This is a genomic window from Thermoclostridium stercorarium subsp. stercorarium DSM 8532 (assembly GCF_000331995.1).
Taxonomy (GTDB): domain Bacteria; phylum Bacillota; class Clostridia; order DSM-8532; family DSM-8532; genus Thermoclostridium; species Thermoclostridium stercorarium.
Genome location: NC_020134.1, coordinates 1,497,590 through 1,555,260, shown reverse-complemented (window position 1 = coordinate 1,555,260; position 57,671 = coordinate 1,497,590). Strand labels below are relative to the sequence as shown.

Annotated in this window: 48 protein-coding genes, 1 tRNA gene and 1 CRISPR repeat array (2 of these 50 running past the window's edge); of the genes, 43 read left to right on the top strand and 6 right to left on the bottom strand. The window is 41.6% G+C overall.

The genetic code is table 11. From position 1 onward, the window contains the following. The 14 genes from CST_RS06790 to CST_RS06725 form a co-directional block, all read left to right on the top strand. On the top strand, positions 1-167 hold the 3' portion of the coding sequence (locus CST_RS06790) for a DUF5702 domain-containing protein (RefSeq protein ID WP_015359111.1). Its footprint begins 2,911 nt before the window's first position; the window shows 167 of its 3,078 coding nt (coding positions 2,912-3,078); the start codon falls outside the window, past its left edge; its stop codon occupies positions 165-167. Continuing rightward, positions 164-1,471: a TadE/TadG family type IV pilus assembly protein gene (locus CST_RS06785; RefSeq protein ID WP_015359110.1), complete on the top strand. Its 1,308-nt coding sequence runs from the start codon at positions 164-166 to the stop codon at positions 1,469-1,471. The genes CST_RS06790 and CST_RS06785 overlap by 4 nt, the downstream gene beginning before the upstream one ends. Next, complete coding sequence (locus CST_RS06780; RefSeq protein ID WP_015359109.1) at positions 1,455-1,976, top strand: prepilin peptidase; 522 nt, start codon at positions 1,455-1,457, stop codon at positions 1,974-1,976. The genes CST_RS06785 and CST_RS06780 overlap by 17 nt, the downstream gene beginning before the upstream one ends. Positions 1,977-1,988: 12 nt before the next feature. After that, entirely contained in the window at positions 1,989-3,527 is a 1,539-nt protein-coding gene (locus CST_RS06775) for a DUF6382 domain-containing protein (protein ID WP_015359108.1), read from the top strand. 85 nt (positions 3,528-3,612) lie between these two features. Further along, positions 3,613-4,353, top strand: a complete 741-nt coding sequence (locus tag CST_RS06770; RefSeq protein ID WP_015359107.1) for an isoprenyl transferase — start codon at positions 3,613-3,615, stop codon at positions 4,351-4,353. A 51-nt stretch (positions 4,354-4,404) separates the two neighbouring features. After that, the gene (locus CST_RS06765) at positions 4,405-5,265 is read left to right on the top strand and encodes a phosphatidate cytidylyltransferase (protein ID WP_034843810.1); all 861 of its coding nucleotides are present in this window, start codon (positions 4,405-4,407) and stop codon (positions 5,263-5,265) included. Positions 5,266-5,281: 16 nt separating this feature from the next. After that, positions 5,282-6,481: a 1-deoxy-D-xylulose-5-phosphate reductoisomerase gene (locus CST_RS06760; RefSeq protein WP_015359105.1), complete on the top strand. Its 1,200-nt coding sequence runs from the start codon at positions 5,282-5,284 to the stop codon at positions 6,479-6,481. 39 nt (positions 6,482-6,520) lie between these two features. Continuing rightward, entirely contained in the window at positions 6,521-7,807 is a 1,287-nt protein-coding gene (gene rseP / locus CST_RS06755; protein WP_015359104.1) for an RIP metalloprotease RseP, read from the top strand. 1 nt (position 7,808) lies between these two features. Beyond that, positions 7,809-8,870, top strand: a complete 1,062-nt coding sequence (gene ispG, locus CST_RS06750) for a flavodoxin-dependent (E)-4-hydroxy-3-methylbut-2-enyl-diphosphate synthase (protein WP_015359103.1) — start codon at positions 7,809-7,811, stop codon at positions 8,868-8,870. Between the two features lie 186 nt (positions 8,871-9,056). Continuing rightward, complete coding sequence (htpG, locus tag CST_RS06745; RefSeq protein WP_015359102.1) at positions 9,057-10,919, top strand: molecular chaperone HtpG; 1,863 nt, start codon at positions 9,057-9,059, stop codon at positions 10,917-10,919. A 61-nt stretch (positions 10,920-10,980) separates the two neighbouring features. After that, positions 10,981-11,568: an HD domain-containing protein gene (locus tag CST_RS06740; protein ID WP_015359101.1), complete on the top strand. Its 588-nt coding sequence runs from the start codon at positions 10,981-10,983 to the stop codon at positions 11,566-11,568. 33 nt (positions 11,569-11,601) lie between these two features. Next, entirely contained in the window at positions 11,602-13,332 is a 1,731-nt protein-coding gene (locus CST_RS06735) for a proline--tRNA ligase (protein ID WP_015359100.1), read from the top strand. A gap of 129 nt (positions 13,333-13,461) precedes the next feature. After that, positions 13,462-13,547, top strand: a tRNA-Tyr gene (locus CST_RS06730). 74 nt (positions 13,548-13,621) lie between these two features. Beyond that, a complete protein-coding gene (locus tag CST_RS06725) occupies positions 13,622-14,686 on the top strand; it encodes an FAD-binding protein (protein ID WP_015359099.1) in 1,065 nt (354 codons plus the stop codon). Positions 14,687-14,688: 2 nt separating this feature from the next. On the opposite strand, the gene CST_RS06720 is transcribed toward CST_RS06725, so the two are convergent. Genes CST_RS06720 through CST_RS06705 form a run of 4 tightly spaced genes read right to left on the bottom strand, consistent with a single transcriptional unit; the run spans position 14,689 to position 19,714 of the window. After that, positions 14,689-15,633 carry a glycosyltransferase family 2 protein gene (locus tag CST_RS06720; protein ID WP_015359098.1) on the bottom strand — a complete coding sequence of 315 codons (945 nt, stop codon included), beginning with the start codon at positions 15,631-15,633 and terminating at the stop codon, positions 14,689-14,691. Between the two features lie 35 nt (positions 15,634-15,668). Beyond that, positions 15,669-16,967, bottom strand: coding sequence for an NAD(P)/FAD-dependent oxidoreductase (locus CST_RS06715; RefSeq protein WP_015359097.1), 1,299 nt, complete (start codon positions 16,965-16,967; stop codon positions 15,669-15,671). Positions 16,968-16,991: 24 nt separating this feature from the next. Next, entirely contained in the window at positions 16,992-19,235 is a 2,244-nt protein-coding gene (locus CST_RS06710) for a hypothetical protein (RefSeq protein WP_015359096.1), read from the bottom strand. A gap of 23 nt (positions 19,236-19,258) precedes the next feature. Beyond that, a complete protein-coding gene (locus CST_RS06705; protein WP_015359095.1) occupies positions 19,259-19,714 on the bottom strand; it encodes a GtrA family protein in 456 nt (151 codons plus the stop codon). Between the two features lie 276 nt (positions 19,715-19,990). On the opposite strand from CST_RS06705, the gene CST_RS06700 reads away from it, so the two are divergent. The 12 genes from CST_RS06700 to CST_RS06645 all read left to right on the top strand — a co-directional run bounded on the left by CST_RS06700 (position 19,991) and on the right by CST_RS06645 (position 33,456). Next, complete coding sequence (locus CST_RS06700; protein ID WP_015359094.1) at positions 19,991-22,264, top strand: DUF2298 domain-containing protein; 2,274 nt, start codon at positions 19,991-19,993, stop codon at positions 22,262-22,264. Positions 22,265-22,618: 354 nt separating this feature from the next. Further along, positions 22,619-24,112 carry a threonine synthase gene (gene thrC, locus CST_RS06695; RefSeq protein WP_015359093.1) on the top strand — a complete coding sequence of 498 codons (1,494 nt, stop codon included), beginning with the start codon at positions 22,619-22,621 and terminating at the stop codon, positions 24,110-24,112. Between the two features lie 48 nt (positions 24,113-24,160). Further along, positions 24,161-25,120 (top strand): HPr(Ser) kinase/phosphatase, encoded by a 960-nt coding sequence (gene hprK / locus CST_RS06690; protein WP_015359092.1) that lies wholly within the window; start codon positions 24,161-24,163, stop codon positions 25,118-25,120. Positions 25,121-25,156: 36 nt separating this feature from the next. Further along, positions 25,157-26,077 (top strand): UDP-N-acetylmuramate dehydrogenase, encoded by a 921-nt coding sequence (gene murB / locus CST_RS06685; protein WP_015359091.1) that lies wholly within the window; start codon positions 25,157-25,159, stop codon positions 26,075-26,077. Positions 26,078-26,079: 2 nt separating this feature from the next. Then, a complete protein-coding gene (gene rapZ / locus CST_RS06680; RefSeq protein ID WP_015359090.1) occupies positions 26,080-26,964 on the top strand; it encodes an RNase adapter RapZ in 885 nt (294 codons plus the stop codon). Then, positions 26,951-28,222, top strand: a complete 1,272-nt coding sequence (locus CST_RS06675) for a gluconeogenesis factor YvcK family protein (protein WP_015359089.1) — start codon at positions 26,951-26,953, stop codon at positions 28,220-28,222. The genes rapZ and CST_RS06675 overlap by 14 nt, the downstream gene beginning before the upstream one ends. Continuing rightward, entirely contained in the window at positions 28,223-30,187 is a 1,965-nt protein-coding gene (locus CST_RS06670) for an amylo-alpha-1,6-glucosidase (RefSeq protein ID WP_015359088.1), read from the top strand. Between the two features lie 38 nt (positions 30,188-30,225). Then, positions 30,226-31,176, top strand: coding sequence for a DNA-binding protein WhiA (whiA, locus tag CST_RS06665; protein WP_015359087.1), 951 nt, complete (start codon positions 30,226-30,228; stop codon positions 31,174-31,176). A gap of 46 nt (positions 31,177-31,222) precedes the next feature. Next, positions 31,223-31,534, top strand: coding sequence for an STAS domain-containing protein (locus CST_RS06660; RefSeq protein ID WP_015359086.1), 312 nt, complete (start codon positions 31,223-31,225; stop codon positions 31,532-31,534). 54 nt (positions 31,535-31,588) lie between these two features. Further along, positions 31,589-32,017 carry an anti-sigma F factor gene (gene spoIIAB, locus CST_RS06655; RefSeq protein ID WP_015359085.1) on the top strand — a complete coding sequence of 143 codons (429 nt, stop codon included), beginning with the start codon at positions 31,589-31,591 and terminating at the stop codon, positions 32,015-32,017. A 41-nt stretch (positions 32,018-32,058) separates the two neighbouring features. Beyond that, positions 32,059-32,814 carry a SigF/SigG family RNA polymerase sporulation sigma factor gene (locus CST_RS06650; protein ID WP_015359084.1) on the top strand — a complete coding sequence of 252 codons (756 nt, stop codon included), beginning with the start codon at positions 32,059-32,061 and terminating at the stop codon, positions 32,812-32,814. A 135-nt stretch (positions 32,815-32,949) separates the two neighbouring features. Further along, positions 32,950-33,456 (top strand): amidase domain-containing protein, encoded by a 507-nt coding sequence (locus tag CST_RS06645; protein WP_015359083.1) that lies wholly within the window; start codon positions 32,950-32,952, stop codon positions 33,454-33,456. On the opposite strand, the gene CST_RS06640 is transcribed toward CST_RS06645, so the two are convergent. Continuing rightward, on the bottom strand, positions 33,444-34,814 hold the full coding sequence (locus tag CST_RS06640; protein WP_015359082.1) for a DUF1015 domain-containing protein: 1,371 nt from the start codon (positions 34,812-34,814) through the stop codon (positions 33,444-33,446). The genes CST_RS06645 and CST_RS06640 overlap by 13 nt on opposite strands. A gap of 187 nt (positions 34,815-35,001) precedes the next feature. Here CST_RS06640 and CST_RS06635 point away from each other — a divergent pair, with 187 nt between their 5' ends. The 16 genes from CST_RS06635 (at position 35,002) to topA (ending at position 55,188) form a co-directional block, all read left to right on the top strand. Further along, positions 35,002-35,535, top strand: coding sequence for a PRC-barrel domain-containing protein (locus CST_RS06635; protein WP_015359081.1), 534 nt, complete (start codon positions 35,002-35,004; stop codon positions 35,533-35,535). A 12-nt stretch (positions 35,536-35,547) separates the two neighbouring features. Continuing rightward, positions 35,548-35,727 (top strand): hypothetical protein, encoded by a 180-nt coding sequence (locus CST_RS06630; RefSeq protein ID WP_015359080.1) that lies wholly within the window; start codon positions 35,548-35,550, stop codon positions 35,725-35,727. Positions 35,728-35,812: 85 nt separating this feature from the next. Further along, entirely contained in the window at positions 35,813-36,850 is a 1,038-nt protein-coding gene (locus CST_RS06625) for an AI-2E family transporter (protein WP_015359079.1), read from the top strand. Between the two features lie 105 nt (positions 36,851-36,955). Then, complete coding sequence (locus CST_RS06620; protein ID WP_015359078.1) at positions 36,956-37,912, top strand: ribose-phosphate diphosphokinase; 957 nt, start codon at positions 36,956-36,958, stop codon at positions 37,910-37,912. A gap of 416 nt (positions 37,913-38,328) precedes the next feature. Next, positions 38,329-40,968, top strand: coding sequence for an alanine--tRNA ligase (gene alaS / locus CST_RS06615; RefSeq protein ID WP_015359076.1), 2,640 nt, complete (start codon positions 38,329-38,331; stop codon positions 40,966-40,968). Positions 40,969-41,021: 53 nt separating this feature from the next. Beyond that, the gene (locus CST_RS06610; RefSeq protein ID WP_015359075.1) at positions 41,022-41,366 is read left to right on the top strand and encodes a histidine triad nucleotide-binding protein; all 345 of its coding nucleotides are present in this window, start codon (positions 41,022-41,024) and stop codon (positions 41,364-41,366) included. A gap of 140 nt (positions 41,367-41,506) precedes the next feature. Next, complete coding sequence (gene rpsU, locus CST_RS06605) at positions 41,507-41,683, top strand: 30S ribosomal protein S21 (protein ID WP_015359074.1); 177 nt, start codon at positions 41,507-41,509, stop codon at positions 41,681-41,683. Positions 41,684-41,928: 245 nt separating this feature from the next. Further along, entirely contained in the window at positions 41,929-44,094 is a 2,166-nt protein-coding gene (gene recJ, locus CST_RS06600; RefSeq protein ID WP_242823528.1) for a single-stranded-DNA-specific exonuclease RecJ, read from the top strand. Positions 44,095-44,104: 10 nt separating this feature from the next. Next, the gene (locus CST_RS06595; protein WP_041746652.1) at positions 44,105-46,288 is read left to right on the top strand and encodes a RelA/SpoT family protein; all 2,184 of its coding nucleotides are present in this window, start codon (positions 44,105-44,107) and stop codon (positions 46,286-46,288) included. 11 nt (positions 46,289-46,299) lie between these two features. After that, positions 46,300-46,761: a D-aminoacyl-tRNA deacylase gene (gene dtd, locus CST_RS06590; RefSeq protein ID WP_015359071.1), complete on the top strand. Its 462-nt coding sequence runs from the start codon at positions 46,300-46,302 to the stop codon at positions 46,759-46,761. 13 nt (positions 46,762-46,774) lie between these two features. Continuing rightward, positions 46,775-47,407, top strand: coding sequence for an MBL fold metallo-hydrolase (locus CST_RS06585; protein WP_015359070.1), 633 nt, complete (start codon positions 46,775-46,777; stop codon positions 47,405-47,407). A gap of 22 nt (positions 47,408-47,429) precedes the next feature. Continuing rightward, a complete protein-coding gene (gene hemZ, locus CST_RS06580; RefSeq protein ID WP_015359069.1) occupies positions 47,430-48,890 on the top strand; it encodes a coproporphyrinogen dehydrogenase HemZ in 1,461 nt (486 codons plus the stop codon). Positions 48,891-48,952: 62 nt separating this feature from the next. Continuing rightward, a complete protein-coding gene (locus tag CST_RS06575; RefSeq protein WP_015484995.1) occupies positions 48,953-49,318 on the top strand; it encodes a hypothetical protein in 366 nt (121 codons plus the stop codon). A gap of 149 nt (positions 49,319-49,467) precedes the next feature. Next, complete coding sequence (locus tag CST_RS06570) at positions 49,468-51,249, top strand: glycoside hydrolase family 2 protein (protein WP_015359067.1); 1,782 nt, start codon at positions 49,468-49,470, stop codon at positions 51,247-51,249. A gap of 401 nt (positions 51,250-51,650) precedes the next feature. Continuing rightward, a CRISPR array of direct repeats spans positions 51,651-51,944; the repeat unit is 30 nt; unit sequence CTTTTAATCTAACCATAATGGAATGTAAAT. Between the two features lie 215 nt (positions 51,945-52,159). After that, positions 52,160-52,921, top strand: coding sequence for a polysaccharide deacetylase family protein (locus CST_RS06565; protein WP_015359064.1), 762 nt, complete (start codon positions 52,160-52,162; stop codon positions 52,919-52,921). A gap of 134 nt (positions 52,922-53,055) precedes the next feature. Further along, a complete protein-coding gene (gene topA / locus CST_RS06560) occupies positions 53,056-55,188 on the top strand; it encodes a type I DNA topoisomerase (protein WP_015359063.1) in 2,133 nt (710 codons plus the stop codon). 46 nt (positions 55,189-55,234) lie between these two features. On the opposite strand, the gene CST_RS06555 is transcribed toward topA, so the two are convergent. Beyond that, positions 55,235-56,449 (bottom strand): CapA family protein, encoded by a 1,215-nt coding sequence (locus tag CST_RS06555; protein WP_015359062.1) that lies wholly within the window; start codon positions 56,447-56,449, stop codon positions 55,235-55,237. A 285-nt stretch (positions 56,450-56,734) separates the two neighbouring features. On the opposite strand from CST_RS06555, the gene leuC reads away from it, so the two are divergent. Then, positions 56,735-57,671, top strand: the 5' portion of a protein-coding gene (gene leuC / locus CST_RS06550) for a 3-isopropylmalate dehydratase large subunit (protein ID WP_015359061.1). Its footprint extends 329 nt past the window's final position; 937 of the gene's 1,266 nt are visible here — the first part of the coding sequence; its start codon is at positions 56,735-56,737; its stop codon lies off the right edge, out of view.

Here is a 57,671-nt window from a genome sequence, read left to right as displayed (position 1 = left end):
AGCTTAACATGAGGGAAACTCTGGATAACCCTGATTTTCTGATGTCGGAATACAATTCTTTTATTATTGTTGAAGCAGAGATTTCGATGAAAACAATGTTTATACCGTCTTTTCTGAAAACTCCGCAGACAGGGAAATTCAGTATAAGATGGGGGTATGGCTATTGAAAAATGAATCTGCTGCCGGATATGCTGAAAAACAACGTGGAAGCGCGACGGTTGAAGCTGCCGTGGTAATACCGCTTCTGATGATTGCTTTTGTTTCCTTGCTGACGGTTATACGGATAATATCAACCTATGCCAGAATGCAGCATGCCGTAAACAAAGTGGCTACAGAACTGGCGCATTACAGCTATATATATGCAGTGTCGGGACTGAAACAGCAGCATGATGAATTACTTGACACAACAAAAAAGGCTTGGGAAGAGCTTCAAAACAAAACGGCGGTAATTGAAAATTTCTATAAATCAGTTCAGAATGTTTACTGTGAAGCGGTATCATTGGGAAAAGAAAACAAGAATATTGAAGAAAGCCTTAATAATTTTCTTTCCGGAATAGAAAACATCCAGACTTCAACCACTGAACTGATTGAGACAGTTAACACCGTTGTGAAAGATCCGGTTCATGAGATGCAGCTTATAGGTATTGCTCTTTCCGACTCGATTCTGAGTAAAACAAAAACCGTTTTATTCGATGCCATTGTGAAAGCTATGCTGAAAAATAACCTGGCAAATGATCTTAAGATTGCACCTGAAAAACTGGAGAAGTCTCTTTTCCTGAAAGGCGGAATTGAAAAACTGGATTTATCGTCATCAACCTTTTTCAATGACAGGGAAACAATAGATATTATAGTGGAATACACGGTAAAACCGGCTTTTTTCATAATACCTGAAGTGAAATTGCGAAACAGGGCTTGTGTGCTTTCCTGGCAGTGGGGTGTTGGCAGCCCGACGGAAACGGCGGGGGAAGATGCAAGCTTATGGAATTTGGATAAGGGGAAAGCCGTTTACTTGCAGCATCTGGCAAGGGGAAACAAAATAGACAGGTTATTTGCCCGGGAATTAAAGAATGAAATCGGCGAATATGCTGAACTGACGCCTGAAAATTTCAAAACGATAGATTTGATTGAGTACGCCCATGACCGAAAAGACGGTTCGCTGGTTATGATATTTTCGTTAAATCCTTTTCTGCCGACTTACAGCAGTAAATCCGCAGTTGTGGGCACGATAAAGCAAAATTTGAACAAACTCAGCACTTTTCAGAGATACCAGGTTCGTGACTACATCTTAGATGTATCGCTGCTTTCAGGTAATTATAAGAGGATTGCATATATCGTAATCCCCGAGAATGAAGTACTTCCTGAGGCGTATATTCAGGCTTTTGAGGAATGCAAGAAATTGGCTGACAAAATGGGTATTGAACTGTATCAGGTGCAGAAATACGGTAAGTATGACTATGCTGAAGAAAATTAATGAAAAGCGGTTATTTAAAATAATGGGATTATTGACTTTTTTTATTTTCCATATATCCTATTCGTCAGTGGCGCTTTTTATGCCGGCGAGGGAATATGCCGCGCGAAAATTCATTCTTGTGATTTTGCTTGCCATTGCATCATTTCATGATATTCGGGAACAAAAAGTTCCGCTGTGGGTTTGTGCCGCAATATTTGGCATTAACGTTATCCATTCCGTAATGGTTTATAAAAGCGTGGTTCAGTGGATAATAGGCTTTATTCTATTGGCAGCCCTTATGGCTTTATATTTTTTAAACCGGAATTTAATAGGGCTTGGGGATATTTTGCTGGTTACGTCGTGTGTCCAATCCCTTCGGGCTGAGAATACAATGAAGTTTCTGTTTTTGACATTTGCCTTTGCTTCTTTATCGGGAATTTTTAAATGTATACGAAACAAAAGCTTTAACAGCGTGTCTGTGCCTCTGTCGCCGTGTGTAGCGGCTGCATTCATTTTATTGATTTAAGAAGGTGGTTTTATGATAGATGTACAGGAACTTATACCGACATATGCCGGATTTGGCGGGAAAAGCTATATCACTTTTACAGTATCGGAAAAAGAAGAGTTAATATGCTATCAGGTAGAAATGCTGGCAAAAAACCGCATTGATTTTTTACTGCCTCTTTCGGTGCAAAGGCTGAACAATAACTGGAAACTGTCGTATGATATTACATCAAAAATACCGCTGGGGAAGGTGTTGGAAAGAAAATGTCTGAAATACGGGGAATTCGCAAGTATTCTGAAACAGATTGGAAAGCTTTCTGCAAAGCTCAAAGATTATCTTCTTGACATTTCTTCGGTGATTTTCAATAATTCGTACATATATTGCGATCCTTCGGATTTGTCGCTATATTTTATGTATTTTCCGGTGAAGAACGCAGACTTTAGTTCGGATACCATAAAAGATTTCCTTCGGAATTTGATTTTAAATATAAGACTGACAGAAGATTCATCCGGAAGTATTTTAAAACGACTTTTGGACGTTCTTAAATCCGAAACCTTCACCCCTGAAATGTTGCTGAAATGTATAAATTCGGAACTACGGGAGACATCTGAAGACCGATTGGCAGGATTTTCATCCGACGAAGGAAATGAGGGAATTTCCTTAATATCCGAAACTCCGGATCAAAGACAGAAAAATGGCACGATGAACTGTCGTGAAAACAGAAATAACCGCGAGAAGAACGGTGAAACACATGGTGGCTTTAAGCATCCTTTGAAATCATATATTGTTGCCGGCGCAGCGAATGCTTTTTTTGTCGGGCTGCTTGTTTATATGCTGTTTTTAAGGAGAGCTTCAAATGATATAACCGGCACCGTACTTGGTTTGGCTCTTATCGGTTTTGCGGCGAATTATTTCATTTTTACAAGGTTGTTTTCAGATGAAAAAAAGACCGGCGACTGTAATGTAATCATGGAGGCGTCTGATAAAAACATTGTAAAATCATTGTATGGGGAGACTGCTGAGAAAGTTATTGCTCATCCAAAAAGGTCGGCGGTTTACGTGAATAAAATGGTCGGTTCATGCATGGAAGAATTCAGAAAAGTTACGGAAAATAAAGCACATGAGTCTGATTGCAAAAGCCATGACGAGGTAAAGGAAATCCAGCCACCCGGTTTATCTGTCAGAACATATATAGAGAATTCCGAACCTTTCTCCGGAACGGCTCACACCGGCATGGGTACCCAGGACAGAACTGTTATTTTGGGATATGCTTCAGGCAATATACCATATCTTCAGAGTCATTCCTGCCCCGGTGAAAGAATATATATTACGAAGGACTCGGTACTGCTGGGAAGGCTTTCGGACAGTGTGGATTATGCAATAAACAACAGAGCGGTTGGAAAAATTCATGCTGAAATAGTCAGAAAGGATGATGGCTACTATATCATAGATTTGAACTCGGTAAACGGCACATATGTCAATAATGAAAGAATTACGTGCAGCACCGAAGTAAAACTGAAAAACGGGGATATTGTAACACTGGCAAATGAATCATATACATTTGTGGTTTAAAAGACATGTTTTTTTTGGTATACTGATATTGACTTTTTTCAGAACCGCAATTTATTATTTTATAAAAGACTTTAAGGGGAAGGTTATGGCTTTATTAAAAAAAAATACAGAGATAGATTTTTCAAAATTACCTCAGCATGTGGCAATCATTGTTGACGGAAACGGAAGATGGGCGGAAAGACGTGGGCTGCCGCGAAGTGCCGGACACCGGGAAGGTGCAAAAGCGGTTAGAAGGATAATTGAACATGCGTACAATTTGGGTATCCGCTATCTCACTTTTTTTGCCTTTTCCAGCGAAAACTGGTCAAGACCGAAAGAAGAAGTGGATGAATTGATGAAACTGTACCTTGACTATCTGAAAAGTGCCGAGAATGAGACCAATGACAAGAACATAAGGGTAAAAATAATAGGCAGCAGGATAGGGCTGTCCCCGGAACTTATTAATCAGATTGACAAGGTGGAGAAACATACTGCCGATAAGGATAAAATGACTTTGCTGATTGCACTGAATTACGGCGGGCGTCAGGATATTCTGCAGGCGGTGAAAAAGATAGTGGATGACGTTCAAAAGGGGATTTTGAATAAAGACGATATCACTGAAGAGGAATTTCGTAAAAGATTATATACCGAAGACATACCTGATCCTGATTTGATGATAAGGACAAGTGGAGAAATGCGCATAAGCAATTTCCTTATCTGGCAGTGTTCATATACCGAATTCTATTTTACTGATGTCCTGTGGCCTGATTTCAGGGAAAAACATTTCAACGAGGCCATACTTGAATACCAGAAGCGGCAAAGGCGTTTCGGAGGTTTGGGAAAATAAGAGAATGCTTGTTGAATGTCCGGGATTGGTTCGGAAAGTGACGGTGATTTTTTGAGAACGAGAATTATAAGCGGAACCATTGCAGCGATAATTCTTTTCGTTATAATGCAGCTGCCGCCTTTTATGTTAGGTGTGGCCGTTTTTATTGTTTCTTCGATTGCATTGTACGAATTTTACCAGTGCGTGAGAAGGGAAAATTATAATCCCATAAGAACCATTGGTTTTTTCACGTCAACAGTTTACTTTCTGTACTTGATTGGCAGTGCTTATATTGATGAAATCAGCGGCACTTTCCTGAATGATTTGTACAGAACGTTTTTTCGACAGGACATTATATATCTGTTTATTTATATTGTCATTGTATGTTTACTTCTTCAGCTTGTGTTCAGACACAGGCGTTTTAATTTGAAAGACGTTGCCGTTACGCTTCTGGGAATTGCCTATATTCCTTTTCTTATATCTTTTATTTTTTTGGTTAGATTAATGGAGAACGGGTATGAATTATCCTGGCTTGTTATTATAGCGACGTTTTCTACCGATATTTTTGCGTATTTTACGGGTAAATTTTTCGGAAAAAGGAAACTTGTGCCCGACATCAGCCCCAACAAAACCGTCGCAGGCGGTATAGGGGGAATTGCCGGAAGCATTGTCTGTACGACCCTTTTTGGAATTTTATACATGAATACTTTTTCGGCACTTATAATTGAAATTTATCATTACATGATACTTGGTGTCCTCTGCGGAATAATAGCCCAGCTTGGGGACTGGGCCGCTTCGGCAATAAAAAGAAACGTCGGTATTAAGGATTTCGGACACATTATGCCGGGGCATGGCGGGTTGCTGGACAGAATTGACAGCTTGCTTTTTGTTGCACCTGCAGTATATTTTTATATAAAGTTTTTTATCTTTTGAAATCCGGAGGTTGCATATGACAAAGAATTTGGTTATATTGGGTTCGACAGGGTCAATCGGAACGCAGGCTTTGGATGTCTGTGACAACATAAATGTCCGTGTTTTGGGACTTTCAGCGCAGAAAAATATAGATAAGCTTGAGATGCAGGCAAGAAAGTATAAACCGGCCATTGTGGCGGTTATGGATCCGGAACGGGGGAAGGAGCTTAAAGTTCGGTTAAGGGATACCAACATAAAAGTTGTTTGGGGAATGGATGGGATTATTGAGCTTGTTACTTTTCCCGGAGCCGATACCGTTCTGACATCGGTGGTGGGGATAGCGGGGCTTGTTCCTACCGTCAGGGCCATTGAGGCAGGGAAAACTATTGCTCTCGCCAACAAGGAAACCCTTGTTACTGCAGGAAAGCTGGTAATGGAAGCAGCAAAAAGGAATAATATAAATATATTACCCGTGGACAGTGAACATATGGCCATCTTTCAGTGTCTTGCCGGAAACAGGAAGGAAGACATTGAAAAATTAATTTTAACCGCATCGGGTGGGCCTTTCCGAGGGTATACCGAAGAACTGCTTAATGATGTTACCGTTGAAGAGGCCCTGAACCATCCCACATGGCTGATGGGCAAAAAAATAACGATAGATTCGGCAACAATGATGAACAAGGGATTCGAAGTTATCGAGGCCCGGTGGCTGTTTGACATGGAGTTGTCGAAGATTGAAGTTTTGGTTCATCCCCAGAGTATTATCCATTCGATGGTATCGTTCAGGGATGGTTCGATAATAGCACAATTGGGCGCGTCGGATATGAGAATTCCCATTCAGTTGGCGATGACGTGGCCAGAGCGTATGGAAAACAGTTTCGGCAGGGTCGATTTTACAAGAGTTGGCATGCTAACCTTTGAAAAACCCGATTTAAAGGTGTTTAAGTGCCTGAATTTTGCAATCCGTGCGGCAAATATCGGCGGCACAATGCCGGCCGTGTTGAATGCCGCGAATGAGGTTGCAGTTTCACTTTTCCTTGACGGAAAAATCTCCTTTAAGGCGATAATGGACTTAATCGGCGAAGTTATGGAAAACCATAGGGTGCATATGAATCCTTCCCTTAATGATATAATAGAAGTGGACCGTTTGGCCCGTGAGGAAACTCTAAACATATATAAGAAAAAATATAAAGATCATGTTAGGGTTTTCCAATGGGCTTATATGGGGAATAATTAAACAAACGCAATAAATTTTATAAAGAAGGCAGGTTAAGATATGAACATACTGTTGGCTTTTGTCGCACTAAGCTTGCTGATACTGGTACATGAATTAGGCCATTTTATTGCGGCGCGCAGGGCCGATATTAAAGTTCTGGAGTTCTCAATTTTTATGGGACCCAAAATTATTCAGTGGGGAAAGGGAGAAACAAAATATTCGATACGGGCAATCCCGATGGGCGGCTTTGTTAGGCTGGAAGGCGAGGAAGAAGCCTCGGACGACGAAAGGGCCTTTAATAACAAACCGGCGGGTACACGGGCTTTGGTTGTTGCAGCCGGGGCAGCAATGAATATTTTTATCGCCGTTCTTATAGTCACCATAATTTCCCTTTCTTTGGGATACAGTACGACAACGGTGGCATATCTCGAGGAAGATTCGGTATTAAAGGAAGCGGGAATGGAAGTCGGGGACAGAATTGTATATTACGACGGAAAGTATATTTTTCACCCGAGCGATCTTTCGCTGTTTTTGTATATTTATGACGGCGGGCCGGTTGAGGTGGCATACCGGCGTGAAGGCGTTAAAGAGCTGCAGCGGACGGTAATCACTCCAAAAACGTCGGTTTACATGATTGGAATTTCGGTAAGTTCCGGCGACGTTGCAGCCAGTAACAGGGTTGAGGATGTGGAAGAAGGTTCGCCTGCCGATGTCGCAGGTATTTTGCCCGGAGACGTTATTATACGGATTGATGACGTCACGGTGGATAAAAGGGATGATTTGTACAATTATCTTCAGAAAACAAAAAATAAACCGGTGGATATTACGGTGGAGAGGAACGGTGAAACTGTCACGTTCCATGATGTTGTGCCTGTAGAGAGAAAAACTTACCCCGATTTGGGTGTGCAGTTTGAATACAAAAAAGGCAATGTGTTTGGTGCTATTGCAAGTTCAGTCAATTATTCACTGTCCACGATAAGAAGCGTAATTTATTCCCTTGTATGGCTGATTTCAGGCAAAGTTGGTTTCTCAGAGGTATCTGGGCCTGTCGGAATTGTTTCGACCATTGGCGAGGTTGTTGAAATGGGAAGAGGTTTTTCGGAAAAGTTCCTGTATCTGCTCCAGATAACTGCATTCTTAAGTCTGAACCTCGGAGTGATGAATATAATCCCGTTTCCTGCGCTCGACGGTGGAAAGCTGTTCCTGATTTTAATTGAAAAAATCCGCAGAAAGCCCATTGATCCCGAAAAAGAAGCATGGATTTCGATGGTGGGTTTTGTTCTGCTGGTAATGCTGATGATTGCCACACTGTTTAACGACATTCCGAAAGTAATCAGAGGTAAATAAAATGGATAGGCTGATAAACAGAAAAAAAACCGTTAAAGTACGGGCGGGGAATGTTTATATAGGCGGAGACGCGCCGATTTCCATTCAATCCATGACAAATACTAAAACTTCGGATGTAAAGGCCACAATCGCCCAGATCAGAAAGCTTGAAAATGCGGGGTGCGATATTGTCCGCGTGGCTGTGCCCGATATGGATGCCGCCATGGCTATAGGTCAAATAAAAAAAGAAATATCCGTTCCACTTGTGGCCGATATTCACTTTGATTACCGCCTTGCCATAGCTGCAATGGAGAAGGGTGCCGACAAGGTCAGGATTAACCCCGGCAATATCGGCTCTGAAGACAGGGTAAGAAGTGTTGTAAGCTGCGCCAGGGAACGTGGCATACCGATTCGCATAGGCGTTAACTCCGGTTCGCTGGAGAAGGATCTTTTGGAAAAATATCACGGTATTACTCCGGAAGCCCTGGTGGAGAGCGCGTTAAGGCATGTTTCGATTTTGGAGAAATTAAACTTTTCAGATATTGTTATTTCTCTTAAAGCCACAAGTGTTCCTTTAACAATAGCCGCATACAGGCTTATATCGGAAAAGGTAAGGTATCCTCTTCATGTCGGTATCACCGAGGCAGGTACTGTTTACAGCGGAACAATCAAGTCGGCGGTCGGGATAGGTGCGTTGCTTGCCGAAGGTATAGGGGATACAATCCGTGTTTCCCTGACCGGCGATCCCGTGGAAGAAATAAAAGCAGGAAAGACGATATTAAAATCCCTTGGCCTTTACAACCGCGGCGCCGAACTTATATCCTGCCCGACCTGCGGCAGGACCAGGATTAATTTGATAAAGATTGCCGAAGAAGTGGAACGGGCATTGGAAAATATTGATAAGCCGATAAAAGTGGCTGTTATGGGTTGTGCGGTAAATGGCCCGGGCGAGGCCAGAGAGGCGGATATAGGTATAGCCGGCGGAGATGGCTGTGCCCTTCTTTTCAGACATGGGGAAATAATCCGGAAGATTCCGGAAGACAGAATTGTGGAGGAATTACTGGAGGAGATAAAGAAACTTTGATGTTAGCACTCTTGTCGGATGAGTGCTAAAAAAGTATTGACAACAAATGCTTAAGTGTTATGATATTGATAGCATGAACCTGTGATCAGGCGTATCTTTTTAAGCAATAAGTTTAGACTTGTTGCTTTTTTAATGCGTTAAAACGGGTTCATATAAACAGATGAAAATGTAATGGGAGGTTTGTGTATGATTCAGGAAAAGGGCAGTATTTCCATCAGCACAGAGAATATATTGCCTATAATAAAAAAATGGCTGTATTCCGAAAAGGATATATTTGTAAGAGAACTGGTTTCAAACTCCGCTGATGCAATCAGCAAGCTTAAAAAGCTTCAGGATATAGGCGAAGCGCCGGTACGGGAAAATGAAAAATTTGAAATAACGGTGGCGGTAAGCAAAGAAAATAAAACGATAAAAATAATAGACAACGGAATTGGAATGACAGCTGATGAAGTTAAAAAATATATAAACCAGATAGCTTTTTCAGGCGCGGTGGATTTTATTGAAAAATACAGGGATAAAACCGATGATCAGCAGATTATAGGTCATTTCGGATTGGGATTTTATTCTGCCTTCATGGTAGCTGAAAAGGTTCAGATAGATACGCTGTCATATCAAGAAGGCGCTCAGGCGGTACGATGGATAAGCAAGGGAGATACGGAGTATGAAATGACCGATTCCGACAGAAATACCGTAGGTACAACGGTTACTCTGTATATGGCCGAAGACAGCCTTGAATATACCGATTTTTACAAAATGCGCGACGTTCTGAAAAAATATTTTGCATACCTGCCATATGAAATTTACCTGGTAAATGATGACAAAAAAGACGTTAAAAAGGAAAATTTGCAGCCGATAAACAACACCAATCCGCTTTGGAAGAAAAATCCCAGGGACTGTACCGATGAAGAATACAAAAAGTTTTACCGCGAGGCATTTGATGACTTCAACGATCCGCTGTTCTGGATTCATATCAACATGGAATATCCCTTCAGAATGCAGGGAATTATTTATTTCCCGAAGCTGAAGCATGAATTTGAAACAATGGAGGGAAAAATAAAATTATATTATAACCAGGTATTTGTGGCTGATAATATAAAGGAAGTAATACCCGAATTTCTTCTTATGCTGAAAGGAATGCTTGACTGCCCTGATCTCCCGCTGAATGTCTCGCGCAGTTACCTGCAAAATGAGGGTTACGTGGAAAAGATTTCACAGCATATCATAAAGAAGGTTGCAGATAAGCTTAACATATTATATAAGAAGGAATTTGAGAATTACACAAAATACTGGGATGACATTAATCCGTTTGTCAAATACGGCTGCATGCGCGAGGAGAAATTTTACGACAAAGTGAAGGATATAATTATATTCAAGACCATTAACAACGAATATGTAACACTTAATCAGTATCTTGAAAGAAACAAGAACAAGCACGAAAATATTGTTTACTATGTGAACGACGTCAACCAGCAGGCCCAGTATATAAACATATTCAAAAACAACCAGATGGAAGCTGTGGTATTGGACGCACTGATTGACAATCACTTTATAAGTTTTCTTGAGTCCAAGAACAGTAACGTCAAGTTCCTCAGAATAGATGCGGACATTACGTCAAGCCTCAAGGATCAGACGAAAGAGGAGAATGAAGCCGAAACAAAGCAGCTGTCGGAAAAGATAGAAAAACTGTTTAAGGATACACTTAATATCAAGGATCTGAAAATTAAGGTGGAAAAACTGAAAACCGAGTCCACGCCTGCAATAATACTACTTTCGGAACAGTCAAGACGTATTCATGACATAGGCAGGATTTTCATGGGCAAAGATGCCGGCAACATGTTCCCGACGGAAAAAACTCTGGTTATAAACCTTAACAACAAACTGGTAAAATCCATTGCCGAAAGCGCTGACGACAAGGAAAAGGAAGAAAAGAACAAACTGCTGGTAAAACAGATTTATGACATCGCGCTGCTAAGCCTGAAACCCATGAATCCCGATGATCTGACAGAATTTATAAATCGAAGTTTAAAAATTATGGAAATGATAGTATAATAATAGGAAAAACAACAACGGAGGGGAAAACCCCCCTCCTGAATTTTAAGGAGAGTTTTTTATGGATAAGTTGAGACAGCAGATATCATTTATCGTAGAAATCGACAAACTTAAAAATATTTACCGCCAGTCATATTTAACCGACGGATCGAGGCATGAAAATGATGCAGAACATTCATGGCATCTGGCCGTTATGGCATTTATACTCGCTGAATACGCGGACGAAAAAGTAGATTTGCTTAAAGTAATAAAAATGGTTTTGGTACATGACTTGGTTGAGATAGATGCTGGGGATACTTACTGTTATGACGAGAGGGCCATGCGGGATAAAAAGGAAAGGGAAGAGAAGTGCGCAAAACGCCTGTTTTCTATGCTCCCTGATGAACAGCGCAATGAGATGTATGAACTCTGGGAGGAGTTCGAGCGCATGGAAACACCTGAAGCAAGATATGCCGCCGCGCTGGACAGGCTGCAGCCTGTACTTTTGAATTATTTTTCAGGAGGAAAATCATGGAAGGAACATGGCATATACGTTGATCAGGTTCTTAACAGGAACGGCAGAATAAAGGACAGTTCGCAGAAATTATGGGAATTTGTGGAGAGCCTGCTTCACGACGCAGTGGAGAAAGGGTATCTGAAGAAAAGCTGAAAAGTCTTTTGCTATAAAACGGAGGTAAAAACAATGAAGCTTGAAAAGCTGGTGGGCGAAAGATTCAAGGAAAGGCCGGCAGACTGCATAATCCACAGTCATGCGCTGATGCTGCGCGGCGGATACATGAAACAGGTTACGTCGGGTATATTCTCGTCATTAACCGTTCTTCGCCGCATCACAAGGAAAATAGAAAATATCATCCGTGATGAAATGGACAGGATTGGCGGCCAGGAAGTTCTGTTTCCCGTTGTTATGCCGGCCCGGTTGTGGCAGGAATCGGGGCGTTACAACAGCATCGGAAACGAACTGGTCAGGTTTGATGACAGGAACGGAAATTCCATGGTTCTGGGAATGACCCATGAAGAAGCGGCCGTTCACCTTGTACGGGAATATGGACGAAGTTATACCAGGTATCCTTTTATGATTTATCAGATTCAGACGAAATTCCGCGATGAAGCCAGGCCGCGCGGCGGTTTAATACGTGTAAGGGAATTTACGATGAAGGACGCATATTCCTTTCACACCTCTCAGAAGGACCTGGAGGATTTTTATCAGAAATGCCTTGAAGCTTATTACAGAATATTTGCGAGGGTGGGGCTTCCCGAAGTAATTGCCGTGGCCTCGGATTCCGGCATGATGGGCGGCAGCGTGTCCCATGAATTCATGCTGCTCACGCCTGTGGGCGAGGATTCAATCGTAATATGCAGAAACTGTGATTATAAAGCCAACCTTGAGGCTGCCGAAAGCATAGTGATAAATGAAAATGCCGGTGACGAAGCGCCTCTGGTAAAGGTCCATACGCCTGGCATGAAAACAATCGAGGAGGTTTGCGGCTTTCTTGGCATACCGGTTGAAAACTCATGCAAAGCAGTTGTATATTGGAAGGAAAAGACGGGTGAATATGTAGTTGTGTTTATTCGCGGTGATCTGGACGTTAATGAAACAAAAGTATCGAAATTTCTCGGCGAAAGCATACGTCCTGCCGTAATTGGCGAAAATAGCGGACTTGTGGCGGGTTTTATCGGGCCGTACGGTTTGAAAAACGTACAGATGCTGTTTGACCGTTCCCTTATGGGAATTGGAAATCTGTGCTGTGGAGCCAACGTTCCGGATTACCATTATACCGGCCTGAACATAGAGAGGGATTTGGGTAAAGTAGAATACCACGATTTTGCGAAAGCGTCGGAAAACGGTATATGTCCGAGATGCCAAAAGAACGCCCTGACAATATCGCGGGGTATAGAAGTCGGGAATATCTTTCAGCTTGGTGACAAATATACAAAATCAATGAATATGCAGTATGTGGATGCAAACGGTAATTTACGTTATCCCGTCATGGGCTGTTACGGAATTGGTATAGAAAGACTTGCTGCGGCGGTATGTGAAGCGCATCATGACGGCTACGGACCTATATGGCCCATTTCGATTGCACCGTGGCAGGTACACCTTTGCTGTATGCGGCCTGATGATCAAAAGGTCAAGGAAACTGCCGATTATTTTTACGAACAGTTACAGTCGGCGAATATTGAAACAATATATGACGACAGAGACGTGAGCGCAGGGGTTATGTTATCCGATGCCGACCTCCTCGGTGTGCCGATAAGAATAATTGTAAGCCCAAGAAACCTGAAGGAAAACTTATGCGAGATACAGACAAGGGATAAAAGCATCAGCCGTAAAGTGGAAACAGGACAAATGCTTTCAGCCGTGCAGGAACTTATAACCGAACTGCATGGCAGGTTATACTCTGTCGATGCATAAAGAAATAACGGCATTTAATATTGCAATTTATAATAATAAAAAAATTTTAAATTCTTTATTGACAAAAAGCCAAACCTCTTGTATTATATTAAGTGTTCGCCTTACGGTATAAATAAAATAAATGAATATGGGAGAGTTCCCGAGTGGCCAAAGGGGGCAGACTGTAAATCTGTTGCTGTATAGCTTCGGTGGTTCGAATCCGCCCTCTCCCACCAAATACGATGTGTATGATGCACATCGTATTTTTATTTAATCCGAAATCTGCAAACTATAACAAAAGAGGTTACATATGCCATACGATATAGCTATAATTGGGGCCGGGCCTGCTGGCTGTACTCTGGCAAAACTTTTGGACAAAAAGTATAAGGTTATTCTTCTTGATAAAAGGGATATACTTTCGGAAAACTGTAATTCAAAATGCTGTGGCGGTTTATTGGCACCCGATGCTCAGAAAATTCTTGGCAGGATGGGTATGGCAATACCATCGTCGGTTTTGGTGGATCCTCAGCTTTTCTTGGTCAGGACATTAGATTTCGACAATAATCTTGAACGATACTATCAGCGTTTTTATTTCAATATGGACAGGCTTGTTTTTGAACAGTGGCTTTTGTCACAGGTGCCGAAGAGCGTTGATCTGGCCCTTGGCTGTACGTTCAAGAACTGTGAATATACCGGTGAAGGGGTAAAATTTTCATTTACATACCAGGGAAAAACCTTTACCGAATACGCGAAGGTAATAATAGGCGCCGACGGCGGGCATTCCATGGTAAGAAAATATGTTTTTCCCGGCAAAAAAATGCCGGAAACTTATGTAGCTGTCCAGGAATGGTTTGAATTTGACAAATCCATGCCGTGGTATAACGTTATTTTTGATTCTACAATAACTGATTTTTATTCATGGACCATAACAAAGGGAAATGTTCTGATAATAGGTTCGGCTTTGAAAATGAACAACCTTGCCCTTGACCGTTTCAGAATGTTTAAAATGAAACTCAGGGACAGAGGGTTGGTTTATGGGAAAAAAATATTCAGGGAAGGGGCACTGATATTAAGGCCGGGTGATATTTCATCAATTATAACCGGAAATGATTATTGCGCGCTGGTCGGAGAAGCGGCGGGTTTTATAAGCCCCAGTTCGGCAGAAGGCATAAGTTATGCCTTAAAAAGCGCTTACTGTCTTGCAGACGCTTTAAATGAAGGAATTAACGGTTTTCAGCGCCGTTATTCGAAATCGGTCAGAACGCTTAAATTAAAACTTCTGGGCAAAAATCTGAAATGCCCCGCAATGTATAACCGTTTTCTGCGTGGAATGGTTATGCGGAGCGGAATAAAGTCAACTGATGTTCTTTTTTGATTTCATTTTTCATTGTCAAAATTTCTTGTGTTCTTAACGACGTACAGAGGTCTTGCCTTTACTTCATCATAAATGCGGCCGATGTATTCGCCGATTATGCCAAGCATTAAAAGGGTTATTCCGTTAAAAAACAGGCTTACTGCGAGGATTGATGCCCATCCCGGCTGAACGGTTTCAGGAAAGAATATTCTCTTAACGACAACGTAAATAAGATATATAAAACTTACGGCTGAAATAATGGAACCGATATAAGACGCCAGTTTAAGCGGTTTGTACGAGAAAGTCGTAATTCCGTCAAGGGCGAGTTTAACCATTTTCTTTAACGGATATTTTGTTTCGCCGGCGAAACGTTCTTCCCTTTCAAATTCAATGGCCGTCTGCCTGAATCCAAGCCAGCTTATAAGTCCTCTTACATATCTGTTGCGCTCCCTTACCTGTTTTAACGCATCGCAGACTTTTCTGTCTATTAGCCTGAAATCGCCTGTGTCCACCGGGATGCTGACATCGGTCATGCTTCTGAGGAACCTGTAATACGCCGCTGCAGTGAATTTTTTGAAGAGAGTTTCTCCTTTTCTTGAAATTCGCTTTCCATATACAACGTCATAACCGCTTTTCCATTTTTCTATCATTTCAGGAATGAGTTCGGGAGGATCCTGCAGATCCCCGTCTATTATCACCACGCATTGGCCCGAGGCATAATCGGTGCCCGCGGTGATTGCAATCTGATGACCGAAGTTCCTGGAGAAATTAACGAGTTTAACGCGTTTGTCCATGTCGCATATTTCATTTAATATTTCTGCAGTTCTGTCCCTGCTTCCGTCATTTACAAAAATAATTTCATAAGCGCAGCCGATTTTTTCCATAACCTCTGTAAGCCTTCTGTAGGTTTCGCGCGCAACGGCTTCTTCATTGTACATCGGAACTACCACTGAGCACAGAATATCCATAGAATCTTCCTTTCTTTCTGTTTTATGAATTTGGACTATTCCTCAACGGCGGGAAAACGCCGTGAAATTTCAAGACCGCTCAATATGGCGTAATTTTGCCCTCTGTCTTCGGGGTATATCTGAGACATTGATGTAAGATACAACCCCTTCATTGGAGTCTCCACATCGGGAATCAGTCTGGAATATCCTGTTGTTACAACGGGCTGGGCGTCCCGTGTCCTGTTGATATGGTATTTTTTTATCCATTCTTCCTTGAAATCCGGAAAGATCTTTTTCAGACCCGAAATAAACAATGACTTAATGCTTTCATCGTCCATACCGTACAGCTCGTTTGTAATGTCAAGATACCTGGACAGGTAAACTATATGCGAACCGTATTTGTGATTTTTAACAAGATTGGTGTGTTCTATTACCAGAACAAAAGGTATGTCCCTGTCTGCCACAGTCATCCAGTAATTAGGCATCAGACTTTCGGAAAGTTCAAGAATCATGCATATATTTGCCTTATATTTGATTTTCCTCAGACTGTCCAGATATTGTCTGCCCATGCCTTTGATCACATAAGAAAGTCTTTCGGGAGATGCGGTGAAAATTACCGAGTCGAACTCTTCAGTCCCTGACTGACTTCTGACCCTGAATCTGTCATAATTTTTTGAAATTTCGGTAACACCGTCGTTAAGGCGGATCTCGCCCTTATTTGCTTTTATTCTTTCAGCTATTTTGTTATATATTTTTATAAAACTTCCGTCCATGTACCCAAGCAATTCTTTGTTAATGTTTTTGCCTCTGCTTGACCCTCGGAGTTTGAATTTGTTCCATATCCACGTTGCGGATATTTTGTCACTGTCGAAGTCAAACTTGGAATTCAGCAGCGGTTCCCAGACAAGCCTGTAGCATTCTTCACCGCCGTGCCGGATAATCCATTCCCGCGCTGTCATGTTCTCAATGGCAAGATAATCTTTTATAAACCAGGCGTGAATTACCATAAGCCCCATGCGAATTCTGCTTATTAAAGACAGCGGTTTGAACATTAACAGATCCAATGGGGATGTAAAGGGATAAATTTTTTCGTTTATATAAATTACGTTGGACGGTTCGTACCATTTTAAATCCTTTTCAAGCCCCAGCTCCTTAATCACGTCGATAATGACCGTGTCGTTTGTAAAAATATGGTGGTAATAAATCTCCAGAAGGTCGTCGCCTACCGGAACGACAGAAGTAAGACCGCCTATTCTGTCGTTTTTCTCATAAACGGTTACACAGTGTCCTTTTTCTGATAATTTCCAACCGGCGGTAAGTCCTGTTGCTCCTGCACCTATAATGGCAATTTTCATGTATCCGCCCTCCAAATTAAAAAATTACCTGACTTTAAATATTGTAATACTGCCATTCTGAAAAGCAACACCGAAAGTTTTATAAAAGATTTCCTCATTCAGTTTATACTCGGCCGCATTTCTGTTTTGGTCCTCAATAACTATGTAATCAATTCCTTCAGAGATGGCAAGGTTTCTGAGTTCGTTCTCATCAGCAGCGCTGTAAATTTTTTTCATGCATTCTTCCCTGTGGGCGATGTCATAACCTGCCGTTATTGTAAAATACGGATACCCGTTGTACACGCTTCTTCCCGCAAGCATGATGGACATAGGCGCGCCGTAATGGGTCATGTAATGGGTAAGGAAGATATCGTCGGGCCGGGTTTCATTCATGGCCCACAGAAGAAGTTCATCCTTCAGGTTGTAGGATACGCTGTTCCTGTCCAGATTATAAAGGGTAATCATGTCCACGAGGCCTGTGCAAGTAAGAAGAAATATAAGGCAGACAGAAACAATGAATGTGGTTCCCGATTTGAAAAATTCGGTCAGCAAATCCGAAACCGGTATGTTTAATAATATAACGGCAAGTATTATATATTTGTGGTTAACGGTTACATCAGGAGTTAGTTGAAGTGTGGTTGCGAGAACTACAGGGGCCGCAAAAACCGGGATAAGCCATGAAGAAATCCGGCAAACTTTCAGGTTTGTGCTGCGGTATATTAGTGCCGCATAGAAAAGAACCAGCAATAATATTATCAAAAAGGCGCGGAATATGCCTATTGAAGGTATGAAGAGTATAAGTAACAAGAGGGAAATGACTAAAATAATAACCGCTGCGTGCCTGCTTTTCCGGGCGCAATGAAATATGAAAACACCCGTAAGGATAAAAGGGAAAACTCCCAGCAATTCGATATAATAGGCTGCGATGTCTTTCAAGCTACCTGATTCAGCGAGAAATCCCGGATTAAATTTCACCGATACCACTCCGGTATTGCTGGCGGTGAAAAACCTTGTCTGAAAAACCGAAAGAGCAAATGTGATTATTGCAGTAACAAGGTATCCCAGCTTATGCATCGAAAGTGCGGCCATTATGAACAATACCGAAATGCCGGCAATAACAACCGCACCGTTCCAGTATGCCATTAGACCAAGGATTATTCCGGAAAGAACGCATGGTAATATTGACCTGACTGCCCACGCTTGCCGTGAAAAAAGGATTATTTTTATGTAGTCGCCAAACGGCTTTTTATTGTTTTTCAAGCCGGATTTTTCTGATTTCGCCGGTTGCAAAGACTTGACTGCATATTCCACGGTTTCGACGAAAAAAGGAATCATCAGGAAAAGAACAATGATAAAAAGTCCGTAAGCAAAGGCAAGATGGCGCTGATTTATGTATACTTTCTGAGCCCATAATCCCCAGTCTTCGTGGAGAGTATTGCCTATATGTTCCCTGTAAGTTCCGTCGGCATTAAGGTTGTTTGCCACTGCATGGATAAAGTCCTTAATGCTTGAGAAACCATTTCTGTACGTGAAAAAAGCGAATGAGCTACGGAAGGCGAACAGAAAGCAGGACAAAACGCCGGCCTGAGTTTTTTTCGTAAGAAAAACGCAAAGGGCATAAAGGAGCATACTGAAACTTACAAGGGAAAGAACGCTCGGAATGTTTAATGCCTGCGGAAGGGTTAAGCCCAGAAACTCAAGATTTCCAGCCATGAAATAAAACATGAAATGGTAACGCATGGTACCGTCGGGGAAATGAGGATATTGCGCCGGGAAGTTTTTTCCCACCGAAAACGAACGGATTACAGGAAGATGAGCGCCAAAATCGCTGAATGCCGATACTCCCACACGAAGATAACTGCCGTCCAGATACAGTGAACGGCATATGAAAAAGGTCCAAAAAACGACGGAAGAGATTAGAACAAACCATTCGGTGCCTTTGATGTTAAGACTTATTCCGTATTTTTTTGTTTCGTAAACCAACCTTTTAACCCGTTCGCGGTGTGACAGAAAAAGAAACGTTAAAAACACAACGGCGATGACAAAAGATATTGTGTTTGCGTAAAATAACGGTTTTTCATAGTTTTTGAAAGCCAGTGCCAAAAAATACGTTATCCATGAAAGTATTAAAGTTCCGATAAGATATGCGGACGGTAGAAATACGAAAATTGGGCTTACTGGCCTGTTTGGTCTGTTCAGAAATTCCATTCCGGTTTTCCAGTATGGTTTAAGACTCAGTATAATTCCCGCTCCGACGCAGACTGAAAGGCATATATACAGCAAAGCCATGAATATTTCCCCCGGTTATGTTTTTATTCCTTATAAATGACCTTATTATATAGTATAAAATTCCAGGACACAATAAATATCATTATTACAATTTTGGGCAGGTAATAAGGTATCCACGGTGTGTCGGGAAAAAGTCCTTTCAAAAGCTGAGTTATTGCCATAAAAAGGAGTACGTTTCCGACAACCATGTTGAACAAAAACAGCAATCCGTAAGATAACAGCTGCTTCTTAAAGTTTTTTCGGGATTTGAAAGTAAAAAATTTGTTTAAAAGAAAATTGAACCAGAATATGAATGTGTAGACAATTATATTGGCGACAACGTCGGGAACCGGTAAGATTTTTCTGAAAACAAGAAAAAGGACGTATTCTATTGTGAAAGTTGAAACTCCTACAATGATGTATCTGGTGAATTTTCCTATAAATTCAGGACTTAAGAATTCATTGGTTATTTTTTCCTTAATCATTCGTATTCCGCTCATCACAAACTCTCCTAATCAAAATGAAGCAGTTTACCGTTTTATTTACACTTTAAGTGTATACCTTGAATATATTTTTTCAAGTAAAACCAAATAAATTATTATCAATACTTTAGAAAATATTATATCATTTGGAAAACTATAGTTCAAACCGGAATTTCCAACGCTTGAGTATTACTTGACAAACTGTTATAATAACGTTGCCGATTTCGTTGAAAAATATGAGTATACGGCTTTGGCTGAAAAAACAGGTACAGGTTACTGACGGGAGGCAAACAAATGGAAAAAACAAAGGCTTTCCCAGAATTTTTGGTTAAATGCTTATCGTATTTTTTGCTGCCGTTGTCTATGGTATTATGGGGAATCAAATTAAAAAATGAGTTTATATATGTGCTGAAATGGTGGGCTGTTTTTTTATTTATTGGTTTTTTATTTTTGCCGATGACGTTTCGTATTTTTTCCACCTTTACCGATAAAGGCTTTATGTTCTCAAAAATTATCGGGCTTGCCATAAGTTCGTTTATATTCTGGCTTCTCTCATATGCCAAATTGTTGGATATAACCCCGGCCCACTGCTGGTCTGTTACAGTGGCAGCGGGTTTGGCTGTTTATGTGGTGTTTTTTGGGTGGAAGAAATTTTACCGGAACATTTCAGGCATCATTGATAAAGACACGTTTTTCTGGGTTTTTACCGGTGAGGGGCTCTTTTTATTCTCATTAAGTTTCTGGACATATCTCAGAGGATTTAACCCAAAAATAGAAGGTCTTGAAAAATTTATGGACTATGGTTTTGTAAACAGCATACTCCGTTCGGGTTATGTTCCGCCGAAGGATATGTGGTTTGCGGGAAAACCAATAAATTACTATTATTTCGGACAGTATGTTACGGCGTTTCTGACCAGACTCAGCGGCCTTGAAACCGAAATTTCCTATAACGTCATGATGGCGACCCTTTTTGCCTTCAGCATGGCCCTTTGTTTTACGATTGTTTCTAACATGCTCAGGGAACACGGAATTGAGGGAGAATGCCCCGCTGTTGCAGGAGGATTAATTGCGGCCGTTCTTGTTTCGATCGGCGGTAACCTGCATTCCTTTTTTTACGGATTTCTTGCCAAATTTACAAAGGAAGGGGACAAATACTGGTTTCCCGATGCGACAAGATATATCGGCTATAATCCTCCGACAGACGACAAAACAATTCATGAATTTCCCGTTTATTCTTTTGTGGTGTCCGATTTGCACGCTCACGTAATTAACATGATTTTTGTCCTGACGCTGATTGGGGTACTTCTGGCCGTGTTCGGAAAATTGCAGCGTAAAACCTTGGGCAATCAGGATGATAAATACCGTCTTAATGAAATCTTTTTCCCCGAAATATTGTTAATCTCGCTTTTCATTTGTATTTTCCAGATGTCCAATTACTGGGATTTTCCGATTTATCTGACTGTTACGCTGTTTGTATTTATATGCGCAGGAATACGAAATTACGGTTTTCGCAAAAAAACAACTGTTGTAACCGTTTTGCGTTTTGTTGCGGTGCTGCTGCTGTCGCTCCTGTTTGCGCTTCCTTTTAACCTGTCTTTCGAAAAGATAGCTTCCACGGTACGCCTGGCAAGAAACCATTCCTTACCGCACCAGCTGCTTGTTTTGTGGGGCTATCAGCTTACATTTGTAATAGTATTCTTTATTGCAATTCTCTATGCCGAACAGAACACGGCATGGAAAAGATTAAGGGGAACGGAAAGGCTCAAAGCACGGAATGAGCTTACTTTTACCGTAAGAATAAAAAACGTTCTGGAGAAATTTTCAACCGGGGACGTTTTTGCCGTGATCCTTTGCGTGTCCGCAATGGGTCTGGTTCTTATTCCTGAGATTGTTTACGTGAAGGATATATATGAAAACGGATATGCACGAGCCAATACCATGTTCAAGCTGACTTATCAGGCTTTTATAATGTTTGGTCTGGCTTGCGGCTATATCTTTATCCGCATCAGAAAATCAATATACAAAGAACCGAAACTTGTCTTGGCGAAAGCGCTCACCGTTATTATGGTAATTCTGCCAATGATTTATCCTTTTTATGCAATACCCAGCTGGTATAAGAATTTAGATCCGCAGAAATATGAAGGTCTGGACGGACTGGCTTTTATGAAAAACAGCAATCCCGACGATTACGAGCTTGTTTGCTGGCTGCGCGAAAACGTTCAGGGCCAGCCCGTTGTACTTGAGGCTAACGGGGACAGTTACACATATAATTGCAGAATATCAATGGCCACAGGTCTTCCCACAATCCAGGGCTGGTATACTCATGAATGGCTGTGGAGGGGTGATATTACACTGATTCAGGAACGCATAAGCGATGTAAAAGCAATTTATGAATCCGACGATTTGGAAATGACGAAGGAACTTCTCAGAAAATACAGTGTGGAGTATATCGTTATAGGAAAAACCGAGCATGAAACATTTCCGGAATTAAACGAAAAAAAACTTATGGGCCTTGGCACAGTGGTTTTTGAAAGACCGAATGCAAAACTTATAAAAGTCGAATACTGATGCGGAAAAAAAGATAAAAAAAAAGCACATTCAACTATGTACTTATGAATATGATAGCATTATATTCAATGTGCTTTTCAAGATCATCTCATATAAACTCAGATCAAGGATCTATATTAAAAGGAGGAACAAAATGAAAAAAAGTTAAATAAATCATCGTGATTAAAGTATAGCATATTCATGATAAAATTACCATTAAGATAAGATTAAAGTTATGAACAATTCGTTAACAAAATTAATACAGGCTTGTAACAATGCTGTATTGTAAATACATAAAAATTTTTTGATTTTTTATGTATTTTATATTATATTATCATTAGTTTACAGGAGAGTGAAACTGAAAGAAGGGTACATATGAGGTACAGAAGCACACGCGGTGGATTTTCCGGCGTTACTTCTTCGGAAGCAATTAAAATGGGTATTGCGCCTGACGGCGGGCTGTTTGTTCCGGAAGATGACGTAACTGTTGATTTAAAGTTTATTGAAAATTTGGTTAGTGATAATTACCGGCAAAGAGCAGAAAAAATACTTTCTTTTTTTCTGACCGATTTTGACAGGGCAGAATTGGAAGAATGCGTAAAGAAAGCCTATGGGAATAATTTTTCATCTCCCGAGGTTACTCCTCTTGTACATCTGCACGAGCATCTTCATATGCTTGAGCTCTGGCACGGCCCTACCTGTGCTTTTAAGGATATGGCTTTGCAAATACTTCCGCACTTTATGGTAAAAGCCATCAAGAAAACAGGAGAAAATTCAAAAATAGTTATACTTACGGCTACATCCGGTGATACAGGCAAGGCTGCACTTGAAGGATTTGCAGACGTCGACGGCACGTATATCATTGTATTCTATCCAAACGGCGGAGTAAGTGAAATCCAGAGACTTCAGATGGTTACTCAGACAGGCAAAAATACGAATGTTATAGCCGTAAACGGGAATTTCGACGATACTCAGAGCGGCGTAAAAAAGATTTTCAATGACAAAAACATATGTGATAAGATACAGGACAAAGGTTTCAGGTTTTCATCGGCGAACTCGATAAACTGGGGAAGACTGGTTCCGCAGATTGTATATTATTTTTCCGCATATGCGGATTTATTGAAGGATAAAATCATTGAACCCGGAGAGAAGATAAATTTTGTGGTTCCGACAGGTAATTTCGGGAATATTCTTGCGGCATGGTATGCGATGAAAATGGGGCTGCCTGTGAACAGGCTTATATGTGCATCAAATGAAAATAATATACTTACCGACTTTATTATTACAGGAACATATGACAGGAGAAGGGAATTCCATAAAACTCTGTCTCCGTCAATGGATATACTTATTTCCAGTAATCTTGAAAGGCTGCTTTTTGAACTCGGAGGAAAAGATGCCGGGCTTATACGCGGTTATATGAACGACCTCAACGAAAAGGGTTATTATACGGTGAACAAAACAATTAAGGGAAAAATTCAGGAAATATTCTGGGGAGGATATTCGAGTGATAATGAAACCCTCGCCTGCATAAGAAGCGTTTACAAGGATTATGGTTATGTATTGGATACTCACACTGCAGTGGCGATGGACGTTTATGACAAGTATGTAATATATAGCGGAGATCTTACTCAGACCGTAATCGTTTCCACCGCAAGCCCGTTCAAGTTCAGCGGCAGCGTAGCAAAGGCTCTGTTCGGTGACGAAACCGAAGGGCTTGACGAGTTCGGACTTCTGAGGCTGCTTTCGGAAAAAACCGGCTGGGAGATACCAAAAGGATTAAAAGATCTGGACAGGAAAGAAATACTTCACAAAACGGTCTGCGAAAAGGATGAAATGGGTGACGTAGTTCTTAATATCCTTAATTCGTAAAAGTCAATATAAAGGAAAGGAATGAAGGGAAACCTGCAGGTGATAAATATGTCAGACTCTTCATATAATGTTACATTAGGAAGAATAATAAGTGAATTTAAGCTGGAAGAACTGAATTATGTGCCCGGTTCACACGACATTTTGATAAAAACATCGGATATAAACCGTCCCGGACTTCAGCTGGCCGGGTTTTACGAATATTGTGATACCGAAAGAATTCAGATTATCGGTACTGTTGAAATGGCTTATCTTGCCTCGCTCTCGTATGAAGAAAGGTATGCAAGCCTTAAGGCTTTTTTTAAGCACGATTTCCCGTGTGTTATCATTGCAAGGGGAAAAGAGCCTTTTCCCGAAATGGTGGAACTGGCTACTGAGTACGGGGTTCCGCTTCTGCGGACCGACGAGGAAACTTCAAGGTTTGCAAGTTATTTAATTTTGTATCTGAATGTCGAACTTGCACCCCGAATAACAATGCACGGGGTTTTGGTGGAGGTATACGGCGAAGGGGTTTTGATGCTTGGCGAGAGCGGAGTAGGAAAAAGCGAAACTGCTTTGGAACTTGTAAAGCGCGGTCATCGCCTTGTCGCCGATGACGTTGTGGAAATCAGGAAGGTATCCAACAGAACGCTTGTAGGAAGTTCTCCTGATATTATAAGGCATTTTATAGAAATTCGCGGAGTGGGTATAATTGACGTAAAAAACCTGTACGGTGTCGGCGCGGTTAAGATGACCGAGAATATAAATCTGGTTGTCAACATGGAGCTGTGGGATACAAATAAGCAGTATGACAGGCTGGGGATTAACGACGAGTATACAGAAATACTGGGAATTAAGGTTCCTTCACTAACAATTCCTGTAAGACCGGGAAGAAACCTGGCGATTATCATTGAGGTTGCGGCAATGAATCACCGGCAAAAAAAAATGGGTTATAACGCAGCGAAGGTTTTAAATGAAAGAGTAATGCGGGAAATTGAGAGAAATTCAATGAGAAATATGAACGGTGATTAGTGACTGAAAGACCACGGTATTACGGAGTATTGGACTATGGATAGTGAAATGGTAATGAACGCCATGAATGAAATAAGGAAAATCCTGAAAGATGAGCAGATTTTACTGGATGTACCGATGAAAGAGCATACTTCCATGCGGGTAGGCGGAAAGGCTAAAATGATGTTGCTTCCGTCAGGCGTGGAGGAAATCCGGGATGTTATAAAATACCTAAATGAGAACAATGTTCCATATTACGTTATCGGAAATGGGACAAATCTTATAGTCCATGATACGGGATATGACGGAGTTATAATAAAATTGTCGGACAATTTTTCGTCAACATCGGTAGAAGAGGATATTATTACCGCGAAATCAGGAGCACCTCTTGTTCTGGTTTCCAATCTGGCCTGTGATCATTCACTTTCCGGCCTTGAATTTGCAGCTGGGATTCCCGGAACGGTGGGCGGAGCGGTTACAATGAATGCCGGCGCCTATGACGGTGAAATGAAAGATGTGGTTCTGGAAGTCACATGCCTTGACAAAGATGCGAATCTGGTGCATCTTTGCGCGGAAGAACTCCAGTTTGGTTACAGGACAAGCAGAATACAAACCGAAAGTCTGATTGTCCTTGAGGTGAAAATGAGGCTCAGTGGCGGAAACAGGGATGAAATACGGGATAAGATGAGAGAACTGAACCGTAGGAGAAGGGAAAAACAGCCTTTGAACTTTCCAAGTGCAGGCAGCATTTTTAAAAGGCCTGAAGGTTATTACGCCGGAAAGCTGATAGAAGAGGCAGGCCTCAGGGGATTCCAGATAGGTGGTGCGAGGGTGTCTGACAAGCACTGCGGTTTTATTATCAACACGGGAACGGCTACGGCGGCGGATGTAATTGAATTGATAGAGTTTATCAAAAAAAGAGTTTTTGAAACTTCCGGCGTCATGTTACAGCAGGAAGTTAAGATACTGGGAGGATAAGCGTGGAATTTCTTATCATTACCGGCATGTCGGGTGCCGGAAAGAGCCTATGTGTAAAATACTTTGAAGACATTGGATACTTCTGCGTGGACAATCTTCCACCGTCACTTGTACCTAAGTTTGCAGAGATATGCCTTCAGGGCCAGAATAAAATGGACAGAATCGCCCTGATTATGGATATACGGGGAGGAACGATGTTCCTTGACTTGTTCCCGGCCCTTGAGTCGCTTGCAGCTTACGGCATATCCTACAAAATTTTGTTTTTGGAAGCGCAGGATAATGTTCTGGTAAAAAGATTCAAAGAAACCCGGAGAATGCATCCTTTGTCCCCTGAGGGTCGGATACTGGACGGGATAAGGGAAGAGCGGCGCATACTTGCGCCTGTTAAGGAAAAAGCCGACTACGTAATCGATACTTCAAACCTTACCCCGCGTCAACTCAAGCAGGAAATTCACAAGCTTTTTGTTGAAGGTAAACCTTTTTCCGGGCTTATCATAAATATAATTTCTTTTGGCTTTAAGTACGGAATACCGATTGACTGCGACCTGGTATTCGACGTGAGGTTTATACCCAATCCGTATTACGTCGATTCCCTGAAGAGCCTCACAGGCAACGACAAGGATGTAAGCGACTATGTGATGAGTTTTCATGAGAGCAGGGTATTCCTGACAAAACTTGTTGACTTGCTTGATTTTCTAATTCCCAATTACGTAAAGGAAGGGAAAAATCAGCTGGTAATCGGCATAGGCTGCACAGGAGGGAAACACCGTTCGGTAACAATTGCAAATCAGCTGTTTGAAATACTTAAAGCCAAGAACAGCAGTGTGGTTCTTGAACACAGGGATGTTGACAAAGATAACAGGAGAATGAGAAATGAATCCTCTTAAGATTTTTCGTACTGTTTATAAATTCAGAAAATGGCTGTGGAATGGTATTGTGGGGTTGCTTCTGATTATAGCGGGAATTGCTGTACTGGTTTACCGGGCTGAAATACGCACTGCTCAGTTCGTAACGGCATTAATACTCAGCGGTACCGGCATAATTCTTTGTTATTTGTGTTTGAGAAAAATACTGCTGGCTTTGTTGAAAATCAATAATAACGGCCTTACGAATGTTCCGACGTCAATGCTTGACATAGGTAAAAAAATCTACATACGCTCAAGATTAAAGGAAGGCCCGAATGTAGCAGTTATCGGCGGAGGAACGGGTATATCCACGTTATTAAGGGGGTTAAAACAGTTTACGGCGAATATTTCGGCCATTATAACCGTTGCCGATGACGGCGGAGGGTCTGGAATGCTCAGAAGGGATCTGGGCATGCTTCCACCGGGCGATATACGGAACTGTATACTTGCCCTCGCAGATACCGAGCCTCAGATGGAAAAACTGTTGCAATACCGGTTTCAGGAAGGCGATTTAAAAGGGCAGTCTTTCGGCAATTTGTTCCTCGCGGCGATGACGGGGATTAGTGAAAGTTTTGAAGCTGCAGTGCGCAACATGAGCGAGGTTCTTGCGGTCACGGGCAGGGTACTCCCCGTTACATCGGAAAATATCAACCTAATAGCCGAACTTGAGGACGGAGCTGTAATTCAGGGTGAATCCAAAATCGGCGAACACCATACTTTTCATCCGGGCAGAATAAAAAGAGTGTATTTGGACAAGAATAATGTTAAACCACTTGAAAGTACTTTGGAGGCGCTGGATGAAGCCGAAATCATTGTTCTCGGTCCGGGAAGCCTTTATACCAGCATAATACCCAATCTGCTGGTTGATCATGTTGTGGAAAGAATTGTAAAATCAAACGCGATAAAAATCTATGTGTCAAATATAATGACCCAGCCCGGAGAAACCGAGGGATATACTGTTTCGGATCATATTGATGCAATATACCGTCATTCTGGCTGCGAAGGTTTTATTGATTACTGTATTGTCAATACAGGCAGAATACCCGACGAAATTTACAGGAGGTATGTCAAAGAAGGGGCGTCGGTAGTAAAACTTGATGCCGGTAAGGTCAGAAAGATGGGAATAAAAGTAGTTGAACGGGATTTGGTACAGATAAACAAAGGTTACGTGAGGCATGATCCTGTAAAACTGGCGAAAGCAGTGCTTGATATTTATGAAAATAAGGCAGGGAAGGCATAAATGATTTTCGGAAAGTCACACTGGATTACGCCTGACCAGGGAATCAAGAAAGAATGGCTTATAACAAACGGCATTGGAGGTTTTGCCTGTGGTACGATTATCGGTATGAATGCAAGGCGTTATCACGGCCTGCTGATTGCTTCCTTAAATCCGCCTACTGAACGCTTCCTTGTCATGTCTTCGGTAAGTGAATGCGTTTTGGTGAACGGAGAGAAGCATTTGCTTCATACATTTAAAACTCCTGATTTCTTTGCACATGGGGAATATTATCTTGAAGCTTTCCGTTATGATTTCATTCCTGAATTTTATTACCGAATAGAGTCAATGAGAATAGAAAAAAGGATTTGCTTAAGAAACCGGAAAAACCAGGTGGCAGTCGTTTACAGAATTATTAACCCGGTAACCTGCAGAATACAGCTTGCTCCGCTGATAAATTTCAGAGATTACCATGGACTTTCGGTAAGCGGTTCGCTGAATTTTTCAACTGAAATTCGGGACAGGGAAATAATCATTACTCCCGGTAACACAGACAGGAAAATCTTTGTCGCATGCTCGGACGGAAAAGCAGTGGAAAGCAATTGCTTTTTTTATAACATGGATTATCCCTATGAACATGAAAGAGGCTTTGACGGAACTGAAGATCATTATATGCCCGGTTATTTCGATATACCTGTAAGTGAAGGTGAGGAAAAAACAATAACATTAATCTGCAGCTTTGATGAACCTGTGGACATTACCGACGGCGAATTTATAATCGCAGAGGAAATAAAAAGGCAGAAAGCTTTATTACCGGGGTTTGACGGGGATGAGTTTCTGAGACGGCTTGTGCTGGCGGCAGACAAATTTATAGTGGAACGGAATTCCACAAATTCCAAAACGGTTATTGCGGGGTATCCATGGTTTACCGACTGGGGCCGTGACACAATGATATCGCTTACCGGGCTTACACTGGTAACGAAAAGATATGGCGACGCCAGGGATATTTTATATACTTTCGCAAAGTATGAAAAAGACGGGCTGATACCCAACCTGTTCCCCGACGAAAAAAACGAGCCGGCGTATAATACCGTTGATGCTGCACTTTGGTTTTTCGAAGCCGTTTACAAGTATTTACGGTATACCGGCGATATGAAATTTGTAAAGGAAGAGCTTCTTACGGTTTTAAAAAGAATTTTCAAGGCCTACAGGGAAGGTACGGTTTTTAATATAAAAATGGACGACGATTTTCTGATATATGCCGGGAACGAACATACTCAGCTCACGTGGATGGACGCAAAGGTTGATGACTGGGTTGTAACGCCACGCCACGGGAAGGCTGTTGAAATAAACGCTCTGTGGTACAACGCAGCAATGGTTATGTCATATATTTTTGAACAAATAGGCGAAAATAACGCTGATTATTCCGCGTTGGCAGAGGAAATCCGGAAAAGCTTCATTAAGCTTTTCTGGAATGCCAATAAAGGTTGTCTGTATGACGTGGTGAATGAAAAAGGTAAAGACGACAAAATAAGGCCTAATCAAATCCTTGCCGTCAGCCTTTCATTTCCCGTACTCGACGGTGAATTGGCCAAATCGGTTGTGGATACCGTTTACAGGAAATTGTATACTGCATATGGCTTGAGATCGTTGTCATCCGACGACCCGGAATACAAGGGTATTTATATCGGAGATCGGTATCAAAGAGACGGGGCATATCATCAGGGAACCGTTTGGGTTTGGCCGCTGGGGCAGTTTATAACGGCTTATGCAAGAGTATACCGCAATGATAAAAGTCTTTCCGAAAAACTTAAGGCTTTTTTCATTCCATTTCACGACCATTTAAGGGATGCATGTATAGGCAACATTTCCGAAATATTCGACGGCAATGAGCCGCTTATTGCAAGGGGTTGTTTTGCACAGGCATGGAGTGTTGCAGAAATACTGAGAGCCTATGCAGAGGATTATCTGCCGCTTGTAGACCCATGAAACATGCGGCGGAACAACACATACAAAGGAGGCTTGCTATGTCATTTTCGTCCGACATCAAGGATGAACTATGCAGATTACACAACGAAAAGCCATGCTGTGCTTTTCACGAACTTGCGGGCATTTTGAGGACAGGCCTTATAATCCGTGAAATAGGTAAAAAAAATCATCTTTTGTTTATAACCGAGCACGCCTCGGTTTCAAGAACGGTATACAGCAGGGTTAAGGAAATGGTGCCCGATGGTGTGGAAATAAGCGGAGAGAAGACAACGCGCTTCAAAAGGCATATGGTGTACAGGCTGGATTTTACGGGAATAACCGAAAGGGATGACGGTATCAGACTGCTCGATTCTGTAGGAATGAACGTCAATCTGCCACAGCAGAAAGTTGAATATACTAAACTGGATATAAAGAACAAATGCTGTATCAGGGCTTACCTCAGGGGAGGCTTTCTTGCCGTTGGTTCGGTAAGCAACCCGGACAAGTCCTACCATATTGAATTGTCATTCATCAACGGCCTGATTGCCGATGAATTTATGAGTTATATGGAATTTTTTGAGCTCAAGCCCAGGATAATACAGCGTAAAAATTATGATATAGTTTATATGAAGGAAGGCCAGGATATTGTCGATTTTCTGAATGTTATTAACGCCCATAATGCGCTTCTGGAAATGGAAAACATACGGATACTGAAAGACATGAGAAACCAGGTCAACAGAATTGTCAACTGCGAAACTGCCAACCTTGAAAAAACGGTTAATGCATCGCTTAAACAGGTTTCGTATATAAAATATATCGATGAAAGAATAGGTATAGAAAACCTGCCCGAAGGTCTTAAAGAAATTGCAAGATTAAGGATGGAAAATCCTGAAGCAAGCCTTTCAGAACTTGGTAAAATGCTTAAACCCGAACTTGGAAAGTCCGGTGTCAATCATCGTATGAGGAAACTTCAACAAATAGCGACAGATTTAATGGAAAAGGGAAAATGAAGGATTTTTTTGGGAAATATCGAATAAAAAAGACAGGAATGGAGTGATGACATTGGATATTACCTTTAAGCATGAAAACCAGGTTCTGACAATATACCTTAAGGGTGAACTGGATCACCACGCAGTATCCAAAATAAAGGATACCATTGATTTACAGCTGGTGAGAGCACCGGTGAAAAAGCTGGTTCTTGACCTGGGTGAAGTTTCATTTATGGACAGCTCGGGCATAGGACTGATAGTGGGAAGATACAACCGTATCAGAAGTTTGGGAGGAACGATGGCGATAAAAAATCCCGGCGGAAATCTTTTGAAAATACTGAAAATGTCCGGGATTGATAAACTGATGAAGATAAGCTGAAATTCACCATACCGGACAAACCGGCACTAATTAGTATTGTGAGGTTATGAAAATATGCAGCCAATTAACAGGATGAAAATTGAATTTGACAGCAAATCAACCAATGAGGCTTTTGCGAGAGTAGTGGTTGCTGCGTTTGCAGCACAGCTGGATCCGACTCTGGAGGATTTGGCCGATCTAAAAACCGCTGTGTCCGAAGCCGTGACCAATGCCATAATACACGGTTATGAACAGAAACCCGGAACCATTTACATGGAGTGCATACTGTACCCTGACAGAATAACGGTTATAGTGGAAGATCATGGCGTTGGGATAGAAGATATAGAGAAGGCAAGAACACCTGCCTTTACCACAAAACCGGAACTTGAAAGATCGGGAATGGGGTTTTCGGTAATGGAAAGTTTTGTGGACAGCCTCCAGATTGAGTCGGAAAAAGGAAAAGGAACAAGGGTAATCATGACTAAGAAGTTTTTACGCGGTTAATTCAAAAAAAATTTATTTTGTCGGGAACAGGAGCCTGTTCGGTGAAGGATAAGAATACCGAAGCAAAAAATCTGGATGAGAGAACGTTAGAACTGATAATAAGAGCGCAAAAAGGCGACAAGGAAGCTCAGAACATACTGGTTGAGGAAAATATCGGGCTGGTGTGGAGCCTGGTAAAGCGTTTCAAGGGCCGCGACGTAGAAACCGAGGATATTTTCCAGGTAGGTTGCATTGGGCTTATCAAGGCCATAAAAAAGTTTGATCCCGGTTTCGATGTCAAGTTTTCAACTTACGCGGTTCCGATGATTCTGGGGGAAATAAAGCGTTTTTTCAGGGATGACGGTGCCATCAAGGTAAGCCGGGCTATGAAAGAGCTTGGGCAAAAGGCCAACATGGTAAAGGAGCAAATTGAAAAGACCAGCGGCAAGACCCCGACAATTCATGAACTGGCTGAAAAACTCAACGTCGAGCCTGAAGAATTGGTTCAGGCCATTGAAGCAGGTTACCAGCCCGAATCCCTTTACAGAACGATTGGGGAAAGTGACAATCACCCGATGTATTTAATTGACCGCCTGATGCTGGAGGAGGCTGATTCGGGTGAGACAGCCATACTTGAGCGCTTGTCGCTTTCAAAGGCTTTGCAGCATCTTGACGAGAGATCAAGGCAAATAATCTTTCTGAGGTATTTTAAGGAAGAAACCCAGCAGATGGTGGCTGAAAAAATGGGAATTTCGCAGGTGCAGGTTTCAAGGCTTGAAAAAAAGATTATGGAAGAATTGAGGAACAAATTTTTATAAATTGATTCAAAAAGGCATCTGGCACTGAACCGCCGGTCCGGCAATATCCAAATTAAACCGGCATTTATTCCCGAAATAAGGAACGTCTGAGTATGGTTTATAATAATAAATAATATAGAAAATCTTATTGAATAAATGCCGGGGAATATGAAACTGTACCCATACAACAGACATGCTGCGATAGAATATGCCCATAAATGGGCATTTGGCAGGAATCCGGCCTATTATGATTTCAGTAAACTTGGCGGCGACTGCACCAATTTTGTTTCGCAGTGCCTTTATGCAGGATGCAGGGTAATGAATACCAAACCGGTATACGGTTGGTATTACTTTGACAGTTATAATCGCACCGCTTCATGGACCGGTGTGCAGTATCTTTACGAATTCCTTACAAAAAACAATGGTCCAGGGCCTTTTGCCGTGGAAGTTCCGCTTTCCGAAACAGAACCCGGGGATATAATCCAGCTTTCTTTCGACGGTTCGTCCTTCAGGCATTCGCTGTTCATTGTTGAAACCGGGAAAATCCCCGACTTAGATAATGTAAAGATTGCCACGCACACCATTGACAGGGATTATTATCCGCTGTCAAACTATGCGTTTAAAAAATACAGGTGTCTTCATATAGAAGGTTACCGCAAATAGTCAGGGATAATTTTTCTGCATTCTAGATAGTACCGTTTTTCCACGGCTTCACCCATTGAAAAGGTTTTTCTGGGCAGTGCTCCGTCTTTAATGACCGTCATGAAAAGATCGCTTTTGTTCATGGGCGAAAGGAGAAAGCCCATATTACCGGCTTTTCTGCCCAATTTTTCAACCACTTCGCTGCCGTGAACGTAATCTATAGCTGCTTCAGGATTTTCCTGAATATAATGGTCAAGGAAATGCTGAAGTGTACCCACGTCAATAGTAAAAGCGGGATCATCAACCCACAGATACCCTGTTTTCGTTTCGCTGAGGAAAGGTATAATATGTCTTCTTTTATCAGACACCGGGACATGTTTAATGCCGTTTGTATATTCATACCCACAGCGTCTGCCCATATCACCGTAAAAGTTTACAAAGGAGTTCAGAACTTTTCCGGAATCCACGTTAAAAAGAATTCTGTGTATTGGTTCAAACTGAAGCGCCGGATCGTGGATATTCACAAGCTCGACAAGGGCAAACCTGGCAGGATGGATCAGTTTTTCGCTTTCGGTAAGGGAGTTCTTGAGTTTTTCCCAGCACGCTTTTGCCGTTGCAAGAGAATGGTTCCCGTCGCCGACGGCAAAAAGCATCGGACTTACCGGAGAACTGGTATCGTATTCGTATTTCTTGATGAAGTTTTCCCGTGACTTAAGGTTCATCAGGCTTTCATATATACCGATGAGCAATTCCGGGTTGTTTACCTGGTAGCCTTCTATATGACCGCCGTTCATCATAAGATCAAAGGAATACAGTTTATTCATTTTGTGTTTGCAGTCTGACAGCGGCTCAATAACCGACATTCCGGGGTCATCAACCAAAATCATTATATGCGGAAGTTCAAGGCACGCATTTTCTCGAATCTGTATCCTTGGCGGAAGCCTGTCAAGAATTGTCCCTTCGGTGGCCCGGATTAAACTGCTGGAACCTTTTGTGTAGTCATAAAGTTCCAAATCAATTGCAAATAACAGACCTTTTCTTATTTTTCCGTTTCGCAGCGTTCTTTCAATATATATAAATGAATCCTTTATTTCGTCAAAATAATTATTTTCAAGATATTCCCTCATTGTCCGGTTTATTCTGTCAATTCTCAGTTTTTTTTGAGTATTGTTTTCCCTTTCAAGATATACCTCAGGAAAAATAAGGCGCAGAGTTGAAGGGGAGTCACCTACAAACTTGTCCACATTTTCCCAATATTCAGGTTCCGAAGTGTATTGATCGCAGGCGATAACGGCCCATTTTTCAAGGGATATGCCTTTCTTAGGAATCAGTACCGAAGATATGTCAATTCCCAGATCTTCTCTGAATCTGTTTACCATAATGTTCCCCCTTGGTTTAAAATTAAAAACTGCCCAATATTTTCCGGTTAACAGAATGCTCCGATAAATTCATTAGGTCAATTCTAATAGAATATGTAAATTTAGTCAATTCAAAAATTGCTGCATTCTTTTAAATATTTGAAGAAATAATATCAATGAAAACCTGTGACGAAAAGAGGCTTTTTAGATGCATTACTGGTCCGAAACGGTGGGTGCGTCTGTTTTCCTGGACAGGGATAAGATAGGACAGGTGGAGGATTCTGTAATAGATCCGGTAAATAAGGCAGTGGAGGGTTTCTTACTGGAACGCAAAAGTACCGAAATAAGATACCGCTTTCTACCGTTTACGCAGATTAAGGAAATAAAGCGTGACAGCATCAGACTGAATAGTAAATCGGGCATAATTGTACTGGCCAAGGATTTTAAAAAAAGTAAAATTCTTATAAGAGAGCTGATGAAAAAACCAATAATTGATGAAAAGGGCGAATGGATCGGGCGCGTTGTGGATGTTGCCTTTGATGAAAACAACGGTATATTGCGGGAAATAATAATATCGGGAAGTGTTGTGGACGATCTTTGGTTGGGCAGAAAAAAAATGCCTGTGCTGGACAGGGTTGAATTTTCGAGAGAATTAATTCAGATTGACAGGGATACGAAAGAAAAAATAATCCCTCTTCAAAAAGGTCTGAAAAAACTGCTAAATATGGATTCTTCAAAATAAAGGAGGAAGCATATGAAAACAGGATTTACAAGTGGCGTCATAATAGGAGGAATTGTCGGGGCAGCTGTTTCCATGATGGTAAACGGCGATATTAACATGAAAAGAACAAAAAGACGCATCATGCGAATGGGCAGGGATGTTTTCAGAAAATCCCGCCGTTTGGTTGCCGACATCGGAAATTTGATGCAGTAAACTGCAATGAACTAAATCTTCCCTTTTGAAAACCTTTTCTTAAAACATTTTGTTTTAAGAAAAGGTACATATCCGGAGGTGCAGAGTGAGGATAAATCGGTGGACAAGGAATGGTATTGCCGTTGGTCTTGTGGCGGGAATTCTTTTTTTTGCACTGTTTTTCAGCAGGGAAATATTAAGAGCCCTACTTCCGCTCATAACGGGAATCATTGTATCATATATTCTGCTGCCACTGGTGGAATGGTTTGAGAATCTGAAAATTTCAAGAACAACAAGCATTCTGTTGTCAATTTTCCTGAGTTTTGCGATAATCCTGATGATATTCATATGGCTGATCCCTGTTTTGATTGAAAATGTCAGGGATCTTACAAAAGTTCTCCCCGAACTTTATAATTCTGCATTGGTAAGCTTCACTGATTTTATTCACAGAAACATACCCGACAATTTGCGCAATGATATTATGCGCGAAACCGAAAAATTTTTCCTTAACCTTCAGGAACGGTTCGTCAGCCGGCTACATGATTTCATTTCCATTCTGCCCAAAAAATTATCATTGATAATTGATATTCTTATTGGTTGGATATTATCATTCTATATATTAAAGGATAAGGAAACAATAATTGAAAGTCTGAAGTTTGTTTTTCCTGAAAGATACAGAAATGAGGCTGTATGTTTTCTTCGCGACATACACAGAATTGTTGTAAGATTTATCCAGGGTCAATTGCTTGTAGCATTTATTGTAGGCATTATTGAGGCGCTTGGCCTTTACATTGTCGGGATGCCTTACGCGCCTCTTCTCGGTTTTATCGGCGGGATATCCAATGTTATCCCGTATTTTGGCCCGTATATAGGAGCCGTACCCGCCGTTTCAATAGCCCTTACAATATCCCCGTGGACAACTGCAGCTACTGTTCTTGTTTTTACAATAGTTCAACAGATTGACAATTTATATCTCTCGCCAAGGATAATAAAAGAAAAACTGGGACTGCACCCGGTCACGACAATTATGTCGGTTACCGTGGGCGGAAGAATTTTCGGTTTCTTTGGCCTTATTTTTGCCGTGCCTCTGGTGGCTGTAATTAAAGCAGCAGTTAATAAAATTTACAGAATGATATCGGGGTAAGTAAATTTTGGGCTTTTGACGTTTTTTACATTGAAAGGCTGTAATTTTTGTAATATCATGAAATTGCCGTATACAGATTGATAATTTGTGAAAGGGGAATTGGCTATGCCCGGTGATGAAACGGAGATTAAAATATTTGCCGGGAGTTCAAGCATAAACTTCGCAGAAAAAATGTGTAAATATCTGGGAACCGAACTTGGAAAATCCCAGGCAATAAAGTTCTCAGAGGGCAATACTTTCGTAAAGATCCTCGAAAAAGTCAGGGATAAGGATGTGTACATTGTCCAAACCATTGGCTTAAATCCGAATGACGATTTCATGGAACTTCTGTTCTGGATTGACGCGTTCAAGCGTTCCAGTGCCGCTTCGGTAACGGCGATTATCCCATATTTCAGTTATGCAAAGGGAGACAAGAAGGATGAACCGAGAGTTTCAATCAGAGCAAGGGTCTGTGCTGATTGCCTTGAAATAACGGGAGTTGACCGGATTGTGACAATGGATCTTCACAGTCCGCAAATCCAGGGTTTTTTCAAAAAACCCGTCGATCACTTGTACGGATTTCCGATTTTATGTGAATACATCAAATCAAAAAACATTGAGAACACAGTCGTGGTGTCTCCCGATGCCGGCTTTGCTAAGAACGCGAGAAAAATTGCCACAATCCTTAAGGCTCCTGTGGCCATAGGTGACAAAATACGCACCGATCATAACGAAAAGGCGCAAGTTCTTGAGATTATCGGGGATGTTAAAGGAAAAAATGCAATAATCGTCGATGATTTTACCATTTCCTGCGGAACGCTGATAGATACGGCGCGGGCATTAAAGGAAAACGGTGCTGAAAAAATATATGCATGCGTAACCCATGCACTTTTACGGGAAAAGGGGCTTAAGGCACTGGAAGAAAGCGATATTGAAGAGCTGATAGTAACCGACACCGTAGAAAATCCGATGGTTTCCGGGCATCCAAAGATAAAGGTGGTATCTGTCGCGCCACTTTTTGCAGAGGCGGTGAAAATTATTCATAACAGGGAGTCATTGAGCCGGCTGTTTGACAATATATAATCTTTCCCGACTGCAAATGTGATAATAAAATACCGTTGATCAATAAAGGCGGGCACAGTTTGCCAGAGCTTAAAACACAGGCAGCGATTGCAAAATCCTGTGTGTGGATGCTGAATGATCATATCTGATTATGTAACCTGTGACGCTGACAAAAAAGTGCTCTGTCCTCATTGTATTGCGTGATGGTTTCGGAAAAATGCCGCAAAGAAGGTTTTGGATGTGGAAAAAGCATAACTTACTTGACGCAATTCTGTCGGTTTTAGTATACTTTATTAAGATTAAGCAAAAAGAAAAATATGTTGACTAATAAACTCCGGTCTTCACTCATGGTCGGGATTTTAACCGGCATGGCTGAAGACATTAATAATATTTACAGGTAGGGAAAAATACAAAAAGAACTAAAGCGAGGGTTCAGCATGCAGAAATTTGGTTTGAATGAGTTAAGAGAAAAATATCTGTCCTTTTTTGAAAGCAAAGGCCATCTGAGGTTACCCAGTTTTTCTTTGGTACCCGAAAATGACCCGAGTGTTTTGTTGATTAATGCGGGAATGACGCCATTGAAGCCATATTTTACCGGTCAGAAAATTCCGCCGTCACGCAGGGTTACCACATGTCAGAAATGTATCCGCACGCCTGATATTGACAATGTGGGAAAGACATCACGGCATGCTACGTTTTTTGAAATGCTTGGTAATTTTTCCTTTGGTGATTATTTTAAGAAAGAAGCAATTACGTGGGCGTGGGAATTCTTTACCGAAGTTCTCGGGATTCCGGAAGAAAGGCTTTACGTTTCAGTATATTTTGAAGATGACGAAGCTTTTGACATATGGAACAAGGTAGTGGGTCTTCCAAAAGAGAAAATTTTCAGGATGGGCAAAGAGGATAATTTCTGGGAACATGGAACGGGTCCGTGCGGTCCGTGTTCTGAAATATATTTTGATCGCGGAAAGGATAAAGGATGCGGCAAGGAAACATGCACTGTAGGCTGTGACTGCGACCGTTTTATTGAGGTTTGGAATCTTGTGTTTTCGCAGTTTGACCGTCAGGAGGACGGGACGTATTTGCCTCTGAAGCAAAAGAATATCGATACGGGTATGGGACTGGAAAGACTGGCGTGTGTTGTTCAGGGCGTGGACAACATTTTTGAGGTTGATACCGTTCGGACGGTGCTGGACCATGTATGCCGCATAGCAGGGGTTAGGTACGGCGAGGATTATAAAAAGGATGTGTCAATACGGGTCATAACAGACCATATAAGAGGGTCTTCGATGCTGGTATCCGACGGTGTACTGCCTTCGAACGAAGGAAGAGGCTATGTTTTAAGAAGGCTTATCCGCCGGGCGGCAAGACATGGAAGGCTGCTTGGCATTAAAGACGCTTTCCTTTCAGAGCTTGCGGAAACCGTTATTAACGTTTCAATGGGAGCTTACCCGCACATGGATGAAAAGCGGGATTATATAAAAAAGGTAATATCCATTGAAGAAGAAAAATTCTACAATACAATAGATCAGGGCATGAATATACTGGAAGAATATGTAGACGAATTAAAGCGTCAGGGCAGTGATACAATAAGCGGCAGTATGGTTTTCAAACTCCATGACACCTATGGTTTTCCCGTTGACCTTACACGCGAAATAGCCCAGGAACATTCCATGAAAATAGACGAGAACGGTTTCCACGAGGAAATGAGAAAACAGAAGGAAAAAGCTCGTGAGGCCCGTCTGAAAAAAGAAAATTCTGCATGGGAAAAGGATCTGTTCAGCGGGGGATATAAATCTGTCGTCACTGAATTTACAGGTTATAATGAATATGAAACAGAAGCGACTGTCAGGTTCATTGTCCTTGATGGAAAGCTTGTGGAAAATGCACAGATGGACGACGAGGTTGCCGTTGTTCTCGACAGAACTCCGTTTTATGCTGAAAGCGGTGGTCAGGTAGGCGATACCGGTGTTATAACCGGCGATAATTTTAAGATGACGGTTAACGACTGCAAGAAGACATCGGACGGGAAATACCTGCATTACGGGAAAATAGAATCGGGAATGGTGCAGGTTAATGACAGGGTAATTGCAAAAGTGGACATTGAAAGAAGAAAGTGCACCGCAAGGAATCATACCACAACCCATATACTTCACAGGGCGCTGAAAAAGATTCTGGGGGATCATGTGCATCAGGCAGGTTCCTTGGTTGCACCCGACAGGCTGAGGTTTGACTTTACCCATTTTTCACCGCTTACAGAGGAGCAAATTGAAGCCGTGGAAAGTGAGGTAAACAGTGTAATTCTTTCCAATTATCCTGTTACAGTACGCGAAATGCCCCTTGAAGAAGCGAAAAAAGCAGGTGCGACCGCATTGTTCGGGGAAAAGTACGGCGACATTGTCCGGGTTGTTTCGGTCGGGGACTACAGTATGGAATTATGCGGCGGCACGCATATCAGTTCATCGGGAGAAGCAGGCCTCATCAAGATTATTGGCGAAAGCGGCATTGCGTCGGGAGTAAGGAGAATTGAAGCACTCACAGGTACCGGTGCTATTTCGTGGTACAAAAACAAGGAAAGGACGTTAAGAAAAGTAGCTGAGATAGTTAAATCGACTCCTGATGACACACCTTTTAAGGTTAATAATTTGGTGGAAGAAATCAAGAATTTACAGAAGGAGCTTAACTCTATCAAGGACAAGTTGGCAAATCAGTCGGTTAATGATTTGCTGAACAAAGCAGAAGATGTTTCTGGTGTAAAGGTACTTGCTGCAAGGCTGGATCAGCTTGACATGACTGCACTCAGAAACATGGCTGATACACTGAAAAACAAACTGGGAGCTTCTGTTGTTGTACTTGCTTCAGGATTTGACGGCAAGGTAAGCCTGGTTGTATCGGCTACGAAAGACGCGGTTAGCAGAGGAATACACTGTGGTAAGATTATAAGTGAAGCAGCGAAAGCCGCAGGCGGTGGCGGCGGCGGAAGGCCAGACATGGCTCAGGCCGGAGGTAAGGATGTTAATGGCATTGATAATGCAGTAAAAATTGCTGTTGCGAAAATTAAGGAGCAGCTTGGGTAAACCGCCTGAATTTCTTACTTTGCCTGAATAAATTATTTTAGGAGGAGATACCGATGTCGGATTGTGTATTTTGTAAAATAATAAACGGGGAAATACCATCCAGTAAGGTATATGAAAACGATGACGTAATTGTTTTCAGGGATATTAATCCGGCAGCGCCTGTCCATGTACTTGTTGTACCGAAGGTTCACATTGAAAGCCTTGAAGCATTGAACCATGAGAATATCGATGTGGTAGGGAAGATACATGCGGCAATACTTGAGACCACAAAAATCCTGGGGATCAATAAAGAAGGATACAGGGTTGTGGTAAACTGCGGCAAAAACGGCGGTCAGACGGTACCGCATCTTCATTACCATGTACTTGGCGGAACGGTTTTCGGTGAGAAAATGGTCTGACGCGCCAGAAAAATATTGACGCGGTTTTAAGCCTTATTATATAATAATCTTAAGTGCTTCAGGCAGGAAAAGAAATTTACCTGCTCGATGGAATAATTCCCCGGCACGACTGTACGATACAGAAGAGGGGAGGGAAGAACGTGTCAGAAGTAATAGTAAGAGAAAATGAATCCCTGGACAGTGCACTGAGAAGGTTTAAGCGGCAATGCGCGAAAGCAGGTGTACTTGCAGAGGTCAGAAAAAGAGAGCATTACGTTAAGCCCAGTGTAAGACGTAAAAAGAAATCTGAAGCTGCAAGAAAGAGAAAATCGAAATAGCGGAAAAATATTTCAGTTGCAGCCTGCCTGAAGGGTTAATCGCCATGAGTGCATGGTGTGGTTATTCCTGTAAGGCTGCGATGATTAAAACCAAAAAGTATGTAAATCCTACAGAAAAATGCTGTGGATAAACAAGCCCGAAGATAAGCCTTCGGGCTTTTTATAAGTTTTTATTTTCATGTAAAGGCAGTTTCTCTGCCTTTTTAAACTACTTCGGAAAAGAACGGAAAAGAAACATGATATTTATGTTAGATGATTTTTTTCTTGGAAATGAAGCCATATGGGAAGTGGGGCAACCTGATCCCGTGCTTGTAAGGCAGTTGTCGGAAAGTTTAAAGCTCCCGACCATTCTTGTGAAAGTACTGGTAGAACGTGGGTTGACCGATCCGGAAGCCATAATGAATTTTCTTAAGCCTTCAGCGGGGAATTTATACGACCCGATGCTTTTGCCTGATATGGAGAAAGCGGTAAACCGAATATTGGAGGCAAAGGAACTTAATGAAAAAGTACTGATATACGGTGACTATGACGTCGACGGAATTACCGCAACGGCAATCATGTATTTGTTTCTTAGCTCGCTCGGCTTTGATGTTTCTTACTATATTCCTGATCGTATTGACGAAGGCTATGGCATATCCGAGGCTGCGGTCGGGTATCTTTCCGAGCATCACTTTGACCTTATGATTACGGTGGATTGCGGGGTTACAGCTAAGGACAGGATTGAACAGATAAAGGAAAATCTTGCTTTGGCGGGCAGAAAAATGGACATAATTATTACAGACCATCATCAGCCTGATATTGAAAATCTGCCGGATGTCCTGGCTTTGATAAATCCCCATCTGCCAGACAGCATATATCCGTTCGACAAGCTGTGCGGCGCGGGTATCGCTTTCAAGCTTGTACAGGCGTTATGTAACAGGTTGAATCTTGGCAATGTATATTTTAATTACATAGATTTGGCATGTCTCGGCACTGTCGCAGATATAGTGGAACTTACCGGGGAAAACCGTGTCATTGTCAATATTGGTCTGAAAAAGATAAAAAAATGTCCAAACCCGGGAATACAGGCATTGCTGAATGTTGTGGAAATCGGCAATGCAAGTGTGGATGCGTATAAGCTGGCATTTATTATTGCTCCCAGGATAAATGCCGCAGGAAGAATGGGAGATGCCACAAGGGCCGTAAAGCTTTTGACTTCCTCCGATTTGTTTTACTGCGAAGAACTGGCAAGGCAATTGCATAATGACAATTACACAAGGCAGAAAATACAGAACGAAATTTACCAGAAGGCCGTGGAAATTATAGAAAGTGATCCGGAATATATAAAACGGAAGGTTATTGTGGTAAGCGGAGAAAACTGGCATAAGGGTGTAATCGGTATTGTAGCGTCAATGCTGGTGGAGCGGTATTATAAACCATGTTTCGTATTGTCGGTTTTTAATGATGAAGCCGTTGGGTCTGCGAGAAGCATTGACGGATTTAATATTTATGACGCCATGGAATATTGCCGTGATTTGCTTGTGAGATACGGAGGCCATGAAAAGGCGGGCGGGCTTACTATAAAAAAATCAGATATAAACAGGTTTTGCGCGAAAATAAATGAATTCGCCGACGAGGTTCTGGCTGATTCGCCCATGTTGCCCAGGCTTAAGGTTGATGCAGATGCATCGGTAGAAGAAATAAACATAAATTCGGCGCAGTATTTAATGGCAATGGCTCCTTTTGGTGAGGGAAACCCGTCTCCTCTGTTCAGGCTAAGGGAAGTCAATGTGCTTGAAGTAATGCGGATAGGTGCCGACCAAAGCCATTTGAAACTTTTGCTTGGGACGAACCAAAACCCGATTTCTGCAGTGGCGTTCAAAATGGGCTGTCTGGAACAATTTATAAGAAAAAACGGTAAAATCGACGTAATTTTTGAAGTCGGCATTAATGAATATATGGGAAGAAAAAATGCCGAAATTATTGTAAAATATGTCAGGATGCCCGAAAAACTTCTGGAAAAAAACAGAATTCTTCTTAAAGCGTCCGAAAAGGTTGAAACGCTTGATATTGACCCGAATTGGATTTATAATAGTATCAATAATCATCTGGTAAACTGCGACGACATAGCGCTTTCACGACAGGAACTGGCTGTACTTTACAGGTATTTTCAGAAAACCGGAAGCCGTACATATACAAGAAGTCAGTTATTTGAAATCGCTTGCTGTATGGATAACGGCACGGTGAAGATGAACTATTTCAAGGTTATTTCAGGTATACTTATTTTAAATGAACTTAACATAATCAGGTATTCTTATGCGGGAAACGGCAATTATGTGATAGACATTGCTGACGTTAACGGCAAAGCATCACTTGAAAGTTCAAAAATTTATTCTTTTTTGCACAGTTTGGCTGATGCTTATGAAAAATGACGGTGATTTGATGCTCGAGGAATATAACAGGCTGATAGAAAAACTTAAATCTAACGGAAAGGAATATAACTGGGGGCTTATAGAAAAAGCGTATAAATTTGCCTGTATAGCTCATGAAGGACAGAAAAGGAGTTCGGGGGAGCCTTTTGTCATTCACCCGTTACAGGTGGCGTATATTCTTGCTGAAATGGAAATGGATACTGCTACGGTAGTTGCAGGCATGCTGCATGACACGGTGGAAGACAGCTCGTTTACCTATGAGAACACGCTGAAAAACTTTGGTGAAGAAATTGCCAATCTTGTGGATGGGGTCACAAAGCTTGCCAAAATCCCATATACCAACAAGCAGGAAATCCAGGCCGAAAATTTGAGAAAAATGTTTCTGGCAATGTCGAAAGATATCCGGGTTATTATCATAAAACTTGCAGACAGGCTGCACAATATGCGCACGCTGAAGTATAAGCCGCGGGAAAAGCAGATTGAGATAGCTCAGGAAACTCTGGATATCTATGCTCCTCTTGCACACCGTCTTGGAATCTATAAAGTCAAGTGGGAACTGGAAGACTTGAGCTTCAGATATCTTCACGAAAAAGAATATTATGACCTTGCAGAAAAAATAGCCAAAAAACGCAAAGAACGCGAAGAGTATATAGAAAACATAATGAAAACCGTTGCGGAAAAAGCCATGGAAATGGGGATTGAAGCCCATATTGACGGGCGGCCCAAACATTTGTACAGCATATACATGAAAATGAAACGACAGCACAAAGAGCTGGACCAAATCTATGATCTGTTCGCAATCCGCGTTATCGTAAATACGGTCAAGGACTGTTATGCCGTTCTGGGACTGGTTCATGAACTATACAAGCCTATGCCGGGTCGTTTTAAGGATTATATATCGATGCCTAAACCCAACATGTACCAGTCACTGCACACCACGGTAATAGGCCCTGAGGGTATTCCGTTTGAGGTTCAGATCCGAACATGGGAAATGCACAGAATAGCCGAAGTTGGTATAGCCGCGCACTGGAAATATAAAGAAGGCGGACGCCAGAATGACGATTTGAGTGAAAAACTGGCATGGCTCAGGCAGTTACTGGACTGGCAGAAAGAAACCACCGATCCCGATGAATTCATGGAAAACCTTAAAATTGATCTTTTTACGGACGAAGTTTTTGTTTTTACTCCGAAAGGCGATGTTAAATGTCTGAAAGCGGGTTCAACACCTATAGATTTCGCCTATGCAATCCACAGTGATATAGGAAACAGAATGATAGGCGCCAAAGTTAACGGGAGAATTGAAAGCCTTGATTATGAACTTAAAAACGGCGACATTGTTGAAATAATTACTTCGGCTACAAGCAAAGGACCAAGCCGCGACTGGCTGAAAAAGGTAAAAACCTCTCAGGCAAGAAATAAAATTAATCAGTGGTTCAAGAAGGAAAAGCGGGACGAAAACATTGCGCGAGGCAGAGAGCTTTTTGAAAAAGAGCTGAAAAAACAGGGGCTCAGCAGTCAGCAGATTTTAAAACCCGAAATTTTTGCCGCTGCGTTTAAAAAATACAATTACCACGATATGGACGACCTGTACTTGGCGATAGGCCTGGATGCCATTTCCAGCGGTAAGGCAGTGTCCAGACTGAAGGAAGAATACCGGAAGACACTCCCCCCGGAGGAACAGAAACAGTTACTTGAAGAAGAGAAAAAGAAAGAATTGAGTAAAAAGCAAAAAGAGCGTCCCGCACCGGAAACGGGTGTAATAGTAAAAGGAATTGAAAACTGCTTGGTCAGGCTTTCAAGGTGCTGTAACCCTGTACCCGGTGATGAAATCGTGGGATATATCACGAGAGGGAGGGGAGTATCGGTCCACAGGAAAGACTGTATTAATATTCAGAGCAACCTGAATGACAATGAAAGGCTTATTGAAGTTGAGTGGTACAAGGGCAAGGCGGCTTCATACCAGGCCGAGCTGGCGGTAAAAGCCCATGACAGAACCCATTTACTGCTTGAAATAACAAATGTCATAAGTGATGCGGGAGTGCCGCTTAAGGCGATTAATGCAAGAACAACAAAGGACAATGTGGCTGTGATGAATTTAACGGTGGAGATAACCGACACCGAACAGCTGGAAAAAATAATTAATCGCATAAGGCGTGTGCCTGACGTGTTTGAAATAACGAGAAACAACAAATAACGGAGGAGTTTATGCGCGCAATTGTCCAACGAGTTAGTAGTTCCAGCGTGGTAGTGGAAAATCAGACGGTAGGAAGAATAAATAAAGGCCTGACGGTTTTACTCGGAGTGGGAAAGGATGATACCCGCTGGGACCTGGAATACCTTGCGGATAAGATTGTCAACCTGAGAATTTTTGAAGATGAAAATCATAAAATGAATCTATCGGTTCTTGACATTCAAGGGGAAATACTCGTTGTATCCCAATTTACGCTTTATGCCGACTGCCGCAAAGGAAACAGACCAAGCTTTACCGACGCCGCTCCGCCTGATATGGCAAAAGAAATGTATTTGGAGTTTGTAAAATACCTAAAGGAAAAATATCCGTTAAAAGTTGAAACAGGTGTGTTTCAGGCCGAAATGCATGTGGAAATTCACAATGAAGGGCCTGTTACCATTTTTCTTGACAGTTCAGTAAAAAGAAAAAACGGTTGAGGTGGATTTGATCGTGATTATCGAATGCATACCTGACGGTTTGATTCAGTCAAATGTTTATATAGTGGCAAAGGACGGCGAGGGTGTGGTAATAGACTGCGGATGCCCACCTGAAAAAATACTGGAAACTGCAAACGGAAAGAATATTAAGCTGAAGCATGTTATTTTGACTCACGGGCATTTTGACCACATATACTATATAGATCAGTTGAGGAACATGATTGATATTAGAGTCCACATCCATGAGCTGGATGCTCCGTGTTTGTCGGATCCTTTTTTAAACGGTCTTGCTCAATTTCCGGTACAGGGTTCTTTTACTTTCAGACCTGCCGATAATCTTCTCAGGGATGGAGATGTGATCGAATGTTCGGGGCTTTTTTTTAAAATAATTCACACACCTGGACATACCAGGGGCGGAATATGCATATTGGTTGACAATGCCCTTTTCACAGGAGATACTCTGTTTAATTCATCGATAGGAAGAACCGATTTTCCCGGCGGTTCAATGGATGAGCTTATACGATCCATCAAGGGGAAATTATATATTTTGCCCGATGATACAAACGTATATCCCGGTCATGGCATTACAACGACTATAGGGTATGAAAAGAAATATAATCCCTTCTGCCGGGCGGTGGACAACTGAAATATAAAATGCGGGAGTAGTTATGTTATATATCGTAATACCTGAAGAATTCCGTTCGGGTGCGGAAGAGCTGATAAAACTCTTTTTCCCGCGAAACGGATATAAATTTATTGAAAAAACAGACATTCTTGACCCAAACGATATTTTCATCAGTTTGGACATAAATGATGAGAATGACAAACATGAAATAAAAATTTGTCTTAAGCACGAAGATGAAATTTTATATTCAGAATCGGCTTGTATTGAAAAGAAAGACGAATGCAACAGAATAAGATCACAGGCCAAGGTATTGTTATATAACTGTCTTAGCCATTATACCGGAAAAAAGTTACCTTGGGGTGCTTTGACCGGAATTAGGCCTGCCAAGATAGTTCGTTCTCTTTTAAACATGGGATTAACATCTGACGAAGCTTACAGAAAACTGACGGATTATTACAAGCTTTCTGAAAACAAGGCGCGGCTTACCGTTGAAGTAGCTCTTAATGAAATGGGATTTTTAAAAAACGCCGAAAAGAAGGTAAGCGTTTACATAGGCATACCTTTTTGTACCAGCAGGTGCATATATTGTTCATTTCCGTCGGTTGAAATGAGCAAGTTCGGTAATCTGGTTTCCGATTATCTGGAAGCTTTGCATAAGGAAATGCAGTGGGTCGCGCAATGGATAAGGGACAGAAATTTGGAAATAGACACCGTTTATATCGGAGGAGGCACTCCTACAGCCATATCCGAATCCCATCTGGATTACCTGCTGAATTCCGTAGTTTCCGTTCTCCCTCTTGAAAATATAAGGGAATTTACCGTTGAGGCAGGAAGGCCTGATACACTGAATTTTGAGAAGCTGAATATTATCAGAAACGCCGGTGTTACGCGTATAAGCATAAATCCGCAGACAATGCAGGAAAAAACTTTAAAACTGATCGGGCGTAACCATACCGCTTCTCAGGTATTTGAAGCTTTTGGCATGGCCAGGGCGTTAGGTTTCAGAAATATTAACTGTGATCTTATAGCAGGACTTCCTGATGAGAATGAAAGGGATTTTGAAGAGACATTGGCCAGAATCGGGGAGTTAAGCCCTGACAGTGTAACCGTACATACGTTGTCTGTAAAACGAGCTTCGCGGCTGATTAATGAAATGGAAATAATAAGGCAGACAGATGATGAAACGGTTAACAGCATGGTCGAAACGGCGGGGTTTTTTCTTCGGAGTATGGGGATGCACCCGTATTATCTTTACAGACAGAAAAACATTCTGGCAAACCTTGAAAACGTGGGTTATGCCAAACCGGGATGTGAGGGCATATATAATATTCTGATTATGGAAGAAGTACAGACAATATTGGCATTAGGCGCCGGGGCATCGACAAAAATCGTATATCCGGAAGAAAACCGAGTTGAAAGAGTTTTCAATGTGAAGAACGTTGAACAGTATATACGGAGAATTGACGAGATGATACAAAGAAAAATTAAATTACTGGACACATAATCACACTATTCCGTTATTGACATAAGATAACAGTGTGATATATGTTAAGCAGGAGTGATCCAATGAACGGTTATTATTATAATCCTGGCCAGGGGTATTACCATGGGCACAATTACGCATACGGGGGATCATATCCGGTAAGGGTCCAGTGCCCATATTGCCTCAACCTGTTCGACGTTGACGTATACAATATCCAAAATACGGAATATTACCGGTTTACCCCGGTATATCCTAAAATTCCATACGCAAACATGGGGCATGCCGATTTCGGTTATGACAATCTTTACCCTTCGGCGGATAATACACATTCTATTTATTATAACAAATCTGGTTACATCTGCCCCTGCGATAATGTAAATAACCCCTGGGACAATAATAAAATGTATACTTCAAATGAAAATTCGCTCTCCGATCAGGAAACTCAGTAAAAAAAGCATACATCATTTCACACCCCGGCTTTCAGGTTTTCGCTTGAATTATGGGTGTGAAATGGTGTTTTTTTATTTGATTTATTTTATTGCAATGTTAAAATAAAATCGGATAATCTAAAAAAGTTTTTATGAGGGAGTTAGAGAGTATGGATACGAAGCATGTGGGAAACTTTACGCAAAATATTCACGATGAGGACTATGAAATACCTTATCTGTCAAAAATGGTAACTGCCTCTGACATGATTATCGACACGGGCAGGGAAAAGGAAAGTCTGAACGGGTACTGGAATTTTCAGATAGATCAGTATGATACATGTATCAGATCAAAATGGTATGAAGAAAAGTATAAAAACGAAAACGGAATGTATCTTCCCGTGGATTTCGACTTTGACCGGTGGGGTACGATAAAAGTGCCATCATGCTGGAACACTCAGAAGGAACGCTTTTATTATTACGAAGGTCCAGCTGTTTACACAAGAACGTTTCGTTATGTTAACAAAGGCGAAAAGAGGGTTTTTCTTAAGTTTGGAGCGGCGAATTACGAAGCCAAAGTGTTTCTGAACAGAAAGTACATAGGCATGCACAGGGGAGGTTCCACACCGTTCTATTTTGAAGTTACAGGAATGCTTGAGGAAAATAACCGCCTGCTGGTGGTTGTGGATAATACAAGGAAGAAAGAAGCCGTACCCGCGCGCAACACCGACTGGTTCAATTACGGTGGGATATACAGGGATGTTGAACTTATAAGGCTTCCCGAAACCTTTATAAAAGATTTCTACATTAGCCTTGTTCCTGACAGCGGATTCAAAAAAATCAGAGTGGTACTTGAAATAGACGGCCCTGAAAAAAATGGCATGGCGAGACTTGAAATACCTAAACTGAACCTGTACAAAGAAATGGAATGTGTGGACGGAAAAGCCGATGTAATAATAAACGCCGAGCCTGAATTGTGGAGCCCTGAAAAACCCAGGTTGTATGATGTGAAAGTTAGTTATCTTTCGGATACAATCCAGGACAGAATTGGTTTCAGGGAAATTAAAGCGGACAAAAACGGTATTTACCTGAACGGGAAAAAGATTTTCCTGAAAGGTGTCTGCGCCCATGAAGAAAGTGTTATAAACGGTAAAGCCGTCACCGATGACGAGATTATTGAAAATTTCAAGCTTGCAAAAGAAATGAACTGCAATTTCATGCGTCTTGCCCATTATCCCCATACCGAGAGAGCGGCAAAAATAGCAGATAGAATGGGAATACTTCTGTGGGAGGAAATCCCGGTTTACTGGGCCATTGACTTTTCAAATCCAGATACATACAAAAATGCGGAAAATCAGCTAACAGAGCTCATAAAGCGCGACAGAAACCGAGCAAGTGTAATTATATGGTCGGTAGGAAATGAAAACGCCGACACCGATGAAAGGCTTCAGTTTATGAGTTCCCTTGCCAAAAAAGCAAAAGAAGTGGATCCTTCAAGACTTGTTTCTGCGGCATGTCTTGTGGACCACAGTGAATTAAAGATCAAGGACAGGCTGGTTGATTACCTTGACATTATAGGTATTAACGAATATTACGGATGGTATGCTCCCGATTTTAATGATCTTATTAAGGTGTTTAACAACAGTAATCCGCAAAAACCCGTCGTAATAACCGAATTCGGTGCCGATGCCCTAAAAGGGGCCAGGGGAACGGTCAACGATCTCGGTACAGAAGATTGCCAGATGCATATTTACAAAATGCAGACGGAGACATTGGGCAAAATACCGTATATTCACGGAACTTCGCCCTGGATATTGTATGATTTCAGGTGTCCGAGAAGAACCAGTGCCCTGCAGCTTGAATACAACAGAAAAGGTCTTCTGTCTGAGGACAAGACGTATAAAAAACCTGCATTCTATGTAATGAAGGAATTTTATGCTTCTATAAAAGATTAAACGAAAGGAACAGATATACAGCTACATTATTTTAACGTAGGGCAGCATTGAAGCGTGATTTTGTGGCTTGTACCGAATTTAGAGACATGCCGGAAAAAATCAGAATGGAACATATGGCTTTTGAATCCGGGCAGGCGCTGCAGACAGGTGCCTGCCTTTTTAAATTTTACGTTTTGTCTTAAATGAATTTGCAAATTTATTTATTGTTCATTAGAATATAGATTAAGAGGAATATCTACATAAAAACATCCGTATGGCTTAAAAATCGAGTTACTTTATTGTCTGTCGATCCTGAGTAACGGAAAATATACGGGGGATCGACAGATGTATCGGACTTTGAAAAATGAATAATCTATTTAAATTGTATAATACATAAGATGTAATATTTTTTTTAATCTTAACTTTTAATCTAACCATAATGGAATGTAAATTGGTATTGAAAAGGACGGTATAAGTACAGACGCAATTCTTTTAATCTAACCATAATGGAATGTAAATATACCTCTGCTGCCTTCCTCATTTTCGGCGGTTCCCTTTTAATCTAACCATAATGGAATGTAAATACATAAATCTTACAGCCCAATACCACCGGGTGTTTTCTTTTAATCTAACCATAATGGAATGTAAATGTTGTAGTCAGCTGTATGGCATTTCGTAATGGTTGGATTTTAATCTAACCATAATGGAGTGTAAACCCAACTTACGGGGAGTGGAAACGAAAGAACCTCTGCCGGAGGTTCTTTTTCATTTGTCATAAAAGCTGTGGTATAAAACATGGTGTAAAGGCAGGCGTGGCAATGTGCTTGCCTTTTTTATTCCTTTTGGTGAACAGGTAATATTTTTTAGGTTTATGAATAATCTTTTTTAACCGGCCATATATAAACAATGGAAAAAACTTTGGAGAAGTTTTATGATAGTTATCCGAAGAAGGACAATAGCAATATTTTTTGTGTCTTTGGTGTTATGCCTTATGATGTTTTTAACGGTAAACGGGAAAATTATAGAAGTCAGCGCCCCGGTAAGAGAAATACCAATTTACAGTGTTGAAAACAGCGAAGGAAAGGTATCGATTACCTTTGATTGTGCATGGGGGGCTCAGGATATTCCTGAAATACTCAGAATTCTAAAGGAGAAAAACGTAAAGGCCACTTTCTTTGTTGTCGGGGAATGGGCAAGGAGAAACCCTGAAGAAACAAAAATGATTGCCGAACAGGGGCATGAGTTGGCCAATCATTCGGAAAATCATTTTAAGATGAGTGTGCTGAGCAAGGATAAAATAAAGAAGGAAATAATGGATTGTTCAAAAACAATAGAGGAAATTTCCGGTGTAAAGACCGATTTGTTCCGTGCGCCTTACGGCGACTATAATGATACGGTTATTTCAATTGCAAGGCAGAACGGGTATTTCACAATCCAGTGGAGTATTGATTCTCTGGACTGGAAGCCGGGCATTACCCAAGAGGCAATACTTGAACGGGTTTCAAAGGTTTCAAGCGGAGATATTCTGCTGTTTCACAATGATACATCCCATACGGCTAAAATATTGGGAAAAGTAATAGACATAATAAAGGAAAAAGGATTAAAACCCGTTCCGGTGTCCGAACTTATACTGAAGGATAATTTTGAAATAAGGCATGACGGAAGGCAAATACCCGCCGGTAAAAAACAGTAAACATAATTTCCCAGAGAACCATTTAAACAATAATTACATATATTTCCAAGCCATAAATAAAAACAGTTTACAAAACAATATATCAATGATACTATAACAAATTAGAGCGAAGCCGAACGAAACGGAGGATAAGTATGGCAAAATATCTTGTGATTGTTGAATCACCGGCCAAGGCAAAAACAATAAAAAAGTTTCTTGGCTCAAATTATAAGATAAAAGCCTCTATGGGGCATGTTCGGGATCTTCCTAAAAGCCACATGGGAGTTGATATAGAGCACGGTTTTGAACCAAAGTACATCAATATACGCGGTAAAGGTGATTTAATCACGGAGCTGAAAAAGGAAGCGAAAGAGTCAGAAAGAGTGTTTCTTGCAACCGACCCCGATCGCGAAGGGGAAGCAATTTCATGGCATCTGGCTAATATTTTTCAAATTGACAGCAATGAAAAATGTAGAATTACTTTTAATGAAATAACTAAAAACGCAGTTTTAAAAGCTCTGCAGGCACCAAGACCCATAGACATGAATCTTGTCAACGCCCAGCAGGCGCGGCGTGTTCTTGACAGAATAGTGGGCTACAAAATAAGCCCTCTTTTGTGGAAAAAAGTCAAAAAAGGTTTAAGCGCCGGCAGGGTTCAGTCTGCTGCAATAAAAATTATTTGCGACAGGGAAAGGGAAATTGAAAATTTCATACCCGAAGAATACTGGACCATTGAAACTTTGCTCAGCAAAGAGGACGGCAGGACCTTCACTGCAAAATTTAGCGGTTTGGTCAACGAAAAAATTGAGCTGAAGACACGGGAAGATGTGGATCGTATTCTTGGAAATATTGAAAATAAGGAGTTTACAATACGGAATATAAAACGCAGTGAAAAGAAACGTACCCCGTCCCCGCCGTTCATTACCAGCACGCTCCAGCAGGATGCAGCAAGAAAATTCGGTTTTTCTGCAAAGAAAACAATGATGCTGGCGCAGCAGCTGTATGAAGGTGTTGAAATAGAAGGAGAAGGTTCCGTGGGTCTAATCACATACATGCGTACTGACTCAACACGTATATCTGATGAGGCTTTGAATGCCGCAAGGGAATATATACTGAAGAATTACGGGGAAAAATATCTTCCAGAAAAACCAAGAGTTTTCAAGGCCAAATCGGGTGCGCAGGACGCCCATGAGGCAATAAGGCCGACGTTGCTTGAATTCACACCTGAACGGGTCAAAGATTCGCTTTCACGGGATCTTTACAGACTGTATAAACTTATCTGGGACAGATTTATCGCCAGTCAGATGGAGTCGGCGTTGTATGATACAATGTCTGTCGAAATTACCTGTGGTGACTATTTGTTCAAAGCGTCAGGATCAAGGATTGCCTTCAAGGGTTTTCTTGTACTTTATGAAGAAGGCAAGGACGACGATAACGGGGAAGAAAGCGATGAAACGGGCATATTGCTTCCTGAGCTGACCGAGGGAGAAGTGGTAAAACCAGTTGAAATAAAACCCGCTCAGCATTTTACCCAGCCGCCTCCAAGGTATACCGAGGCAACCCTGGTAAAAACCCTTGAAGAAAAGGGAATAGGCCGTCCGAGTACGTACGCTCCGATAATCAGTACAATAATGTCCAGGGGATACGTAGTTAAGGAAAAGAAATATCTTTATCCCACCGAATTGGGGAAAATTGTAAACAGTCTGATGGAGGAACATTTTAAAGAGATAGTGGACGTGAATTTTACGGCAAAAATGGAGACACAGCTTGACTTGGTGGAAGAAGGAAAACTTGAATGGAAAAATCTTCTGAATGAATTCTACAGCGAATTCAGTAAAACGCTGAAAGCAGCGGAAGAAAGCATTAACAAGGTCGAACTTCCTGTCGAGGAATCGGACGAAATATGCGAAAAATGCGGACGCAGGATGGTTATAAAGACCGGAAAATACGGCAAGTTCCTTGCCTGTCCTGGTTTTCCCGAATGCAGAAATGCAAAGCCGCTTTTTGACGACGCCGGTGTCAAGTGCCCGAAATGTGGCGGAAAGGTTCTTATCAAGAAAACAAAAAGGGGAAAGAGCTATCTGGGCTGCGAAAATTATCCCGAGTGCGACTTTTCAACATGGGATATGGCTTCTGACAAAAAGTGTCCAAAATGCGGAAACTTTATGACAAAGAGATTTAAAGGCAAGATGATTCAGTATACCTGCAGTCTGAGCTCCTGCGGATATGAGTTTGAGGAGGAAAGGAAACAGTCTGAAAACAAATCTGAAAACAATGGAAACGATTAAAAAATAAAAACGCCTTCGTCTGTAAAAATGAAGGCGTTTTTTGGTATCACCGGAAGTCCTGCATTTTTTCCATGGTTCTAATATACGAGCTTTTCAGTTTTTCAGCCAGTTTCTCATCAACCTGGTTAAAAATTTCGTTTTCAAGGGACGGAATTGGAATGATAGAATATTTGTAAACGTTATTTTCACTGTATCTGTGTACCCAGGCCGGAATATGTTTCACCGAGACTATTCGGGTTTGGCCCGACATTAAATCTTTCTCGAGTTTTATTTTTACCATAACGTTTTCCTGAGTCAGTTCGCTCAGCTTGGTTTCCGGGTTATTGTCGTCAATTTGGTTGGAAAGGAAATTTCCCATACTGTAAATGATGTATTTAATTTTTCCGTCTGTTTCCCGGATTTCGGAACGTTCAATAACATGGGGATGGGAACCCAGGATAATGTCAGCCCCGGCACTGAAAATCATATCGGCAAGTTCGGTCTGTTCCGCAGTGGGCTCAACACGATATTCGACACCCCAGTGCATAAGTACGACTACCACATCAACAAGCGATGAAAGTGATTCAATTTCATTTTTAATTTTATCCCTGTCTATAAGGCTTAGGTGAATATTGCGTTCTTCTTCGGTCAGACGGTTTTCATTCATATTGCATCCGTATGTGTAGGAAAGAAACCCGACTTTAATCCCGTTTAAATCCCTTATTGTGTACCTGGGCTCGGAAGCATCTTCAAATGTGCCGATTACCTGCAGGTTATTCCGTTTAATAATGTCCCTTGTTTCAAAAAGGCCGTTCAGTCCCCTGTCAAGGCAGTGATTGTTGGCTGTGTTTACCATATCAAACCCTGCATAAGCAAAAGCGGTAATAATAGCCGGTGGTGCATTAAAAAGAGGGTATCCGGTATAGTTGGTATCTGTCTCCATACATGCACCTTCAAAATCTATTATGGAGAGATCAGCCTCTTCAACGAATGGCTTGATTCTGTCAAATATATAATTGTAGTTATATTCCACGGTGTTATTTTTTCCGCTTTTAACAACAGGCTCATGCATTATGACATCGCCCGCGGCAAGGATTGTAGCCGTTACCGGGGCCGGGGTCGGTGTTGGTGTCGGTGTCATAGTCGGTACCGTTGTGGGGGTGGGGACCGGCGTATTTTTAACCGATTGGGACCTAAATGCCGTTACGTCGGCTTTTAAAGTACATGCCGAGAAGAAGACAAACACGATAATAAAATAAAAAATTTCCTTTATCTTTTTCATAGTCATACTCCCTGTAAATATACGCTTTTACTTCCATTAGTACCTTAATAGTAACATAACGGTCATACAGATTTCAACAAAAATAGACACGATATTCCAGTCCAATGTATGATTAAATTGAGCAAAAATCATTAAAATTTTACGCCAATTTAAGTAAAAAAACAGAAGTAATAATTTAATATTCCAATATAATAATTGCTAATATTCTCGGAAACGGATTATTACCGGTTTTAGCGGTAAGTGAGACAATTTCGTTCAATATGTCTGAATGGAGAGGTGTGGCGTATGGGTATGACAATGACTCAGAAAATACTGGCAAAACATTCGGGAAATAAATATGTAGCACCTGGAATGTTGATATCTGCGAAGGTAGACATGGTTCTGGGCAACGATATTACGGCACCGGTCGCAATTAAGGAATTTGAAAAGATTGGCGCCGAAAAGGTTTTCGACACTGAGAAAATTGCACTTGTTCCCGATCACTTTACCCCCAACAAGGATATCAAATCGGCGGAACAGGTTAAGTTGATGCGGAATTTTGCAAGAAAAATGGGAATAAAACATTTTTTCGAAATAGGACAGATGGGGGTTGAGCATGCCCTTCTACCTGAATTGGGGCTGGTAACGGCGGGAGATCTGGTTATAGGTGCCGATTCACATACATGTACATACGGAGCACTCGGCGCGTTTTCCACCGGTGTGGGAAGCACGGATATGGCTGCCGCAATGGTCACCGGCGAAGTATGGCTTAAAGTGCCGGAAGCTATTAAATTCAATCTTATCGGGAAACCCGGTGAATGGGTAAGCGGGAAAGATATAATCCTGCACATTATCGGCCAGATTGGCGTTGACGGTGCCCTTTATAAATCCATGGAATTCACCGGCGAAGGTTTGGAATTCCTTACAATGGATGATAGATTCACCATAGCAAATATGGCAATAGAAGCCGGTGCCAAAAACGGGATTTTTGAAGTGGATGATGAAACACTGAAATATATTGCCGAACATTCATCAAAGCCCTATGAAGTGTTTACAGCCGACAGCGATGCGGAATACGTCCGGGAATATACAATTGATTTGAGCAAAATTAAACCAACAGTGGCATTACCGCATCTTCCTGAAAATACAAGACCAGTCGATGAAATCGGCGATATTCCCATTGATCAGGTGGTTATAGGTTCATGCACAAACGGAAGGATTGAGGATATGCGGATTGCGGCGA

Coding starts and splice junctions, on each gene's coding strand:
- CST_RS06780 (WP_015359109.1), top strand. CDS start 1,455: ATGCTGAAGAAAATTAATGAAAAGCGGTTATTTAAAATAATGGGATTA.
- CST_RS06775 (WP_015359108.1), top strand. CDS start 1,989: ATGATAGATGTACAGGAACTTATACCGACATATGCCGGATTTGGCGGG.
- CST_RS06770 (WP_015359107.1), top strand. CDS start 3,613: ATGGCTTTATTAAAAAAAAATACAGAGATAGATTTTTCAAAATTACCT.
- CST_RS06760 (WP_015359105.1), top strand. CDS start 5,282: ATGACAAAGAATTTGGTTATATTGGGTTCGACAGGGTCAATCGGAACG.
- rseP (WP_015359104.1), top strand. CDS start 6,521: ATGAACATACTGTTGGCTTTTGTCGCACTAAGCTTGCTGATACTGGTA.
- ispG (WP_015359103.1), top strand. CDS start 7,809: ATGGATAGGCTGATAAACAGAAAAAAAACCGTTAAAGTACGGGCGGGG.
- htpG (WP_015359102.1), top strand. CDS start 9,057: ATGATTCAGGAAAAGGGCAGTATTTCCATCAGCACAGAGAATATATTG.
- CST_RS06740 (WP_015359101.1), top strand. CDS start 10,981: ATGGATAAGTTGAGACAGCAGATATCATTTATCGTAGAAATCGACAAA.
- CST_RS06735 (WP_015359100.1), top strand. CDS start 11,602: ATGAAGCTTGAAAAGCTGGTGGGCGAAAGATTCAAGGAAAGGCCGGCA.
- CST_RS06725 (WP_015359099.1), top strand. CDS start 13,622: ATGCCATACGATATAGCTATAATTGGGGCCGGGCCTGCTGGCTGTACT.
- CST_RS06720 (WP_015359098.1), bottom strand. CDS start 15,633: ATGGATATTCTGTGCTCAGTGGTAGTTCCGATGTACAATGAAGAAGCC.
- CST_RS06715 (WP_015359097.1), bottom strand. CDS start 16,967: ATGAAAATTGCCATTATAGGTGCAGGAGCAACAGGACTTACCGCCGGT.
- CST_RS06710 (WP_015359096.1), bottom strand. CDS start 19,235: ATGGCTTTGCTGTATATATGCCTTTCAGTCTGCGTCGGAGCGGGAATT.
- CST_RS06705 (WP_015359095.1), bottom strand. CDS start 19,714: ATGAGCGGAATACGAATGATTAAGGAAAAAATAACCAATGAATTCTTA.
- CST_RS06700 (WP_015359094.1), top strand. CDS start 19,991: ATGGAAAAAACAAAGGCTTTCCCAGAATTTTTGGTTAAATGCTTATCG.
- thrC (WP_015359093.1), top strand. CDS start 22,619: ATGAGGTACAGAAGCACACGCGGTGGATTTTCCGGCGTTACTTCTTCG.
- hprK (WP_015359092.1), top strand. CDS start 24,161: ATGTCAGACTCTTCATATAATGTTACATTAGGAAGAATAATAAGTGAA.
- murB (WP_015359091.1), top strand. CDS start 25,157: ATGGATAGTGAAATGGTAATGAACGCCATGAATGAAATAAGGAAAATC.
- CST_RS06675 (WP_015359089.1), top strand. CDS start 26,951: ATGAATCCTCTTAAGATTTTTCGTACTGTTTATAAATTCAGAAAATGG.
- CST_RS06670 (WP_015359088.1), top strand. CDS start 28,223: ATGATTTTCGGAAAGTCACACTGGATTACGCCTGACCAGGGAATCAAG.
- whiA (WP_015359087.1), top strand. CDS start 30,226: ATGTCATTTTCGTCCGACATCAAGGATGAACTATGCAGATTACACAAC.
- CST_RS06660 (WP_015359086.1), top strand. CDS start 31,223: ATGACATTGGATATTACCTTTAAGCATGAAAACCAGGTTCTGACAATA.
- spoIIAB (WP_015359085.1), top strand. CDS start 31,589: ATGCAGCCAATTAACAGGATGAAAATTGAATTTGACAGCAAATCAACC.
- CST_RS06645 (WP_015359083.1), top strand. CDS start 32,950: ATGCCGGGGAATATGAAACTGTACCCATACAACAGACATGCTGCGATA.
- CST_RS06640 (WP_015359082.1), bottom strand. CDS start 34,814: ATGGTAAACAGATTCAGAGAAGATCTGGGAATTGACATATCTTCGGTA.
- CST_RS06635 (WP_015359081.1), top strand. CDS start 35,002: ATGCATTACTGGTCCGAAACGGTGGGTGCGTCTGTTTTCCTGGACAGG.
- CST_RS06630 (WP_015359080.1), top strand. CDS start 35,548: ATGAAAACAGGATTTACAAGTGGCGTCATAATAGGAGGAATTGTCGGG.
- CST_RS06620 (WP_015359078.1), top strand. CDS start 36,956: ATGCCCGGTGATGAAACGGAGATTAAAATATTTGCCGGGAGTTCAAGC.
- alaS (WP_015359076.1), top strand. CDS start 38,329: ATGCAGAAATTTGGTTTGAATGAGTTAAGAGAAAAATATCTGTCCTTT.
- CST_RS06610 (WP_015359075.1), top strand. CDS start 41,022: ATGTCGGATTGTGTATTTTGTAAAATAATAAACGGGGAAATACCATCC.
- recJ (WP_242823528.1), top strand. CDS start 41,929: ATGTTAGATGATTTTTTTCTTGGAAATGAAGCCATATGGGAAGTGGGG.
- CST_RS06595 (WP_041746652.1), top strand. CDS start 44,105: ATGCTCGAGGAATATAACAGGCTGATAGAAAAACTTAAATCTAACGGA.
- dtd (WP_015359071.1), top strand. CDS start 46,300: ATGCGCGCAATTGTCCAACGAGTTAGTAGTTCCAGCGTGGTAGTGGAA.
- hemZ (WP_015359069.1), top strand. CDS start 47,430: ATGTTATATATCGTAATACCTGAAGAATTCCGTTCGGGTGCGGAAGAG.
- CST_RS06575 (WP_015484995.1), top strand. CDS start 48,953: ATGAACGGTTATTATTATAATCCTGGCCAGGGGTATTACCATGGGCAC.
- CST_RS06570 (WP_015359067.1), top strand. CDS start 49,468: ATGGATACGAAGCATGTGGGAAACTTTACGCAAAATATTCACGATGAG.
- CST_RS06565 (WP_015359064.1), top strand. CDS start 52,160: ATGATAGTTATCCGAAGAAGGACAATAGCAATATTTTTTGTGTCTTTG.
- topA (WP_015359063.1), top strand. CDS start 53,056: ATGGCAAAATATCTTGTGATTGTTGAATCACCGGCCAAGGCAAAAACA.
- CST_RS06555 (WP_015359062.1), bottom strand. CDS start 56,449: ATGAAAAAGATAAAGGAAATTTTTTATTTTATTATCGTGTTTGTCTTC.